This is a genomic window from Nonomuraea composti (genome assembly GCF_012034275.1).
GTDB lineage: Bacteria > Actinomycetota > Actinomycetes > Streptosporangiales > Streptosporangiaceae > Nonomuraea > Nonomuraea composti.
This window is the reverse complement of sequence record NZ_JAATEP010000061.1, coordinates 1-57085: the sequence shown is the minus strand read 5'-3', so window position 1 is coordinate 57085 and position 57085 is coordinate 1. Positions and strand designations below refer to the sequence as shown.

General features: G+C 72.2%; 51 protein-coding genes (1 of these 51 cut by a window edge). 22 read left to right on the top strand and 29 right to left on the bottom strand.

The genetic code is table 11. The features are described from left to right. Together HCN51_RS48730 and HCN51_RS48725 are read left to right on the top strand one after the other, a co-directional pair. Positions 1-557 carry the 3' end of an ATP-binding protein gene (locus HCN51_RS48730; RefSeq protein WP_168019064.1) on the top strand. The gene continues 682 nt to the left of window position 1, outside the view, so 557 of the gene's 1239 nt are visible here — the last part of the coding sequence; the start codon falls outside the window, past its left edge; it ends in the stop codon at positions 555-557. An 89-nt stretch (positions 558-646) separates the two neighbouring features. Next, positions 647-1021 carry a PepSY domain-containing protein gene (locus HCN51_RS48725; RefSeq protein ID WP_168019062.1) on the top strand — a complete coding sequence of 125 codons (375 nt, stop codon included), beginning with the start codon at positions 647-649 and terminating at the stop codon, positions 1019-1021. 46 nt (positions 1022-1067) lie between these two features. Here the strand turns inward: HCN51_RS48725 and HCN51_RS48720 are convergent, their stop codons facing one another. The 14 genes from HCN51_RS48720 to HCN51_RS48655 form a co-directional block, all read right to left on the bottom strand. Continuing rightward, on the bottom strand, positions 1068-2114 hold the full coding sequence (locus HCN51_RS48720) for a hypothetical protein (protein ID WP_168019060.1): 1047 nt from the start codon (positions 2112-2114) through the stop codon (positions 1068-1070). Beyond that, a complete protein-coding gene (locus tag HCN51_RS48715) occupies positions 2111-4573 on the bottom strand; it encodes an Hsp70 family protein (RefSeq protein ID WP_168019058.1) in 2463 nt (820 codons plus the stop codon). Before HCN51_RS48715 ends, HCN51_RS48720 begins: the two co-directional genes overlap by 4 nt. Then, a complete protein-coding gene (locus HCN51_RS48710) occupies positions 4566-5141 on the bottom strand; it encodes a hypothetical protein (protein WP_168019056.1) in 576 nt (191 codons plus the stop codon). Before HCN51_RS48710 ends, HCN51_RS48715 begins: the two co-directional genes overlap by 8 nt. Continuing rightward, the gene (locus tag HCN51_RS48705; protein WP_168019054.1) at positions 5138-6166 is read right to left on the bottom strand and encodes a serine/threonine-protein kinase; all 1029 of its coding nucleotides are present in this window, start codon (positions 6164-6166) and stop codon (positions 5138-5140) included. The genes HCN51_RS48710 and HCN51_RS48705 overlap by 4 nt, the downstream gene beginning before the upstream one ends. Further along, entirely contained in the window at positions 6144-6836 is a 693-nt protein-coding gene (locus HCN51_RS48700) for a protein phosphatase 2C domain-containing protein (protein ID WP_168019052.1), read from the bottom strand. Before HCN51_RS48700 ends, HCN51_RS48705 begins: the two co-directional genes overlap by 23 nt. Continuing rightward, complete coding sequence (locus HCN51_RS48695) at positions 6833-7579, bottom strand: FHA domain-containing protein (RefSeq protein WP_168019049.1); 747 nt, start codon at positions 7577-7579, stop codon at positions 6833-6835. Before HCN51_RS48695 ends, HCN51_RS48700 begins: the two co-directional genes overlap by 4 nt. Before the next feature lie 28 nt (positions 7580-7607). Further along, a complete protein-coding gene (locus HCN51_RS48690) occupies positions 7608-9644 on the bottom strand; it encodes a septum formation family protein (RefSeq protein WP_168019048.1) in 2037 nt (678 codons plus the stop codon). A gap of 111 nt (positions 9645-9755) precedes the next feature. Next, positions 9756-10493 (bottom strand): endonuclease/exonuclease/phosphatase family protein, encoded by a 738-nt coding sequence (locus tag HCN51_RS48685; protein WP_168019047.1) that lies wholly within the window; start codon positions 10491-10493, stop codon positions 9756-9758. A 137-nt stretch (positions 10494-10630) separates the two neighbouring features. Further along, the gene (locus HCN51_RS48680) at positions 10631-11308 is read right to left on the bottom strand and encodes an HNH endonuclease family protein (RefSeq protein ID WP_346434070.1); all 678 of its coding nucleotides are present in this window, start codon (positions 11306-11308) and stop codon (positions 10631-10633) included. Between the two features lie 60 nt (positions 11309-11368). Then, entirely contained in the window at positions 11369-14824 is a 3456-nt protein-coding gene (locus HCN51_RS48675; RefSeq protein WP_168019046.1) for a 2Fe-2S iron-sulfur cluster-binding protein, read from the bottom strand. After that, positions 14821-15063 carry a sarcosine oxidase subunit delta gene (locus HCN51_RS48670; RefSeq protein ID WP_080041997.1) on the bottom strand — a complete coding sequence of 81 codons (243 nt, stop codon included), beginning with the start codon at positions 15061-15063 and terminating at the stop codon, positions 14821-14823. Before HCN51_RS48670 ends, HCN51_RS48675 begins: the two co-directional genes overlap by 4 nt. Beyond that, a complete protein-coding gene (locus HCN51_RS48665) occupies positions 15063-16265 on the bottom strand; it encodes a sarcosine oxidase subunit beta family protein (RefSeq protein ID WP_168019045.1) in 1203 nt (400 codons plus the stop codon). The genes HCN51_RS48670 and HCN51_RS48665 overlap by 1 nt, the downstream gene beginning before the upstream one ends. Next, entirely contained in the window at positions 16262-18691 is a 2430-nt protein-coding gene (locus tag HCN51_RS48660; RefSeq protein WP_168019044.1) for a GcvT family protein, read from the bottom strand. Before HCN51_RS48660 ends, HCN51_RS48665 begins: the two co-directional genes overlap by 4 nt. A gap of 82 nt (positions 18692-18773) precedes the next feature. After that, positions 18774-19391: a GNAT family N-acetyltransferase gene (locus tag HCN51_RS48655; protein WP_168019043.1), complete on the bottom strand. Its 618-nt coding sequence runs from the start codon at positions 19389-19391 to the stop codon at positions 18774-18776. Between the two features lie 31 nt (positions 19392-19422). On the opposite strand from HCN51_RS48655, the gene HCN51_RS48650 reads away from it, so the two are divergent. The 3 genes from HCN51_RS48650 to HCN51_RS48640 all read left to right on the top strand — a co-directional run bounded on the left by HCN51_RS48650 (position 19423) and on the right by HCN51_RS48640 (position 21127). Beyond that, positions 19423-20424: a helix-turn-helix domain-containing protein gene (locus HCN51_RS48650; RefSeq protein WP_346434069.1), complete on the top strand. Its 1002-nt coding sequence runs from the start codon at positions 19423-19425 to the stop codon at positions 20422-20424. Between the two features lie 128 nt (positions 20425-20552). Continuing rightward, on the top strand, positions 20553-20753 hold the full coding sequence (locus tag HCN51_RS48645) for a hypothetical protein (protein ID WP_168019042.1): 201 nt from the start codon (positions 20553-20555) through the stop codon (positions 20751-20753). Beyond that, a complete protein-coding gene (locus tag HCN51_RS48640) occupies positions 20750-21127 on the top strand; it encodes an ATP synthase subunit B family protein (protein WP_168019041.1) in 378 nt (125 codons plus the stop codon). The genes HCN51_RS48645 and HCN51_RS48640 overlap by 4 nt, the downstream gene beginning before the upstream one ends. Before the next feature lie 17 nt (positions 21128-21144). Here HCN51_RS48640 and HCN51_RS48635 read toward each other — a convergent pair whose 3' ends face one another. From HCN51_RS48635 to HCN51_RS48610, 6 genes are all read right to left on the bottom strand, one after another. Next, entirely contained in the window at positions 21145-21903 is a 759-nt protein-coding gene (locus HCN51_RS48635; protein WP_168019040.1) for a glucose 1-dehydrogenase, read from the bottom strand. Between the two features lie 195 nt (positions 21904-22098). Next, positions 22099-24375, bottom strand: a complete 2277-nt coding sequence (locus HCN51_RS48630; protein WP_168019039.1) for a tetratricopeptide repeat protein — start codon at positions 24373-24375, stop codon at positions 22099-22101. Positions 24376-24394: 19 nt separating this feature from the next. Then, the gene (locus tag HCN51_RS48625) at positions 24395-25150 is read right to left on the bottom strand and encodes an SCO6745 family protein (protein WP_240974036.1); all 756 of its coding nucleotides are present in this window, start codon (positions 25148-25150) and stop codon (positions 24395-24397) included. A 48-nt stretch (positions 25151-25198) separates the two neighbouring features. Then, positions 25199-26011 (bottom strand): diaminopimelate epimerase, encoded by an 813-nt coding sequence (gene dapF, locus HCN51_RS48620; protein ID WP_168019038.1) that lies wholly within the window; start codon positions 26009-26011, stop codon positions 25199-25201. A gap of 9 nt (positions 26012-26020) precedes the next feature. Beyond that, positions 26021-26929 carry a tRNA (adenosine(37)-N6)-dimethylallyltransferase MiaA gene (miaA, locus tag HCN51_RS48615; RefSeq protein WP_168019037.1) on the bottom strand — a complete coding sequence of 303 codons (909 nt, stop codon included), beginning with the start codon at positions 26927-26929 and terminating at the stop codon, positions 26021-26023. Between the two features lie 12 nt (positions 26930-26941). Beyond that, positions 26942-27466, bottom strand: a complete 525-nt coding sequence (locus HCN51_RS48610; protein ID WP_168019036.1) for a methylated-DNA--[protein]-cysteine S-methyltransferase — start codon at positions 27464-27466, stop codon at positions 26942-26944. A 1-nt stretch (position 27467) separates the two neighbouring features. On the opposite strand from HCN51_RS48610, the gene HCN51_RS48605 reads away from it, so the two are divergent. Further along, positions 27468-28385, top strand: coding sequence for a ribonuclease Z (locus HCN51_RS48605; protein ID WP_168019035.1), 918 nt, complete (start codon positions 27468-27470; stop codon positions 28383-28385). Here HCN51_RS48605 and HCN51_RS48600 read toward each other — a convergent pair. From HCN51_RS48600 to HCN51_RS48590, 3 genes are all read right to left on the bottom strand, one after another. Beyond that, on the bottom strand, positions 28358-29011 hold the full coding sequence (locus HCN51_RS48600; protein ID WP_168019034.1) for a class III extradiol ring-cleavage dioxygenase family protein: 654 nt from the start codon (positions 29009-29011) through the stop codon (positions 28358-28360). The genes HCN51_RS48605 and HCN51_RS48600 overlap by 28 nt on opposite strands. Positions 29012-29046: 35 nt before the next feature. Further along, entirely contained in the window at positions 29047-29790 is a 744-nt protein-coding gene (locus tag HCN51_RS48595; RefSeq protein WP_168019033.1) for an isocitrate lyase/PEP mutase family protein, read from the bottom strand. Between the two features lie 76 nt (positions 29791-29866). Next, entirely contained in the window at positions 29867-30439 is a 573-nt protein-coding gene (locus HCN51_RS48590; protein ID WP_168019032.1) for a hypothetical protein, read from the bottom strand. A 411-nt stretch (positions 30440-30850) separates the two neighbouring features. On the opposite strand from HCN51_RS48590, the gene HCN51_RS48585 reads away from it, so the two are divergent. Beyond that, entirely contained in the window at positions 30851-31225 is a 375-nt protein-coding gene (locus HCN51_RS48585) for a hypothetical protein (RefSeq protein ID WP_168019031.1), read from the top strand. 57 nt (positions 31226-31282) lie between these two features. On the opposite strand, the gene miaB is transcribed toward HCN51_RS48585, so the two are convergent. Beyond that, positions 31283-32779 carry a tRNA (N6-isopentenyl adenosine(37)-C2)-methylthiotransferase MiaB gene (miaB, locus tag HCN51_RS48580; RefSeq protein ID WP_240974035.1) on the bottom strand — a complete coding sequence of 499 codons (1497 nt, stop codon included), beginning with the start codon at positions 32777-32779 and terminating at the stop codon, positions 31283-31285. 137 nt (positions 32780-32916) lie between these two features. Here miaB and HCN51_RS48575 point away from each other — a divergent pair, with 137 nt between their 5' ends. The 6 genes from HCN51_RS48575 to HCN51_RS48550 all read left to right on the top strand — a co-directional run bounded on the left by HCN51_RS48575 (position 32917) and on the right by HCN51_RS48550 (position 39093). Then, on the top strand, positions 32917-33672 hold the full coding sequence (locus tag HCN51_RS48575; RefSeq protein WP_080042014.1) for an amino acid ABC transporter ATP-binding protein: 756 nt from the start codon (positions 32917-32919) through the stop codon (positions 33670-33672). 20 nt (positions 33673-33692) lie between these two features. Further along, positions 33693-34553: a glutamate ABC transporter substrate-binding protein gene (locus HCN51_RS48570; RefSeq protein ID WP_168019028.1), complete on the top strand. Its 861-nt coding sequence runs from the start codon at positions 33693-33695 to the stop codon at positions 34551-34553. Between the two features lie 58 nt (positions 34554-34611). Continuing rightward, the gene (locus HCN51_RS48565; RefSeq protein WP_168019026.1) at positions 34612-35280 is read left to right on the top strand and encodes an amino acid ABC transporter permease; all 669 of its coding nucleotides are present in this window, start codon (positions 34612-34614) and stop codon (positions 35278-35280) included. Then, on the top strand, positions 35277-36194 hold the full coding sequence (locus tag HCN51_RS48560) for an amino acid ABC transporter permease (RefSeq protein ID WP_168019025.1): 918 nt from the start codon (positions 35277-35279) through the stop codon (positions 36192-36194). The genes HCN51_RS48565 and HCN51_RS48560 overlap by 4 nt, the downstream gene beginning before the upstream one ends. Positions 36195-36291: 97 nt before the next feature. After that, positions 36292-37134: a glutamate ABC transporter substrate-binding protein gene (locus HCN51_RS48555; protein ID WP_168019024.1), complete on the top strand. Its 843-nt coding sequence runs from the start codon at positions 36292-36294 to the stop codon at positions 37132-37134. 180 nt (positions 37135-37314) lie between these two features. After that, positions 37315-39093 (top strand): S9 family peptidase, encoded by a 1779-nt coding sequence (locus tag HCN51_RS48550; protein WP_346434068.1) that lies wholly within the window; start codon positions 37315-37317, stop codon positions 39091-39093. Between the two features lie 13 nt (positions 39094-39106). Here HCN51_RS48550 and rny read toward each other — a convergent pair whose 3' ends face one another. From rny to recA, 3 genes are all read right to left on the bottom strand, one after another. After that, the gene (rny, locus tag HCN51_RS48545; protein ID WP_080042020.1) at positions 39107-40729 is read right to left on the bottom strand and encodes a ribonuclease Y; all 1623 of its coding nucleotides are present in this window, start codon (positions 40727-40729) and stop codon (positions 39107-39109) included. Between the two features lie 736 nt (positions 40730-41465). Continuing rightward, a complete protein-coding gene (gene recX / locus HCN51_RS48540; RefSeq protein WP_168019022.1) occupies positions 41466-43274 on the bottom strand; it encodes a recombination regulator RecX in 1809 nt (602 codons plus the stop codon). Between the two features lie 11 nt (positions 43275-43285). Next, positions 43286-44380, bottom strand: a complete 1095-nt coding sequence (gene recA, locus HCN51_RS48535) for a recombinase RecA (protein ID WP_168019021.1) — start codon at positions 44378-44380, stop codon at positions 43286-43288. A gap of 572 nt (positions 44381-44952) precedes the next feature. Here recA and HCN51_RS48530 point away from each other — a divergent pair. Next, on the top strand, positions 44953-45273 hold the full coding sequence (locus HCN51_RS48530) for a hypothetical protein (protein ID WP_346434067.1): 321 nt from the start codon (positions 44953-44955) through the stop codon (positions 45271-45273). A 163-nt stretch (positions 45274-45436) separates the two neighbouring features. Here HCN51_RS48530 and HCN51_RS48525 read toward each other — a convergent pair whose 3' ends face one another. Beyond that, the gene (locus HCN51_RS48525; RefSeq protein WP_080042024.1) at positions 45437-45631 is read right to left on the bottom strand and encodes a DUF3046 domain-containing protein; all 195 of its coding nucleotides are present in this window, start codon (positions 45629-45631) and stop codon (positions 45437-45439) included. 44 nt (positions 45632-45675) lie between these two features. Between HCN51_RS48525 and HCN51_RS48520 the strand changes: the two genes are divergently transcribed. Next, on the top strand, positions 45676-45870 hold the full coding sequence (locus HCN51_RS48520; RefSeq protein ID WP_168019020.1) for a hypothetical protein: 195 nt from the start codon (positions 45676-45678) through the stop codon (positions 45868-45870). A 223-nt stretch (positions 45871-46093) separates the two neighbouring features. Here HCN51_RS48520 and HCN51_RS48515 read toward each other — a convergent pair whose 3' ends face one another. Next, a complete protein-coding gene (locus tag HCN51_RS48515) occupies positions 46094-46480 on the bottom strand; it encodes a VOC family protein (protein WP_230465504.1) in 387 nt (128 codons plus the stop codon). Between the two features lie 192 nt (positions 46481-46672). On the opposite strand from HCN51_RS48515, the gene HCN51_RS48510 reads away from it, so the two are divergent. From HCN51_RS48510 to HCN51_RS48480, 7 genes are all read left to right on the top strand, one after another. Then, positions 46673-51406 (top strand): ATP-dependent helicase, encoded by a 4734-nt coding sequence (locus HCN51_RS48510; protein WP_346434066.1) that lies wholly within the window; start codon positions 46673-46675, stop codon positions 51404-51406. Positions 51407-51600: 194 nt separating this feature from the next. Then, positions 51601-52206 carry a TetR family transcriptional regulator gene (locus tag HCN51_RS48505; RefSeq protein WP_168019018.1) on the top strand — a complete coding sequence of 202 codons (606 nt, stop codon included), beginning with the start codon at positions 51601-51603 and terminating at the stop codon, positions 52204-52206. Continuing rightward, positions 52203-52955: an ABC transporter ATP-binding protein gene (locus tag HCN51_RS48500; protein ID WP_168019017.1), complete on the top strand. Its 753-nt coding sequence runs from the start codon at positions 52203-52205 to the stop codon at positions 52953-52955. The genes HCN51_RS48505 and HCN51_RS48500 overlap by 4 nt, the downstream gene beginning before the upstream one ends. After that, entirely contained in the window at positions 52946-54700 is a 1755-nt protein-coding gene (locus tag HCN51_RS48495; RefSeq protein WP_168019016.1) for a hypothetical protein, read from the top strand. Before HCN51_RS48500 ends, HCN51_RS48495 begins: the two co-directional genes overlap by 10 nt. Positions 54701-54709: 9 nt before the next feature. Further along, positions 54710-55501, top strand: a complete 792-nt coding sequence (locus HCN51_RS48490) for a hypothetical protein (RefSeq protein WP_168019015.1) — start codon at positions 54710-54712, stop codon at positions 55499-55501. Between the two features lie 25 nt (positions 55502-55526). After that, positions 55527-56204, top strand: coding sequence for a GntR family transcriptional regulator (locus HCN51_RS48485; RefSeq protein WP_168019014.1), 678 nt, complete (start codon positions 55527-55529; stop codon positions 56202-56204). A 91-nt stretch (positions 56205-56295) separates the two neighbouring features. Continuing rightward, positions 56296-57085: ABC transporter substrate-binding protein (locus tag HCN51_RS48480; protein WP_240974034.1), on the top strand; the 790-nt coding region annotated here is incomplete at its 3' end.

The following is a 57085-nucleotide window of genomic DNA, read 5'->3' as shown; positions in this document are numbered from 1 at the left end:
TCACCGGCCTGCGGCTGGACGCCGAGTCGCTGCGCGACCCCGAGGAGGCGGCGCGCGTCCAGGCCCGCGTGGACGCGCTGGAGCGGGCCGTGAGCGCCGTCATCACCGAGGCGCGGCGGCGCTCGGCCGGGCGCGACTCGTGCGACGCGGCGGCCGTGGTGCGCGAACGGGTCCGGTTCTGGTCCGTGCTGGCCGAGGACCAGGGGCGCGAGGTGACGATCACCGTGCCTGACGCGCCGCTGCCGGTCGCGGTGGGCGCCGAGGAGCTGGCCGCGTGCGTGGACGCGCTGCTCGGCAACGTCTTCGCGCACACCCCGGAAGGGGCCGCCATGACGGTACGGCTGGAGCCGCGGCCCTCCGGCGGCCTGCTCGTCGTGGAGGACGCGGGGCCCGGCTTCGAGGTGGCGCTGCTGGAGCGGGGGAACAGCGGGGGCGGCTCGACGGGGCTCGGGCTCGACATCGCGCGACGCACCGCCGAGTCGTCCGGAGGCGGGCTCACCGTCTCCAGGTCGGCGGAGGGCGGGGCCCGGGTGAAAGTGGCACTCGGCGCACCCTGATGGCCTTCCATGTGGGCCCTGACCGGCCTTCTCGTCGCCTTAACCACCCTTTAGCGCCCGATTACCCCTGTCCGCGATTTCGTAGAACCATGCGAATCACGAAGAAGCTCATCGTTGCCGGAATTGTCTCCCTCGCCGCGACCGGCGGCGCCGTCTACGCCACCGCCGCCTACGCCTCCGAGGCGTCGGAGGCGTCCGAGTCCGCCGTCGCCGCCGTCGCCCCCAAGGTCACCGCGGAGCAGGCCATCGGCATCGCCCTCAAGCAGGTGCCCGGCTCCTGGGTCAGCGAGCTGGACTTCGACAGCCGCGGCAAGCAGGCCGACACCTGGGAGCTGGAGCTGACCAAGGGCACCGAGCGGCACGAGGTGGACGTGGACGCGACCTCGGGCAAGGTCACCAAGGCGCAGGTCGACCAGAACGACGACGACCAGAACGACGACGGCGACGACGGTGACGACGACTGACCACCTGGGGTGATGGTGCCGGCCCGCAGCACGCGGGCCGGCCTTGTCATGTCCTGGGGGTGATCAGCAGGGTCACCGTGCGGTTGCGGCGGGGGTCGCGGAACGGGTTGTCCGCCTGGTCGGCACTGACGAGGGTGAAAGCGGTGACCGGCAGCCGGCCGCCCTCCGCCAGGTGGCGGGCCGCCACGAGGGCGCGGCCCAGCGCGACCACCGAGCCTCCGCTGGTCCGTCCCCCAGGTACGGGGACCGCGTGGCCCACCACGGTCGTGTCCACCTTCATGCCCGCGATCCGGCGGCCGAGCGCGCGCAGCAGGGCCGGGCCCGCGTCGCTGATCTCCGTGCTGACCGGGAAGAGTCCCTCCCTGAAGCGCACCCGTACGTCCTGGGAACGGCGCCGCACGAGCACGCCCGGCATGGTCAGCTTCCTGGCGATCGCCGCCAGCTCGCGCCTGCGCGAGGCGGCCTGCCTGGCCGTGCGCTCCGCCTCCGCCGCCTGCCCGGCCTCCACGGCGGCGATGTGCTCACGCAGTTCGTCCGCCCGCGAGACGGCCGCGCCCGGCGAGGCGGTCGCGGAGGGCACGGCGGTCGCGTCCGGCGGAGCGGTCGCGCCCGGCGGGGCGATGGCGGTGGTCAGCCGGCCCTGCGCGATCGTGCCCTCGCTGCCCGTCCCCAGAGCGACGATCCCGGTGGCCAGCGTCACCACAGCCACCGCCGCCGCTACCACACCCAGCCAGCCCGCGTGCATCAGGGGCCGGGCGCGGCGGCGACCGGACCGGATCTCCTCGATCGTGCGCCGCCCCGCCTCGGCCCCGGGATGGCCGGGCACCAGGTCCTGCACGGCCGCCCAGCACCGGTCCGCCTCCGCCAGCTCCCCACGCCGGGCGTGCAGCCGGGCGCGCAGGTCGAGCACGGCCACGATCCCCTCTTGGTCGGCGCGGGCCGCCTCGTCCCCGCCGGCACCGGAGTACCCCGGCACGTCGGCACAGGGTGGCCCCACCTCGCCCAGAAGGCGGATGGCGCCGTCCAGGTCGCCCGAGCGGGCGGCCGTCCGGGCCCGGTCCACGGCGAGCCGCCGCCGCAGGGCGTCGCTCATCGCCGCACCAGGCCGATGATCTTGTCCTGCTCGTTCTTGGGCAACATGCGGATCAACCGCTGGTTGACCCCTTCGAGCGCGTACCGGTCACCGTTCGCGATGGCCTGCGTGCCCTCCCGGATGAGCCCCCCGGCCCGTCCCGACGGCTCCAGCGCGGTGCTCAACGCCTGGAACACCTTGACCGGCCAGTCGGGCCCGCGCCGCTCCACCTCCACCAGCAGCAGGTGGGCCCGCTCGATCTGGGCCCGCACCGCCACCGGGTCCCGCGCCTGGATCGCCTCGCCGGCGCGCTGCCGCAGCCCGGACAGCTCCTGCCGGTCCGCCGCGTCGCCCAGCGCGTCCACGAGCCGCTCCGCCTCCGCCAGCAGCCCTTCCAGCTCCGCCACCAGGGCGGGCAGCGTGGCGGCGTCCTCGACGTCGTCCAGCTCCGCCCCGAGCTCGCGCAGCCGCTCCTCGGCCGCGGCCGCGGCGCCCACGTCGACCTTGGCGGCCTGCACCTGCTCGCGGGCGGTGGTGACGGTGCCCTCCGTCTCGATCCGGCTCAGGCGGCGGGCGGCGTCGGCGGAGGCCCCGGCGGACTCGCGCAGCGACTCCAGCCGCTGCTCGGTCTCGGCCAGCAGCGCCTGCAACTCCTCCGGGGCGGGGGTGCGCACCTCGCTCAAGTTGATCTCGGCCTCGACCTGCGTCTGCACCAGCGGCACGTCCGCCACCACCGTGACGAGGCTGGACTCGTCCACCTCGAAGGTGACCTCGACCTCGGTGCCGGCCGGCAGGTCGATGGTGACGTCCACGGGCCGGATCCGCAGCTCGCCGACCTCCCGGTTGCGGTCGCCCCGGCTGCGCTCGCCCTGGAGGACGGGGATGCGGATCATGGACTCCGCGTCGGAGCGGCGCAGGGCCGCGGCGGTGTGGAACACCTCCCGCACGGTGGCCGGCAGCGTGGCGCCCTTGCGCAACATCGGCGCGAACGCCCTGTCGGCGAGCTGGATCCCGAGCGAGTGTGCCAGCCGCACCCCGCCGAACTCGACCTCGCCGTGCTTGATCGACAACGTGGACGGCGTCAACGGCCGGGGCGCGCCCTGGTCGTCGATCAACTCGACGGTGAACCGCGAGGTCTTCCCCTTGTCGATGTCCACCTCGGTGGCGAAGGAACCGGAGGCGTTCAGCGGGATCCGGCCGGTGGTGAACGGCGGGCGGCCCTCCGGGTTGCTCAGGACCACCGAGTAGCCCGTCCAGGCCCTGGCGGGGCCGCTGACCCGCCCCGCGACGGTCGGCGTGGTCGTCGTGGCGATCGGCTCGTAGGCCAGCTCGACCCCGAACTCCCCCTCGGCCCGCTTCAGCGGCTGCGGGCGGCGCAGGGTGCCGGCGAAGATGGCCGCGCCGCGAGCGACGACGGTGGTGGGGTCGAGGCTCAGGTCCAGCTCGATGCCCAGGCCGTGGCGCGGGTCCGCCAGCCGCTCCCGCAGGCCCGGCGACAGCGTGACGCCGCCGACCAGCAGCAGCCGGTCGACGTCGGCGGGCCCCAGCGAGGACTCCTCGAGGGCGCGCCGGCACAGGTTGATCGCGCGGGCGTAGAACGGCTCGGCGGTCGAGTCGAGCTCGCCCCGGCTCAGCGCGTACTCGAACGCCTCGATGCCGCCGTCCTCCCCCACGAGGTCGACGGTGATGTCGGCCCGCTCGTACCGGGACAGGTGGATCTTCGCCTCCTCGGCGGCGGCCTTGAGCTTGGCGAAGTTGGCCAGCCAGCGCGGATTGTCCCGGCGGAAGTCGCTCAGCCCCAGCTCGCGGCTGACCGCCGGCACGAGGATGCGCTCGACGAGCGCCCAGTCGATCAGCTTGCCGCCCAGGTACGGGTCCCCCGCGTGGTTGAGCACCCGCAGGTCGCCGTCGTGCTTGCTGACCACCGCCGCGTCGAAGGTGCCGCCGCCGAAGTCGAACACCATCCAGTACGCCCGGTCGTCGGCGTCGTTGAACCCGTACGCGAAGGCCGCCGCCGTCGGCTCCTGCACCAGCGGGCACGCGGTGGTGAACCCGGCGAGCATCGCGGCATCGGTGGTGGCCTTGTTCTGGTTCAGCGTGAACGCGGCCGGCACGGTGATCACGGCGGCGTCCGGTGGCGCGCCGGTGTGGTGGGCCGCGTCCGCGCGCAGCGACTTGAGCACCTCGGCCGAGAGCTGCTGGGGCGTCAGCCGCACCCCGGCCTTGGCGAAGCTCTTGCGCGCGTCGGCCAGGCCCATCTCCAGCTTGAACTCCGCCGCGGCGTTCTCCGGGTCGGTCTCGACCCGCTCCTTGGCCCGCCGCCCGACGTGCACGAGGTCCGGTTTCGGCAGCCACACGGCGGACGGCGTGATGTCCCAGCCGTCGTTGTTCTTGATCACGGTCACGTCGTCGTGCTCGGCCACCGCGATGGCGCTGTTGGTCGTGCCGAGGTCGATGCCGAAGTCGATGGTGTCACGCATGCTCGTTCCTCACGTGGTCTCGTGGCGGGCAGCCGACGATCACCTGGCCCATCTGGATGTGCCGGTCCCGCAGGTAGATCGACGGTCGTACGGTCTCCAGGACCGTCTCCTCGGTCAGCGACGGGTCGTCCTGGAACAGCAGGACCTCGATGGAGCGGCCGGAGTGGAACGCCTCCCCGTCGTGGTCCTGCACGACGAGCCCGGCCTCGGCCAGGGCCTGGCGAGTGGTGCGCAGGTAGCGACCGGCCTGCCGGCTGGTCGCGTCCTTGCCCCGTGTGGCCAGCTTGCGCTCGGCCCGCCACAGGTTCGTGGCGGCGGTCGCCAGCGCCTTGTCGTTGTCGGCGGCGGTCGCGGGCATCCGCTCGCTCCCGCCCTGCGCCGCGTTCTCGTCCGGCGTCCCGCTCCCGTCCGGCGCCCCGCTCCCGTCCGGCGTCGCCTTCTGGGGCGGGTCGAGGGCGGCGAGCAGGGCGGCGAGCTGCTCCTGGACGGGCTCGGCCCACTCGGGCGGCGGGACGCGGAAGGCGGGATGGTGCCGGAGCTCGCGGAACCACGGCGGCAGGAGCCTCACATGACCACCCCCCGCCGCCAGAGCCGGAGCCTGGGCAGGTGGTGCTCGCGCAGGGGCGGCCACAGGTCGATGGCTTCCTCCATGAGGTCGGCGGCGTGCGTCAGCTCGCCGGGTACGCGGTGCAGGCGCAGCGCCTCGGCGGCCAGCCGGCGGGCCCGCTCGTCGGGCGGCCTGCCGGACGACTCGCGCCGCCCGCGCAGCGCCTCGGCGAGCACCCCGGCGGTGGCGGGGCGGTCACGCGGGTCGAGCGCGAGGGCGGCCAGCACGATCTCGTCCAGGCGCGGGTCGACGTCGTCGTTGTACCTGCTGGGCGGCAGCAGCGGCCGGCTGAAGCGGGCGAAGGAGTAGGAGGAGTAGCGCACGCCGTCCTCGTAGGGGAAGTGGCTGGTGAGCAGCAGGTACGCGATCGTGCCCACCGACCACACGTCGCTGGCGCACGAGTAGCCCTGGTTGCTCAGCACCTCGGGCGCCATGAACACGAGAGTGCCCCGCGCGCTGGCCATCAGGGTGATCGGGTCGGCCCGCTTGGCCAGTCCGAAGTCGCTGACCCGCACCCGCAAGACGCTGCCGTCATAGCCGACCAGGACGTTGGCCGGCGTGATGTCGCGATGCACGATCGGCGGGTCCTGCTCGTGGGCCACCGCCAGGCCGCCGGCGATCTGCTCCACCACGTCCACGGCGAGCTCCGTCGGCATGCCGTGCGGGTAGGCGTCGGTCAGGCGCTCCAGGCTGCCGCCGGGAACGTACTCCATGGTGAAGAAGCCGCGCAGGCCCTCGGGCGTCTGCACGGTGCCGGCGTCGAACAACCGCACGATGTTGGCGTGGCCGAGCGTGGACAGCAGCCGGGCCTCGCCCAGCATGTCGTCCGTCTCCTCCAGCGAGGCGACCCGCTTGAACAGCTTCATCGCCTGCAGCCCCAGGTAGGCGTGCCGCACCCGGTGCACCTCGGCGAAGGCGCCCTCGCCGAGCAGGCGGTCGATGACCAGGGTGTCGGTGACCCGGTCACCGCTGTTGAGCAGCGCCATCGCCCGGCCCCCTCACGCCGTACTGCACCGCGATGACCGTGACGTCGTCGGTGGCCCCGCTCGCGGCGGCCGAGCCGATCAGCAGCTCGCACGCCCCCTCGATCCCGCCGGCGCCGTTCAGGACGGTGCGCAGCTCGTCCTCGCCGACGCCCCGGGTCAGCCCGTCGGTGCACAGCAGGAGCCGGTCGCCGCCGCTCAGCTCGTGCACCGACACGCCCGGCAGCACCTCGCCCGGCATGCCCACGAACCTGGTCAGCCGCCCCTCGCGCACGTGGTCCTCGGTGAGCAGGGCGAGCCGGCCGGCGCGGGCGAGGTAGATACGGCTGTCGCCCAGGTTGACCGCCAGCGCGCGGCCCCCGCGCACCAGCAGCAGGGCCGTGGTGGCGCCGGTGGTGCCCGGCCCGTTCCTGGCGGTGTCCCTGATCTGCTCGTTGAGCTGAGCCGCCGCCTCGGCGACCGCGCGGGCCACATCGGGGTCGCCGAGGGCGTGCACGCGCTCGCGTACCCGGCGGGGCAGCTGCTCGACGACCGTGCGCGCGGTGACGGCGGCATCGGCCAGCCCGCCGATGCCGTCGGCCACGATGAAGGTGCCGTTGTCGGGATCGGCCGCCAGCCGGTCCTGGTTCTCGCCGTGCAGGCCCGTCCGGGTGCCGGCCGCGTACGTGATCACCCTGCGGTCCCGCTCACGTTGAGCCGGTAGCCGATGCCCGTGACCGTCTCCAGGATGCGCGGGCGCGACGGATCCACCTCGATGCAGCGGCGCACCGCGCGCACCACGCCCGCCAGGTCCGACCTCGTGTACGAGCGGTGCGCCGCCCACTCCTCCCGCGGCCCCCACAACGCGGTGATCAGCGCCTGGTGGTCGCACGCCACGGACGCGCCGCCCGTGCTGCGCCCCGCCATGTAGCGCAGGAGCTGGTGTCCCTGCGGGCGCAGCCCCGTGATCAGGGTCTCCACGCCGTTCTCGACCCGGTAGGCCCGCGCGCTGACCCAGTCGTAGCGCAGCGCGGGCCCGGTTTGGCGGACCGGGGTGGGCGGCCCGAACGGCGCGGGCTGCGTGGTGTGCGGGTCGAGGAAGGTCAGCTCCCAGTAGAGCGGCTCGCCGTCGGTGGTCATGTCGCCGAGGATCAGCAGCGTGTCGCCGTGCTGGAGGCGTTTGCGCCCCTGCAGCCGCTCGGTGACGTCGCCGTGGCGCAGCAGCGTGCCGTTGACGCTGGCGTTGTCGGTCACCGACCACATGCCGTCGGCGAAGTCGAGCGTGCAGTGCAGCCGCCCCACCCAGCGTTGCGGGTCGGGGCCCAGCGCCACGTCCGGGGCGTGCTCCGGAGAGGCCCGCCCGACCGTGATCGGCCCGCCGCCGCCCAGCTCGACGCCGTGCACGACGCCGTCCGGCGAGCTGATGCGCAAGGTCACCGCCCGTACCACTTCCCGCTCCTCCTCATCAGCGCAGCCCGCCGGTGAACGCCTGGTCGTCGTCGCGGTTGACCAGGCACACGGCGTAGATCTTCTGCGTGCTCGAATCCCACCAGTCGCGGCCCGGCCAGGTGATGTTGAGGACGTGGCCGGGGCCGGTCCGCATCTGGAACATCACCCCGGTGCACGCCTCCTCGGCCTCGGCGTACACCTTCTTGTCGCCCGGCCACTTCTGTCCCGGCTCGTACAGCTCGACGTAGCCCGCGATCTCCGCCCAGTGCGGCCGCGCGCAGCGCACGATGTCCACCTGGTGCGGCGAGCGGTCCCACGCCTGCTTGGCCTGCACGCACGTGCCCACCGGCGGGTTGTCGGCGATGTTCGCCGCGAACAGGTCCATCCGCACCGGCGGCTCGTCCTTGCGGGGAGGCGGGTCCTGCACCCGCCGGTCGGCGTACGGCACGTCGCCGGCGCGGCTGAGCACGCAGGGCGCGTAGTTCTCGTACGCACCGCCGCCGGTGTTCCAGTCCTTCTCGCCCGGTACGAGGAAGCGGACCTGGTATCGGTCCTCCGTCAGGCCGTCCTGACGCTGCCGCAGCAACTCGCACTCGAAGGCGGCCGTGGCGCGCACCTGGTCGTCACCGGGGTACGGCGAGGGCACCTCGCCCAGCGGCACGTACCCCAGCACCTCGCCCCAGTGCGGCTCGTCGCAGGGGACGGTCGAGACGGTGCCACCGCCGGACTCCCAGCTCGCCAGGCTGGTCACGCAGGTGCCGACAGGCAGGTTGTCCGCCTTCGCCTCCGAGAAGACGGTGCCCCGCCCGGTCTCGCCCTCGTAGACGGTCTCGCTCGCCGCCGGGACCGACGTGCCGTCGAACGCGCCGGAGCACTGGCCGATCAGAAGGCCGGTGCCGACGAGCACAGCGACCCAGAAGGCCGTCCTGAGCCCGCGCCGGCGCCGCGGGGCCGGCACGTACGGCCGCGCGTCCCGGGGGCGGGGCGCGTACGATCCGCTGCTCCGGGCCAGCTCGTAGGCGACGGTGATCTGGTAGAGCGAGCGCTCGTTCTCCTCGATCAGCTCCCGTGTCTCCTGGTCGGAGGTCAGTTCGCGGGCCGACTTGAGCCACGAGCGCGCCCGCGGCTCGCCCGCGCCGCCCTCGTCCCGCATCACCGCCAGGGCACAGTTGTTGAGCAGGATCGCGGTGTCGTCGTACAGGCTCGCCGTGCGGCGATGCCGGTCACGGGGCACCAGCGCGTCCAGGCGGCGCAGCTCGGGCAGCACCGAGTCGAGCACCGCGCCGGCCGCGCGGTCGGGCTCGTCCTCGTCGTAGCGGCGGGAGGCGTCGTTCAGCGCCGTGTTCGCCGCCTCGTACAGCGGCGCGGCGACCTCTTCGAGCTGCTCGTCCACCAGGAACGCGGGCGCGGGCCAGCGTCGGGCCAGCCCTGCCCGGCGGCCCTGCTGGTCGCCGCCCCGGGCGGTCAGCTCGATCAGCGGCCTGACCAGCGCGGCGCGCAGCTCCTTGCGCAGGGTGTCCACGGCCCTCTCGTCGAGCTGCCGGTCGTCCAGCGCGGTCAGCCGGTGCCTGACGTGCTCCCAGAACACGGCCCGGCGCAACACCGCCTGCCACTGCTCCGCCGCCCGCGTCCACAGCTCGTCGAGCTCGGGGCCGGGGGACGGCCCCTCGGCCTCCAGGTCGAGCGCGGCGCTGTGAGCGCGCACCGCCGCGTCGTGCTCCCGGTGCAGGCCGGCCGGGCAGGGGCAGGAGGCGTCGGGGGTGTGCCAGAGCCAGAACAGCTCGTCCACCAGCCGCCTGCGGGGGTCGTCGAGCAGCCGGTCGAAGGCCGCGCGCACTTCCTCGGGCCCCACGGCCAGATCGTGCCCGAGATCGACGTCGGCGCCCACCTGGAGCGCCGGAGTGACCTGCTGCTTGCGCCGGCGGACCGCCCGCCGGTCCGCGTACGTGGACAGCCCCGTGATCCGGAAGGCGTTGCGCCGGTAGAGCTCGGCACCGGCCACCTCCCGCAGGGCCTGCCCCGTCGCGTCGCCCGCCTCGCCTGGCCCGAACATTTCCTCCCCATCACGACCGAGGTTCCGCCTGGTCCGAGCCTGGCCGAGGCCCGGACCCATCGCCATGGCACCCGGATGGAATCCAGATGGACACGGCCTGCCGCGCGGGGTCTAGCGCACCATCCTCATGATCACCGGCCGGTGGTCGGACAGGGTGCTGGACAGGACGGAGCCGCTGGTCGTCGTGATGCCGCGGGTGTAGACGTAGTCGATGCGGGCGTCGCCGTGGGTGGGCTTGTTGGCGTACCTAGCGCCGGTGTCGGCCCAGCCCGCGCTGACGAACCGCTTGGAGAGCGCGTCCGTCGGCAGCGCGTTGAAGTCGCCGGTGAGGATCAGCCCCGTCCTGGTGCCGAAGTAGTCGAGGACCTTCGCGGCCTGCGCCTCGCGGCGGCTGATGGAGGTCTGCGAGAGGCCCGGCGACAGGTGCGTGGTGAACACGCGCACCTGCGCGCCGCCGCCGAGGTCGAGCTTGACGCCCGCCATGGAGCGGTTGACGGGGCAGGTGGCGAAGTCGGTGAGCTTGATCGTCACCCGTTCGACGATCTTGTAGGAGGACAGGATCGCGTTGCCCGCCTTGCCCGGCTGCGGGTCGTCGCACGGGCCGACGTCGTCGCCCGCGCCGAAGTGGGCGTTGTCGGTGATGTCCCAGCCCAGCGCGTCGGCGAGCATGCGCACCTGGTCGGCGTCGGGACGGCGGTGGATCTCCTGCAAGGTGACGACGTTGGCGCCGCTGTCGCGGATCACCTTCGCCATGGCCTCGATGTCGGCGGCCTCGCCGCGGATGTTCCAGTCGAGCACCACGATGTTCGCGGCCCTGGCCTGGGCCACGGCCGGTGCCGCCGTGCCCATGGTCGGCATCGTGATCGTGAGGAGGACTAACGCTGCGGTCGCTTGACTACCTCGGGTCACTCGCATGACTCGTGATCTTACGACGCGCGGGGCGAGGATTCCCGCAACGGCGCCTGGAAAGCAGCCACCACCGGCGGTCAGCAGGACTTCAGGATGTCCTCCATGGCCTGCTTCTCCCCGGACGTCACCCAAAGCCCGTACTTCGCCTTCACGTCGATCTGGCGCGCGATGTAGGTGCAGCGGTAGGACTTGCGGGGCGGCAGCCAGGTGGCGGCGTCGGAGTCGCTCTTCTGACCGTTCAGCGGGCCGTCCACGGCCATGAGGTTCAGCGGGTCGTTCGCGAACTCCTTGCGCTTGGTGGCCGACCACTGCTGGGCGCCCTTCTGCCAGGCGTCCGAGAGCGGGATGACGTGGTCGATCTGGACGGCGGTGCTGGTGTCCTGGCCGCGCCTGAACTTGATGGTCTTGCCGCTGTACGGGTCGTGCAGGGTGCCGGTCAGCACGATGCAGTCGTGCGTGCCGGACTTGAACGTCTCGTCCTCCAGGTCGCGCTTGAGGATGTCGTTGCGGGTGTCGCAGCCGTTGCGGTCCACGTCCGCCCAGGCGGGGCCGAACTTGTCGCGGTCGAACCCGGTCTTCGGGGCGCGGCCCTTGACGGGCAGCTTGTCCAGCTTCTTCTTGGCGTCGGAGATCGCGGCCGGGTCGGCCTTCGCGGCCTTGCCGTCACCGTCCGGCGCCTGCGCCGCTCCGAGCCCGCCGCAACCGGTCAGCATCGCCACCGTGGCCAGACCGGCCATGAACGCCCGCACTCGCACGCCCGCTCCCCAGACTTTTTCGTGTTTTTCGTAAAGTCTAGGTAATGCCCATTTCTGGGGTTATATCGCGTCGATGGCGTCGAGCAGCCACTCTGCGAGGTATCGGGTGAACGATGACCTGACGTAGACGCGGTAGGTGTCGGGCGCGCGGCGCTCCAGGATGACGCCGGTCTTGCCGAGCAGCGTCTGCGCGTGCCCGGGGAAGACGTCCGGGTGCAGGTCGAGGGGGCAACCGGTGATCAGGACGTCCTCGGCCGCCGGGCCCGACAGCTCCAGGATCGTACGCTGCCCCGACACGTCCACCCACCCCGGACGGGCCTCGGTGTTTCCGGACACCAGCCACCAGTCCGGCCCCAGCCGCAGCCCCACCGCCGGATCCGCGCCCCGCACCTCCCACATCGGCTCGAACGGCACCTCGCGCAGCCGCACCCGCGCCCCGCCCGCCGCCTCGAACCGGGCCGCGAACGCGGCGGCGGGGCTCTCGGCCCGCACCTCGAATGCGTGCTGCGGAGGTGCCCCGGTCAACGGCTCGCCGTCGCGGCGGGCGTTGTCCGGGTCGTAGAAGACCGGCTCCACGACGGTCACCGGGCACGTCCCGTCCCCCGACACGGCCGTCAGCCGGTCCCCCGGCCCGACCCCCTTCGCCAGAGCCAGGCAGAACGTGCGACCGAGCACGGCACTGCGATAACTGGAGGTCACGTGCCCGACCATCGGCACCCCGCCCTCAACGGCGACGAGCCGGGCGCCCGCCTCCACCGGCACCACGCCATCAGCGGCGACGAGCTGGGCGCCCGCCTCCACCGGCACCACGCCATCAGCGGCGACGAGCTGGGCGCCCTCCTCCACCAGTCGCGCCGGATCGTCCGGCAGCAGGCCGACCAGGCGCTTGCGGTCGCTCCTCGCCGTGTCCGGGCGGGCGTGCGAGCGCTTGCCCACGTAGTCCGGCTTGCGCCGCGACACGATCCACTCCATGCCGAGGTCCTGCGGGGTGACCGTCCCGTCCGTCTCCTGGCCGACGATCGCGAACCCCTTCTCCGCCCGCAGCACGTGCATGGTCTCCGTCCCGTACGGCACCGCGCCCAGCCCCAGAACCGCCTCCCACAGCGCCCGCCCGTAGGCCCACGGGACGTTCACCTCGTACGCCAGCTCGCCCGAGAAGCTGATCCTGAACACCCTCCCGGACACGCCCAGCACGTCCGCGGCCATGTACCGCATGAACGCCAGATCCACCGCGGCCGGCGCGACGGCCGCGACCACCCGCCTGGCGCGCGGCCCCGCCACCACCACGGTCGCCCAGTGGTCGGTGACCGACGTGAACGACACCTCCAGGCCCGGCCACTCCGTCTGGTGCCACTCCTCCAGCCAGTCGAGCACCCGGGCGGCGTTGCCCGTGGTCGTGGTCATCAGGTAGTGGTCCTCGGCGAGCCTCGTCGTGGTGCCGTCGTCGAGCACCATCCCGTCAGCGCCGCACATCACGCCGTACCGGCAGGCGCCGACGCTCAGCGTGGAGTACACGTTCGTGTAGATCCGGTCGAGGAAAGCGCCGGCGTCCGCGCCCCTGATGTCGATCTTGCCGAGGGTGGAGGCGTCCATCGCCGCCACGTCCGTACGGGCCGCGCGGCACTCGCGCAGCACCGCCTCCTCCATCGACTCGCCGTCCTCCGGGAAGTACCAGGGGCGCTTCCACTGGCCGACGTCCTCGAACACCGCGCCTCTCGCCACGTGGGAGTCGTGCATCGCGGTCGTCCTGACCGGGTCGGACAGCTCGCCCCGGTCGCGGCCCGCGAGCGTGGCGAACGACACCGGCACGTACGGGGGCCGGAACGTCGTCGTCCCCACCTGGCCGGGCGCGGCACCCAGGAGAGCGGACATGACGCCCACCACCACCGCCCCCGAGGTCTTCCCCTGGTCGGCGCCGGTGCCGGCCGTGGTGTACCGCTTGACGTGCTCGACCGACCGCATACCGGTGCCGGTCGCCCTGGCCAGGTCGGCCACGGTCACGTCGCGGTGCAGGTCCGCGAACGCGGGCTCGCCCGGCGGGCCGTCCACCGCCCACAGCGCCGCCGGTGCCCGCAGGGGCCGCTCGTCACACTCCGGCACCCGGCCCTCAGTGCGCGGGCCACCGCCGGCCCCTTCCCCGCCGTACTTCGGCTGGGGTCCTTTTGGAGGGGAGGAGGGGGTACGCCCGGCGCCGGCCGACGCGTCCGCGCGGGGGGCGACGCCCGCCGAGCCCACCGCCTGAGAGGCGACGCCTGCCGGGCGGTTGCGCGCGCGTTCGGCCGCCTCGGCGCCTGCCGCGTAGCCGTCGGCGATGGCGTCGCGGGTGCCGTACCGGCCCCTGCACGCGCCCGCCGAGCGTTCCCGTTGCGCGGACGTGCCCGGGACGAACGCCTGGAGCCGGTCGTCGAAGCGGACGCGTCCCTGTGACTGGCTGAACAGGTGCACAGCGGGGTTCCAGCCGCCCGCCACCGCCAGCAGGTCGGCCTCGATGTGCCGCGAGCCGACCTGGACGCCGGTCAGCACACCCTCCGCGTCGCCGGTCGTGCCGGTGACCACCTGCCCGGTGAGCACGCCGCCGGTCGCCACCAGCTCGGTGAGCATGCCGTCCTCGCCGGTCGCCACCAGCCCGGCGAGCGCGTCGGGTGGGAGCGCCTCCGGGCGCGGGTCCACGATGGCGGCGATCTCCACCCCGGCCGCCGCCAGGTCGCGGGCGGCCTCGTAGCCGGAGTCCGCGCACGCGAACACGACGGCCCGGCGCCACGGCGCGACCCCGTACCGGTTGGCGTAGGTGCGGGCGGCCGAAGCGAGCATGACGCCGGGGCGGTCGTTGCCCGGGAAGGCGAGCGAGCGCTCGTGCGCCCCCGTCGCCAGCACCACCTCGCGGGCCCTGATGTGCCACAGCCGCTCGCCCCGCGCCCGTCGTTCCACCGCCACCACGTAGTTGTGGTCGTAGTAGCCGATGGCGGTGGTGCGGGTGAGGACGCGGCTCGGCAGGGAGAGCCCGGCCACCCAGTCGAGGGCGGGGGCGCCGTCGAGGAGCAGGCGGGAGTTCAGCAGGTCGCCGCCGAGCCGGGGCTGCTCGTCCACGAGGATCACCCGCGCGCCCGGCCGTCCCGCCGCCACGGCGGCGGCCAGCCCGGCGGGGCCGCCCCCGACCACGAGCACGTCGCAGTGCAGGTATCCCTTGTCGCAGCGGCGGCCGTCGACGGCGTCCCGGTCCGCCCCGCCCTTGCCGCAGCGGCGGTCGTCGACGGCTTCCGGGTCCACCCGGCCCTTGCCGCGCAGGCTCCATGCCTCCAGCCCGTCATGGAGCTCCACGGTGGTGGCCGCCAGCATCGGGTCGGCGCCGACCCGTACCAGCGCGTTGGGCTCCTCGGGGCCGGCGGTGAAGATGCCGCGCGGCCGGCCCAGCTGCACGCTGCGGCCCACGACGCGCACGCCGTTGCGCAGGAGCGCGGCGGCGAGCGTGTCGCCGGGCTCGCCGCGCAGCTCACGGCCATCGAACGTGAATCTCATTCAGGCTTCCTGACCTCGTGGGTGACCGTGTGCCGCTCGACCGTGAGCCAGGTCCGGCAGCCGTGCGCGTGGAACCAGCGCTCGCGGAACCAGCCCTTGGGGTTGTCGCGCAGGAACACGTAACCGGCCCACTCGGCGTCGGTGGTCTCGCCCTCCGGGTAGGAGATCCCGGCCTGGCCGCCGTAGTGGAACTCGTTCTCGTCGCGGGGGCCGCAGTGCGGGCAGTCGAGGAGCAGCATCAGTGCGCCACCGCCGCCGCGCCGTGCTCGTCGATGAGCGCCCCGGTGGTGAAGCGCTCCAGCGCGAACGGCTCCGCCAGCGGATGCGGCCGCCCGTGGGCGATCGTGTCGGCGTACACCCAGCCGGAGCCCGGGGTGGCCTTGAAGCCGCCGGTGCCCCATCCGGCGTTGATGTAGAGGCCGTCCACGGGGGTGCGGCCGATGATGGGCGAGGCGTCGGGCGAGACGTCCACGATGCCGGCCCAGGTCCGCAGCACCCGTACCCGGCTGAAGATCGGGAACAGCTCCAGCGCCGCCGCCATCTGCGCCTCGATCACGTGCACGTTGCCGCGCTGGCCATAGGAGTTGTACGCGTCGATGCCCGCCCCCATGACCAGCTCTCCCTTGTGGGCCTGGCTGACGTACACGTGCACGGCGTTCGACATGACCACGCAGTCGAGCACCGGCTCCAGCAGCTCCGACACCAGCGCCTGGAGCGGGTGCGACTGCAGCGGCAGCCGGATGCCGGCCTGGGCGGCGAGCACGGAGGTGTGCCCGGCCGCCGCGAGCGCGACCTTCCCGGCGGCGATGCGGCCTCGCGACGTCTGTACGGCGATGACCCGATTTTTCAGGATCTCGAAGCCCGTGACCTCGCACCCCTGGATCAGATCCACCCCGTACGCGTCGGCCTTGCGTGCCAGCGCCCAGGCCACGTGGTCGTGCTTGGCGATGCCGCCGCGCCGCTGCAGCGTGGCCCCCATGACGGGGTAGCGGGCCCGGCCGGACGTGTTGATGATCGGGCAGAACTTCTTGACCTCGTCGGGGTCGAGCCATTCGGCGTCCACGCCGTTGAGCCGGTTGGCGTTCACCCGGCGCCGGCCCTCGCGCACGTCGCCGAGGTTGTGCGCCAGGTTGAGCACCCCGCGCTGGCTGAACCGCAGGTCGTAGTCCAGCTCGGCGCTCAGCCCCTCCCACAGCTTCAGCGAGTGCTCGTAGATGGCGGCGCTCTCGTCCCAGAGGTAGTTGGAGCGGATGATCGTGGTGTTGCGGGCCATGTTCCCGCCGGCCAGCCAGCCGCGCTCCAGGACGGCCACGTTCGTGATGCCGTGGTTCCTGGCCAGGTAGTAGGCGGTGGCCAGGCCGTGCCCGCCGCCGCCGACGATGACGACGTCGTAGGCGGGCCTGGGGTCGGGGTTGCGCCAGAGGAAGTCGGGGTGGGTCAACGCCTGATCTTCTCCATCCCGGGGTCGTACAGCGGCTCGGCGGCGACCTCCGCGGGCACGCGGCGGCCGAAGTAGGAAATGTCGACTTGTGTCCCGGGTGCGGCCAGCTCGGCCGGCAGCCAGGCGTACGCGATGGGGTACTCGACGGTGTGGCCGTAGGCGGCGCTGGTGACGTACCCGACCGTGCGGCCGCCGTGGCTCACCGGCTCCTTGCCCATCACGACCTGGCTGCTGAGCAGCGGCACCAGCCTGCGGGTGACCTCCTTGGCCAGCGCGTCCCGGCCGATGAAGTCCTTGTCGTCCCGCACGGCGAAGCCCAGCCCCGCCTCGTACGGGTTGTGCTCGGTCGTCATGTCGACGCCCCAGAGCCGGTAGCCCTTCTCCAGCCGCAGGCTGTTGAACGCGGCCCGGCCCCCGGCGACGGCCAGCCCCGGCGCCCACAGGGTGTCCCAGAGCTTGAGGCCCATGTCGGCCGTGGTGTAGAGCTCCCAGCCCAGCTCGCCCACGTACGAGACGCGCATCGCGAGCACCGGCACCTGCCCGACATATCCGGACTTGCAGCCGAAGTAGCGGAAGTTCTCGTGCGACAGGTCCATGTCGGTCAGCCCCTGCACCAGCTCCCTGGCCCGCGGCCCCCACACGCCGACGCAGCACGTCCCCGGCGTCAGGTCGCGCACCCGCACCCCGCCGGGCGCGTGCCTGGTCAGCCAGTCGAGGTCGAGGTTGCCGTTCGCGCCGACTTGGAAGACGTCCTCCTCCAGCCGCGCCACCGTGAGGTCGGACCGGATGCCGCCCTTGACGTCCAGCAGCAGCGTGTACGTCACCGAGCCCGGCTTCCTGTCCACGTTGTTCGTGGTCATCCGCTGCAGGAACGCCGCCGAGCCCGGCCCGCTGACCTCGATGCGCTTCAGCGGCGTCATGTCGAACAGCGCCACCCGTTCCCTGGCCGCGAACGACTCGGCGGCGGCGATCGGCGACCAGTAGCGGCGGGCCCAGTCGTCGCGCTGCGCCGCGCCCAGGAACGCCTCGGCCGCCAGCTGCCCGGCGGCGGCGCCGCGCCGCAGCAGCAGCTCCTCCAGCAGCGGCGCGTTCGAGTCGAACCAGTGCGGCCGCTCCCACCCGGCCGCCTCCAGGAAGAACGCCCCCAGCTCGCGCTGGCGCGGGTGGAACGGGCTGGTGCGCATCGGCCGTGGCGACTCCATCGGCTGCAGCGGGTGGATGATGTCGTAGACCTCGACGAAGTTCTGCTTGCCGCGCTCCTCGACGTAGGCGGGCGAGAGCTGCGCCCGTTCGAACCGGCTCAGCTCGCACTCGTGCAGGTCCACGGCGGAGCGGCCGTCCACCAGCACCTCGGCCAGCGCCCGCGCCACCCCGGCCGAGTGCGTCACCCACACGGCCTCCGCCAGCCAGAACCCGTCGAGCTGCGGCGCCTCGCCGATCAGCGGGAAGCCGTCGGGAGTGAAGGAGAAGACGCCGTTGATGCCGTCCTCGTACTTCGACTCGGCCAGCGCGGGCAGCAGCTCCACCGCGTCGCGCCAGGCGGGGTCGAAGTCCTGCTCGGTGAACGCCTGCACCGACGGCATCGTGGTGGACCTGGGGCCGATCTCGTCCTGGGCGACCGGCATGGGGCGGTGGGAGTAGGAGCCGATGCCGAGCCGGTCGCCGTGCTGGCGGAAGTACAGGTCGCGGTCCTGGTGGCGCAGGATCGGGCCGGGCTTCAGCGCGCCGAGCGGCCCCGACTTCGCGTACTGGTGGGCCAGGGGCAGCAGCGGCACGGTCAGCCCGGCCATCCGCCCGATCGACGGCCCCCAGAACCCGGCCGCGCACACCACCACGTCCGCCGGGATCGTCCGGTACTCCCCCGACGCCACCACCGACACGCCGGTGACCCGGCCGCCCCGCTGCTCGACGCCGACCACCGTGTGCCCGGCCAGGAACCGGGCGCCGCGCTCCGTGGCCCGCGCCGCCTGCGCCGCGCCGCACGCCACCGCCGCCGCCAGCCCGTCACCCGGCACGTGGAAGCCGCCGAGCACCTTGTCCCTGTCCAGCAGCGGCCACAGCTCGGCGCACTCGCCGGGGTCGAGCAGCCGCGCCTCGACGCCCCACGACTCGGCCCAGCCGAGCTTGCGGTGCAGGTCGGCCCACCGCTCGGGGGTGGTGGCCACCTCCAGCCCGCCCACCTGGCGGAAGCAGTCGCCGCCCAGAGCCGTGTACTTGGCCACGGTGTAGGCGGCGAACGCCGTCATCGTCTTCGACGGGTTCGTCTGGAAGACCAGGCCGGGCGCGTGGGAGCTGGAGCCTCCGGCGGCGAAGAGCGGGCCCTGGTCCACGACCGTGACGTCCGTCCACCCCCGCTCGGTGAGCTCGTCGGCGAGCGCGCAGCCGACGATCCCCGCTCCCACGATCACCGTACGAGGTCGGCTCATGGCGCCTCCGGTTGTTCCTTAATGCGCAACACGCACCGGACTACGCAACGACCATAAAGTCCAGGACCCGCCGGAACAAGAGCTACCGCGCGGGCGAGGTGTCCCGTACGAGATAGGTGACCACCCCGCCGCCGGGCACGGCCAGCTCCTCGAACCCCAGCCGGTCGTAGAACGCCCGCGCCGCCACGTTGCTGGTCAGCATGCTCAGGTGCAGCCCGGTGACGCCCGCCGCGCGCAGCCCGTCCACGAACGCGCCCATCAGCCGCCGCCCCCACCCCTTGCCCTGCCAGTCCGGCAGCAGGTCGATGTGCAGGTGCGCCGGATGCCCGGCCAGCTCCGGCAGGATCATCCGCTCCGGCCGGTAGTGCAGGGCCAGCATGTGATCGTCCGGCGTGACCGGCGGATCGGCGGGCAGCGGCAGGCCCGCCCGCGGGATCCACTCCTCGCGGTAGCGCCGCACGAACCGCTCGGTGTCGGCGGTGCCCACGATGTAGCCGACGGCGTTGCCCTCGCCGTCGTCCACCACGTGGGCGTGCTCGGGCTCGAGAATCACGTACGGGGCGGCGAACAGGTCGCCCATCAACCGGTCGGAGGCGTACATCCCGCGGGCGTCGCCACCGGCGTCGGCGGTGCGCACGCAGATGTCGTAGACGGCCTCCAGATCCCGGGGCTGGTACGAACGCACATAAGGGGAGATCATTCGCGACAACGTACCAGTACGCTGAGCTCGCGTGGGAAAGGGAAACATGGGGCAGCAGCGGCGCTTACTCGAAGGGCTCGGCGTCACCGTCGCCGAGGAGACCGCCTACCGCGCCCTGCTGCGGCACGGGCCCGCCACGCTCAGCGAGCTGGCCGCCGAGACCGGCTCGTCCGCCGCCGCCATCCGCCGCATGCTGCCCAGGCTGGAGGACCTCGGCCTCATCTCCCGCGTCGCCGGCCGGCCCCTCCGCCTCGTCGCCACGCCCCCGACCATCGCCATCGACATCCTCGTCGCCCGCCGCCAGGAGGAGCTCACCCACAGCCGCGCCGCCGCCGCCCTCCTCGCCACCGAGGTCGCCGACCGCGGCGGCCCCCACCCGGAGGAGGTGCTGGAGGTGGTGACCGGCCGCGACGCCGTCGCCCGGCGCTACCTCCAGCTCGAACGCAACGCCACCCGCGAGATGCTGGTGCTGGTCCATCCGCCGTACGCGGTGGACATCAGCGACGACCGCGAGAACCGCCGCCGCGCCGCCCGCCAGGGCGCCCCCGTCACCCGCGGCATCTACAGCCCGCTCGCCTTCGAGCAGCCCGGCATGCTCGCCCACACCCGCCGCGCCATCGCCGACGGCGAGCAGGCCCGCCTCGGCCAGGTGCCGGTCAAGCTCGCCATCGCCGACGCCCGCACCGCCATCCTCCCGCTGGTCTCCGACGAGGACCGCGCCGTCGAAAGCGCTCTGGTGGTCCACCCCTCGGCCCTGCTGGACGCCCTGGTCGGCCTCTTCGAAACGCTCTGGCGCGCCGCCGTCCCCCTCCGCCTCACCCCGGACGGCCTGGAGGAGGACCGCCGCGGCCCGGACGAGGAGGTGCTGGCGCTGCTGGCGGCCGGCATGAAGGACGACGCCATCGCCCGCCAGCTCGGGTTGAGCCCCCGCACGGTCCAGCGCCGCGTCCAGGTGCTGTGCGAACGCCTGGGCGCCCGGACCCGCTTCCACGCCGGCTACCTCGCCGCCCACAACGACCTGCTGTCCCCCTGACCACCCGCTCCTGCAGCGTCTCCGGCCCGACCCGCCTCCTATCTCCCTAGGAAAGGCGTTCCTAGCAGAGTATCCTCAGCTCATCACCGAGAATCGATCTCCCTCCGCACCTGCGACAGCTCGCCGAGGTGGCGACGATCGTGGCCGCCGCGGGTGCCCCCGCGGGCTGGCTGTATCACCTCAGAGGCGGCATGTGCGCGCTGCGCGTGATCAAAGAGGGAATCGTCTCGGTTCCTGTCGTGATTCCGGCGTATCCGGACCGCGACCCCGAGCTGTTCCGTGTGGCCCTCAAGCGCCTGAAGACGGTCATGGAGAGGATGAGCCGGTGAGCAAGAGCATCGCTTATGTCGTCACTTACGAGCACGGACGATGGGTGTCGCGCTGCCCCACCGGAGAGACCGAGGGCGTTGGTGTAGCCGGGTCGTTGTCGCAGCTGGAACGCGATCTGCGCGAGATCCACGCTTGGGCCTGGCCCGGGGACACTCCTGGCGTGGAGTTCGTGTTCGACCTGCCCGAGGAAGTGGCGGGCATGGTGGCCGAGTACCACCACGAGAAGGAGCTGGCCGAGGCTCACGCCAAGCGTGCCGCCGAGCTGGCCGTCACCGTCGCGAAGAAGCTGACCAGCCATTGGTCGGAGCCCGACACGGCACGCGTGATGGGCCTTTCCAAGCAGCGCATCCACCAGTTGAAAGCCAGCGCCTGACCGCACGCCCGGCAGGGCTAGGTGATCAGGATCCCGCCGTCCACCGGCAGCGCCACCCCCGTGATGTACGAGGCCGCGTCGCTCGCCAGGAACACGGCCGCCGCCACCAGCTCCACCGGATCCCCGGCCCGCTTCATGACCACCCGCGACTCGGTCATCCGCTCCAGGTAGCCCGGCTTGTACTGCTCGGTCATCTCCGAGGCGAAGAAGCCGGGCTCCAGGCAGTTGACGCGGATGCCGCGCCGGCCGGTCCACTGCTGGGCCAGGTCGCGGGTCAGGCCGACCACCCCGGCCTTCGAGGCGCTGTAGGCGGCCTGCGGCAGGGCGGCGGTGGTCTCGCCGAGGATGCTGCCGATGTTCACGATCGACGAGCCCGGGCGCATCACGCGGGCGCACGCCTGGGCCATCCAGTACGTGCCGTTCAGGTTGATCTCGATGACCCGGCGGAACTCCTCCGGGCTCTCGCGTAACGCGGGCACGGCCGTACCGACGCCGGCGTTGTTGATCAGCACGTCCACCGAGCCCAGCGCCTCGACGGCGGCGGAGACGACCGCGTCGCAGTCGTCGGGCCGGGACACGTCGGCGGGCACGGCCAGGCACCTGCGGCCGGTCTCCTCGACCAGGCGGCGCGTCTCCTCCAGGCGGTCCTTGCGGCGGGCGCACACCACCACGTCGGCGCCCGCCTCGGCCAGGCCGCGCGCGAACGCCACCCCGAGGCCCGCGGACGCTCCGGTGACGATCGCCACCTTGCCGTCGAGCCGGAACCGCTCCAGCACCCCGCACCTCCCTACTGCTCGTTCACTTCCGCCCCACCGTACGTCGGTGAAGGCCCCCCAAGGGAAGGACACCTTCGAGGGAGGCGCAGTGTGAGGGCACCGTCGCGCGGGAGGCGCGACGGATGCCGCCTGGCGCGGACGCGGGCCGATGCGGCGTGGCGGGCGCGGGTGAGGCCCCGTGCCCGCCGAAGCAGGTCAGAGGCCGTACTCCTTGACGATGCGCTCGTGCCGCTCCACCTCGACGTCGATCTCGCGCGCCAGATCCAGCCACGCCAGCGGATGCACCCACCGCTCGGTGGCGTCGTCGAGCAGGGCGTCGACCTCGGCGGGCGAGACGTCCGGCGGGACGGCGACCCAGCCGAACACGCCCGGCAGCGACTCGCCGGTGGTCGGGTGGGTGACGGTGTAGTTCTCGTCGCTGTAGACCCACATGGGCCAGCCGCGCTCGGCCATGACCTCGGTGAACTCCGCCCAGTCCTCCTCGCTCGGCGCGGCGCCGTCGAAGAAGTAGCTGGTGTAGCCGCCGGGCCGCAGGATGCGGACCGCGGCGAAGGGGGGTACGAAGTTCTGCTGCTCCTGCGGGTCGTCGGGGACGGGCTCGAGGAGCTGGGGGTCGAAGACGACGAGGTCGCCGGCGTTGTACTCCATGCCGCGCGGCTGCGGCAGGGCGAGGCGGGCGGTGGCGGGGCCGGTGCGGATGGACAGGACCTGGCGCTGGCCGCCGTCGGGCGCGGGCAGGATGAGCCGGATGAGGCCCATCTCCTCCTCGATCGGCCCTTCGGTGGACTTGATCGGCATGCCGATCTTGGCGGCGCCCTTGCGGACGGTGTCCCAGTCTTCGGCGGAGGTCGCCATGACGATCATGCGCCAGACGTCTTCGTCGGTGAGCTCGTCGAGGACTTCGAGCAGCACTTCGGCGGCGCGGTGGTTGGCGTCGAGCTGCTGGGCGGCGCCGGACAGCAGGCGGCGGGCCTCGATGCCGGCGCCGGCGTGGATGGCGTGCTCGGCGGCGTCGGCGGTCTCCTGCCAGCGCTCGCGGGCGCTGTGCAGCCGGGCCAGCGTGAGGTGCTGGGCGGCGTGCGGCAGCATGGCGGCCATCTGCTCCAGGCGCTCGTCCTGGCGGGCCTCGATGAGCAGCGTGGTGAGGTAGGCGACGTCGTCGGGGTCGGCGGTGGCGATGTCGCCGCTGTCGACGAGCAGCTTCCAGTAGATGTCGGCGCCGGTGGCGGGATAGCCGAGGAAGCCGAGGGTGGTGGTGTGCCGGCGGGTGGCCTCGATGTCCTGGCCGGACAGGGGGGCCAGCCAGCCGACCCACTTCTCGGGGTCGGCGTTGAAGCCGTCGGCGGCGTCGAACTGGCCGACCCGCTCTTCGACGGGGCCGGGGGCCTCGGGCTCGGCGGTGGTGTCGGCGGTGGCGCGCAGCGCGGTGATGCGCTCGGTCAGGTCGCCGCTGTCGCGCAGCTCGGCGCTGCCGGACTCGGCGAGGTCGGCGAGCAGCCTGGCCTGCCAGACGCCCTGCCTGGCGATGGCCAGCTCGCCGGCGACGAGCGCGAGCTCGACGCGGGCGCGGTAGCCGCCCATCATGCCGAAGTAGTCCATCCACTGGCGCAGGACGCGGCCGAGCTGCCAGGTGTTGGTGATCTGGGCGGAGCCGGCCAGCATGTTGACGGCGCGCGACCACTCCACCCACACGCGCGGGTGCTCGCCCACGACGTCGAGGTCGGGCAGCGCGTCGACGGCCTCGGCGATGCGGCCGAGGGTGGCCAGGATGAGCGCGCGGCGCACGCCGTCGCGGTGCTCCTTGGCGACGGGGTCGTCGGCCTGGAACCCGGCGGCGGCCTGGAGGGCGTCGAGCGCGTCTTCGGCGCGGCCGGCGGCCAGCAGCGCGCGGGCGCTCTCGGCGCCGAGCTCCCAGCTCGCCTCGCGGCCGGCGGTGCGCAGCCGCTCGACGGCGGACTCGGCGTAGGTGACGGCCTCGCCGGGCTTGCCGGCGTCGACGAGGGCCGCGACGTACTGGGTGACGAGGCCGGCGAAGGCGGGCTTCTCCGGGCTGGTGCTCTCGAGGTGGGCCCCGAGCGTCTCCAGGCGGTCGGTGGCGTAGCCGGGGCCGTCGGTGTTGGCCCACACGATGGCCAGCGCCTCGACGGCCGCCGGGACGGCCGGGCACTCACGCACGTCTTCGCGCTGGGCGAACGCGAGAAGCTGCTGCGCGTCGTCGATGGCGACCGCGCCCTGGGCACGGTCGCCGATGCGGCCGATCAGGTGCCAGTAGCGGGCGTAGAACTCGAGCCAGGGCAGCTCAAGGGCCTCGGCCTGCTGCGCGATGGCCGGGGCCATGACGTCGAGCTGCGGGTACCGGCCCTCGTAGGCCTGTGCGGGGAGGTCTCCCAGCGCCATGGCGAGGCCAACGTTGCCCGCCTCGGAAAGCTGCTGCTGGGTTTCGCCGACCCAGGCCCAGATGTCCACGTCCATGGGCAGTCAGTCTGCCAGGTCAACGAGCGTGCCCAAAACGCAGAAGCTCGATCAGCTCGTCCGATTCGCTGTCTGTCAGGACCGAAAAGACCGGCGCCATGAGGTCGTCGGTGGTCTCTTCCACGGCCGCGCGCCGCGCGACCACGTCGGGGCCGGGCTCGGCGTAGGGTTCCGGCCAGTTGAAGAACTTCGCGATGGCGGTGCCGGGCGACTGCCCGAACGGGGTGCCGTCGTGCCGCGCGGCGAGGGTGGCCTCCAGGGGGTGCAGCCCGGCCGCGAGCACGGCGTTGGCGTGCAGGCCGCCGCGCAGCTCGCGTACGACGTGCATGAGCTGCACGGCCCTGGCGGGCGGGTCGTCGGGCAGCGGCACGGCCCGCCAGCCCGCGAACAGGGGCGCGCCGACCGGCGAGGCGGCCTCGACGACGGGCTCCAGGAGCTCGGCGATCCTGGCGCAGCCGGGCTGGTCGCCGAGCTTGCGCCGGCCCCAGGCGTGGCAGGCTTCCGCGTAGAGCTCGACGGCCCGCTCCACGGGGAGCTTGCGGCCGCCGTTCCAGCTCTCCTCGACGTGCGCGGCGGGGAAGAAGACGGCGACGGCGGTGACGACGCTCGCGTCGCACTCGCCGAGCACGCCGCAGCGGCCCCTGAAGTAGACCTCCCGGGCGCCGAGGCCGTATTCGTCGCAGATGGCCTTGGCCTCCCGGGAGACCATGAATCCGCCGCCGATCTGCCCGATCGGTGCCTTCACCTGTACGGCGGTGGTGCGTGGGTCTGCCATGTCCACCTCTCAGTCCGCGAAGTAGACTCAGCATCCCCCATTAGAACTTCATTCTGCAAGCATCAACTCGCCGCTGGCCACGATCACCGCCGGGCCGGACAGGTAGCTGGTGTCCTCGTCGAGGATGACGGTCAGCGTGCCGCCCAGCACCTCGATCGTCCACGTGCCGGTGGTGTCGCCCGACAGGTGCGCGGCGGCCACGGCCGTCGCCACCGCGCCGGTGCCGCACGAGCGCGTCTCGCCGGAGCCGCGCTCATAGACGCGCATGACGGCCCGGCTGACGCCCACCGCGTTGAACAGCTCGACGTTGACCCCGGCGGGGAAGACCCCGGTGTCGAAGCCCGGCCCGTGGGTGAGCTCGAGCTGGGCCACGGGGTCGCCGATCGAGCAGGCCAGGTGCGGGTTGCCCATGTCGACGTGGATGCCCGGGTACTCGTGCCCGCCCAGCGTCGCCACGCTCTCGCCGTGGACGACCGGCCTGCCCATGTCGACCGTCACGTCACCGCTCGGCTCGATGCGCACCCTGCGCACCCCGCCCCTGGTCGCGATCGCGAACTCGGAGGCGTGCTCCAACCCGGCGTCGAGCAGGTAGCGGGCGAACACCCGCACCCCGTTGCCGCACATCTCGGCCATGCTGCCGTCGGAATTGCGGTAGTCCATGAACCACTCGGCCTCGCCGGCCTGGTCGCTCACCTCGTGACTGTGCTTCGTGCGCGCCACGCGGAGCACGCCGTCGGCGCCGATGCCTGCTCTCCTGTCACAGATCTTGGCGACGAGCGCGGCCGACACGTCGACCTCGCCCTCCGGATCGGGCAGGATGACAAAATCGTTCTCGGTGCCGTGCCCCTTGAGAAAGCGCATTGCAAAAGTTTATTCGCACGGGTGTCCGGTGATTCGCGCCAGGGACCGCTCAAGCAGGTCGGGGGCGTCGTACGGCAGCCAGCACACCCGCGGATCCCGCCGGAACCACGACTCCTGCCGCCGGGCGAAACGCCTGGTCAGCCTGACCGTCTCGGCCATCGCCTGCTCCTCGCTCCACTCCCCTTCGAGGAAGCGGATGACCTGCGCGTAGCCGAGCGCCCTGCTCGCCGTGCGCCCCTCGGCCAGCCCCTGCTCCAGCAGCGCGCGCACCTCGTCCACCAGGCCCGCCGCCCACATGCGCTCGACCCGCAGCTCGATCCTGGCGTCCAGCTCGGGCCTGGGCACCTCCAGCCCGATCTGGACGCTCGGGTAGACCGCGTCATAGGACGGCATCGTGGCCGAGAACGGGCGGCCCGACAGCTCGATCACCTCCAGCGCCCGCACGATGCGGCGGCCGTTGCTGGGCAGGATCGCCGCCGCGGCGGCCGGGTCGCGCTCGCGCAGCCGCTCGTACAGCGGGGCGGGGCCGCGCTCGGCCAGCTCGGCCTCCAGCCGGGCCCTGATCGCCGGCTCCGTGCCGGGGAACTCCAGCTCGTCGATGGCCGCCCGCACGTACAGGCCGCTGCCGCCGACCAGGATGGGCACGTCGACGGCGTCGATGACCGCCCTGGCCAGCTTCTGGTACTCGGCGACGCTGGCCGTGACCGTCACGTCCCAGACGTCGAGCAGGTGGTGCGGCACCCCGCGCCGCTCCTGCTCCGTCAGCTTGGCCGTGCCGATGTCCATGCCGCGGTAGAGCTGCATGGAGTCGGCGTTGACGCACTCGCCGCCCAGCCGGAGGGCGAGGTCGACGGCGAGATCGGACTTTCCTGCGGCCGTGGGGCCCACGACGGCGATGACTGGCTGCTGCTGACGCACACGACCAGTGTGCTAGAGATCGAGCAGCGTCGGCTGCAGATAGCCCTCATGGGTGAGCAGCCACCGCTTGGTCTCCACGCCCGTGCCGCCGCTGAACCCGCCCAGCCCGCTGCCCGCGATCACCCGGTGGCACGGGACGAAGATCGGGATGGGGTTGGAGCCCATGATCGAGCCGATGCCGCGCGCGGGCACGCTGGACCCGCTGAGCCTGGCCAGCTCGCCGTAGGTGACGGCCTTGCCGTACGGCACCCGGTGCAGGGCCTGGAGCACCCGCAGCCGCGAGCCGGACATGAGCCGCCAGTCGATCGGCGTCTCGAACGTCTTCAGCTCGCCGGCGAAATAAGCGTTCAGCTCGGCGACCGCGAAGGCCGTACGATCCGCATCATGAACCTCAGCCAGGCCGAGACGTGGGGCCAGCCCGGCGCGGGACCCCCATCCCGTCGCCACGAGGCCGGTCTCCGTGACGGCCAGCACGAACGTGCCCACAGGCGTGGGCACCTCGGCGAAGGCAACCGTGGCGGGCAGCGTGGTGGTCATCGTGTCCTCACGTGAGCTCGTGGTGCTGGGCACGTCCAGCGCCGTTCCTACCCGACACCGTAACCACAACGGCTACCTCCTGCGCTGGGACGGTCAGGGCTTCCTGTTCGACCCGGGCGAGGGCACGCAGCGGCAGATGGTGCACGCCGGGCTGAGCGCCAACGACGTCCACTGGCTGTGCGTCACCCACTTCCACGGCGACCACTGCCTGGGCGTGCCGGGCGTCGTGCAGCGCATCGCCCGCGACAAGGTGCGCCACCCGGTGCGCGCGGTCTTCCCCGGCTCCGGCGAGACGTACTGGCGGCGGCTGCGCCACGCCGCCGCGTTCGCCGACACGGACGTCATCGCCGAGCATCCCGTCTCCGGCGACCTGGCGGGTGTCGGGCCGCTGATCGCGCGCCGCCTGTCCCACCCGGTCGAGTCGTACGGCTACCGCGTCCAGGAGCCCGCCGGCCGCCGGATGCTGCCCGAGAAGCTGGCCGCGCACGGCATCCGCGGCCCTGAGGTCGGCGAGCTGCAACGCACCGGCTCCGTGCGCGGGGTCACGCTGGAGGAGTGCAGCGTGCCGCGGCCGGGCCAGAGCGTGGCGTTCGTCATGGACACGCGACTGTGCGACTCCGTCTTCGAGCTGGCCTCCGGGGTGGACCTGCTGGTGATCGAGGCCACGTTCCTGTCCGCCGAGAGCGCGCTGGCCAAGGACTACGGGCACCTGACGGCGTTCGAGGCGGGGCTGGTGGCGGCCGACGCGGGCGTGCGCCGCCTGGTGCTGACGCACTTCTCCGAGCGGTACGGCTTCGCCGACGAGCCGTCCTTCGTCGAGGAGGTGCGCCACAGCTTCGCCGGCGAGGTCGTGCTGGCTCGCGACCTGATGCGGGTGCCGGTGCCGAAGCGTCAGGCCAGCCACGCCCCGGCGAGGTAGCCGACCCCGTACGGCGCCGCCGCCGCCAGCAGCCGCCCCTGGTAGGCGCGCCCGCCCGCCGCGCCGGCCAGCACCTGCAGCGCCGCCCGCCCGCTCACCCACAGCCGGTCCGCCTCCGCGGCGTCGAGCCCGGCCAGCGCCGCGGCGTCGCCGCCGCCGACCGCCTTCACGATCATCTCGTTGTACGGCCCCGCGGCCTCGTCGTGCTTGCCCGGCGCCCTGGGGCTCAGGCAGGCCGAGCCGTCGGCCATGACCAGCAGCGCCACCCGCTCGCCGCGCCCGCCCAGGCTCTCCCCGAGCGCCAGGCAGCCGGCGGTCGTCGCGTCGAAGGCCACCGTGTGCAGGCTCGCGGGCTCCTCGCCGGACAGGAGCAGGCGGGCGACGGTCAGCGACAGCGGCAGCACGGGCTCCCCCTGCCCCACCGTACGGTCGAGGCCCCACGGGCGCAGGGTGCCGGCCGCGCTCCCCTCGTACGAGCGGGTCGCCTCGGCGCCGCCCACCACGATCAGCGTGTCGGGACGGGCCTCGCGCACCGCGGCGATCGCGGAGCGGCAGGCGGTGCGCAGCTCGGGCATCCCGAGCACGACCAGCGGGGTCGATGGGCAGACGGCGGCGGCGACGAGCACGAGCGCAAGCGTACGGGGCCGCCGGCCCGGGCAGCTCAGTAGGGGCTGCGCCCGTCGCGCACCCTGGCCAGCATGCCCCTGGTGAGCTCCTGGACGGCCTGGTGCAGCCCGCTGCCGAAGCTGATCCTGGCCACCCCGAGCCCGGCCAGCGCGGCCAGGCTCGGCGTCCGCGGCGAGAAGTACACGTTGACCGGCGCCCCCAGCTCGCCCACCAGCGCCCTGATCTCGTCCGCGTCGGCGAGCCCGATGGGGTACACGCAGTCGGCGCCCGCCTCCAGGTAGCGCCGCCCGCGCGCGACGGCCTCCGCCCGGGAGGCGGGGCCGCGCAGGTAGAGGTCGATCCTGGCGTTGATCACGAGCGCGTCGCCGGCGGCGGCGCGCACCTCCGCCAGGAACGCGGCCTGCTCCCCGGGGTCCACCATGTCGCCGCGGCCCGGCAGGGAGTCCTCCAGGTTGCAGCCCGCGGCACCGGCCTCGGCCAGGCGTTCGACGAGCTCGGCGGGCTTGAGCCCGTAGCCGCGCTCGATGTCGGCGGTGACGGGCACGCCCTCGGCGGCCCTGGCCACGCGGGCGACGGCGGCCATCATCTCGGCCACCGGGGTCCGCTCGCCGTCGTCGTAACCGAGCGCGCGGGCGACGGCGGCGCTGCTGGTGGCCACGGCGGGGAAGCCCGCCTCGCGGACGGCGCGGGCGGAGGCGGCGTCCCAGACGTTGGGCAGGACCAGCGGGGTGCCGGGGACGTGCAGCGCGCGCAGGGCGTTCGCGTCGTCAGTCTTCATGCCCTCGACCCTAGGAGCCGGAAGTGGCCTTCCTGAAGAGCCACTCCCGCCCGTGACCGGCGAGCCACTTGGTGGGCTAGCAGCCGCTCTTGGAGCACTGCCCGGCGACCTCGCCGGCGGGGCCGTTGGCGGGAGTGTCGGCGTCGGAGCTGCCGGAGCTGCCGGAGGACTGGGGCGCCTTGGTGGGCGCGGTGGTGGGCGCGGTGGTGGCGGGCTTCTTGCCGGTGCCGTTGTTCACAGGAGAGCCGGTGCCCGTCGATCCCGTGTCGGCGGTGCCGCCAGTGCCGGGGTCGGCGACGTCGCCCATGCTGCCGTCCTCGGGGGGATCGGTGTTGAGGTCGGCGTCCTCGGGGGCGTCGGTGGTGACGTCGCCCATCGTGGCGTCGTCTCCGCCGAGGTCGTCGGCGCCTCCGGTGCTCTGCGTGGCCGCCGGGCGGGCGCCGCCGCTCGGCTGCGCGGCCTCGCCGGAGCCTCCGGCCAGCAGGTAGCCGGCGCCGCCCGCGGCGAGCACGGCGACGAGCGCGGACGCGGCGATGATGAGCGGTTTCTGGTTCGGGGATTTTCTCTTGCGGCTGTTTCTCGGTGCCTGGCGGGTGTCTCCTGGCCCGGACAGGATCTCCTGACGATCCGGCGCGTTCGGATCATGCATGGGGTACGGCTCCCTGCGGTCGTATCGGGGAAAGCTTCGCCGACTTCGGGGGTGATGGACCACACTAGCCGCAACGACTGAATGCTCGCACACCAATCACAGAGGAATCACGACTTGTCCCCCCTTAGATCCATTTCCCCAGGTAGCCGCCTGCCGCTCGGTCCCCTGGCCGGAGCCGTGGGGGTGCTCGCCACGGCCGGTCTCGGAATTTTCCTGGCATTCAGTAACGCGCCGGATGCCACCCCGCAAAGAGGCGGCGAATTCGATCAGGAAACCCCGCTTTCCGCAAGATCGAATAAGCCGCTTTCACCACTCTCGGCACCGGGCGTGACACAAACAGCGACCATCGACCGGCACAAGGGAGCCGCTTCTGATGGACCGCTCCATTTCCCGTCCGCCCAGCCCGCAGGCATGACGCTGAGCCCTTTGTCGCCGCCCTGGATCGAGGCCGTGCCGCCGTGGAGCGCGACGATCTCCCCGCTGCCGATCCTGCCGCCGCTGGAGGACGTCGTCCCGTCGGTGACCTCCGGCCCGCGCGCCGACCGCCCCGCGCGCCCTCCCCGAGCCCCCGGGCACGGGATCCGCCGCGGACGCCCCGTGACCCCTCCTCGCGGCCGGCCGCACAGCTCCCCCACGCCGCAGGCCCCGCCGACCACCCGGGAGCCGGCACCCGCCCAGGTCACCGCCCCGCCACCGCGCGGGCGCGGCCTGCCGAACCCCTGCGCCACGATGCACGACTTCCGCCGCGCCGCCTGCGACCAGATGCTGAGCCGCCTCACCCGCTGAGAAAACGCGACCGCCCTCACCCCGTACCGGGGCGAGGGCGGGCCCTACAACAGGTGGTCAGTGCGCCGAGCAGCCTCCGGTGGCCGCGGGCAGCGGCGCCGGGCGGCCGATCGTGGGCATGCCCAGCAGGACTCCCGGCGCCGGCGAGGACGCGGTGCCCTGGCGGGCCTCCCAGGCGTCGCCCGCGCGGGTACGGCGCACCCCGAGGACGGCCCCGTCGGCCACCAGGTGGTGCGGCGCCGCGTACGTGACCTCGACCGTCACCATGTCACCGGGACGCGGCGTCTCCGCACCCACCGCGAAGTGCACGAGGCGGTTGTCGGGCGCGCGGCCCGACAGCCGGTGCGTGGCGTCGTCCTTGCGGCCCTCGCCCTCGGCCACCAGCACTTCGAGCGTCCGCCCGACCTGCTTCTTGTTCTCCTCCCATGAGATCTCCTCCTGGAGGGCCACGAGCCGCTCGTAGCGCTCCTGCACGACCTCCTTGGGCACCTGGTCGGGCATGGTGGCCGCCGGGGTGCCGGGGCGGATGGAGTACTGGAAGGTGAAGGCGTTGGCGAAGCGGCTCTGGCGCACGACGTCGAGGGTGGCCTGGAAGTCCTCCTCCGTCTCGCCGGGGAAGCCGACGATGATGTCGGTGGAGATGGCCGCGTCGGGCATCGCCGCGCGGACGCGCTCGATGATGCCGAGGTAACGCTCGGCCCTGTAGGAGCGGCGCATGGCCTTCAGCACCCGGTCGGAGCCCGACTGCAGCGGCATGTGCAGCTGGTGCATGACATTGGGCGTCTCGGCCATGGCGGCGATCACGTCGTCGGTGAAGGCCGCCGGGTGCGGCGAGGTGAAGCGGACCCGCTCGAGGCCGTCGATGTCGCCGCAGGCCCGCAGCAGCTTGCCGAACGCGAGCCGGTCGCCGAACTCGACGCCGTAGGTGTTGACGTTCTGGCCGAGGAGCGTGACCTCCAGCGCCCCCTGCTCCACGAGCGTGCGGATCTCGGCGAGGATGTCGCCGGGCCGCCGGTCCTTCTCCTTGCCGCGCAGGGAGGGGACGATGCAGAACGTGCAGGTGTTGTTGCAGCCGACGGAGATCGACACCCAGGCGGCGTAGGCGGACTCGCGCTTGGTCGGCAGCGTCGAGGGGAAGACCTCCAGCGACTCCTTCAGCTCGACCTGCGCCTCGCCCTCGACGCGGGCCCGCTCCAGCAGCACCGGCAGCGAGCCGATGTTGTGGGTGCCGAACACGACGTCGACCCACGGGGCCTTGCGGACGATCTCGCCCTGGTCCTTCTGCGCCAGGCAGCCGCCGACGGCGATCTGCATGCGCGGGTTGCGCGTCTTGGCCGGGCGGAGGTGGCCGAGGTTGCCGTAGAGGCGGTTGTCGGCGTTCTCCCGCACGGCGCACGTGTTGAACACGACCACGTCGGCCGTCTCGCCGTCGGCGGCGGGCACGTAGCCGGCGTCCTCCAGCAGGCCCGACAGGCGCTCGGAGTCGTGGACGTTCATCTGGCACCCGTATGTGCGCACTTCGTATGTGCGGGCGCCCTCCTGGGTCACAGTCATGGCACGTTCAAGGGTAGTCGTTGTGCGGCTCGCAAAGGCCCGTGTGGATCTAAAAGGCCAGCTTGACGGCATGATGTGATCGGATCGGTACCGCTCGGTTAGTGCACAGCGTTCTAATGCCCTCTACGTTTTACTCCATGACGGAGAACGGCGACGCCACTCCACTGGTCCAGTTGGAGAACGTCAACAAGCACTTCGGGGCGCTGCACGTCCTGAAGAACATCAACTTGACCGTCTCTCGTGGCGAGGTACTGGTCGTCATCGGCCCTTCCGGCGGCGGTAAGAGCACGCTCTGCCGCACGATCAACCGGCTGGAGACGATCAGCGACGGCAAGATCATATTTGACGGCCAGGTGCTGCCCGAGGAGGGCAAGGCGCTGGCCAGGCTGCGTTCCGAAGTCGGCATGGTCTTCCAGTCGTTCAACCTGTTCGCCCACAAGACCATCCGCGAGAACGTCACGCTCGGCCCGGTCAAGGTCCGCGGCGTCGCCAAGGACGCCGCCGACAAGCGGGCGATGGAGCTGCTGGAGCGGGTGGGCATCGCGGCGCAGGCGGACAAGTACCCGGCGCAGCTCTCCGGCGGTCAGCAGCAGCGGGTCGCGATCGCCAGGGCGCTGGCCATGGACCCGAAGATGATCCTGTTCGACGAGCCGACCTCCGCACTGGACCCCGAGATGGTGCAGGAGGTGCTCGACGTGATGGTCGGGCTGGCGCGTGACGGCATGACGATGATGGTCGTCACGCACGAGATGGGGTTCGCCCGCCGCGCCGCCAACCGGGTGGTGTTCATGGCGGACGGGCAGATCGTCGAGGAGAACACCCCCGACGAGTTCTTCACCAACGCGCAGACGGACCGTGCGCGCGACTTCCTTTCGAAGATCCTCACGCACTGAGAGTTATGAGGCAGGTACACATGCACATGCGTCGAACGGGAGCGGTGCTCTCCATCGCGGCGATGGCCGCGGGCCTGGCCGCTTGTGGCGGTGGGGAGCAGACGTACGCCACCGTGGCGGACAAGATCACCGGTGGTGGCACGGTCGTGGTCGGCACCAAGTGGGACCAGCCGAGTCTTGGCCTGAAGATGGGCAACGAGCCCGAGGGCTTCGATGTCGACGTGGCCAAGGCCGTGCTGAAGGAAGTGAACGGCGGCAAGGATGTGAAGATCGAGTGGAAGGAGTCGGCCTCCTCCAACCGTGAGCCGTTCCTCCAGAACGGCACGGTCGACATCATCTTCGCCACCTACTCGATCACCGAGGAGCGCAAGGGCAAGGTCACCTTCGGCGGCCCGTACGTCATCGCGCACCAGGACGTCATGGTCCGCAAGGACGACACCTCGATCAACTCGCCGCAAGACCTCAAGGGCAAGAAGATCTGCAAGGCGTCCGGCTCCAACTCCTACAAGCGCATCACCGACCCGCCGCCGGACGGTCAGCTCGACATCGACGCCACCACCGTCGACGCGGCCAACTACTCCGAGTGCGTGCAGAAGCTGACGGGCAGCAACCTCGACGCGGTCACCACCGACGACCTGATCCTGGCGGGCTTCGCCAAGCAGGCCGGCGGCAACTTCAAGGTGCTGGGCCAGGGCTTCACGAACGAGAAGTACGGCATCGGCCTGAAGAAGGGCGACACCAAGACCTGCGAGGCCGTCAACAAGGCGGTCGCGACGCTGTGGAGCAACGGCACGATGAAGACGCTGCTGGACAAGTGGTTCGGCGGCATCCAGGGCCTGAAGCTGTCCGAGACGGCGCCGCCGGCCGAGGGTTGCGCCTGATCACGTCGGTGACGGCGGCCGGTGACCCGGCCGCCGCTCGCCCTTGCGGTGGAGCACGATGGACGAACTAATCAAGTACGCCCCCGACCTCGGCCTCGGATTCCTCGAGAACGTCAAGCTGTCGATCGTCGCCGCGATCGCCTCCTTGATCCTCGGCACGATCCTCGTGGCGATGCGGGTCTCACCCACGCCGGTGCTGCGGGCGGCCGGCACCCTCTACGTCAACGTGGTGCGCAACACGCCGCTCACGCTGGTGCTGGCGTTCTCGGCGCTGGGTCTGAGCGACCAGCTGGGCCTGGTCTTCTCCGACGTCCCGCTGACGAACTCGTTCTGGGTCGTGGCGATGGGCCTGTCGGTCTACACGGCGGCCTTCGTGTGTGAGGCGCTGCGGGCCGGCGTGAACACGGTGCCGATGGGCCAGGCCGAGGCGGCCAGGGCGATCGGGCTGACGTTCACGCAGTCGCTGACGATGATCATCCTGCCGCAGGCGTTCCGTGCGGTCATCGCGCCGCTGGGCAGCGTGATGATCGCCATGATCAAGAACACCACGGTGGCGACCGCGGGCGGCTTCCTGGCCGACGCGGCGGCGGTCATGAAGATCACGTTCGACACGACCGGCGCGTCGATCCCGATCTTCCTCGGCATCGTCGTCGCGTTCATGGTGCTGACCATGCCGATCGGGTTCCTCACCGGCTACCTGGCGCGGCGGATGGCGGTGGTCCGATGAGCACCTCCGTCCTGTTCGACGCGCCGGGCCCGCGCGGGCGCGTCCGCAACCACACGCTGACGGTGATCAGCGTCATCGCGGTCGGCGCCGTGCTGTACGGCATTTACCGGGGCTTCGACGCCAAGGGCCAGTTCGAGGGCAAGATCTGGCAGCCGTTCCTGCAGTGGGAGACGTGGAACTTCTACATCATCCCCGGCCTGATCGGCACCCTGCGGGCGGCGGCCGTGGCGGCGGTGCTCGCGCTGGCGTTCGGCGCGATCTTCGGCCTGGCCAGGCTCTCCGACCACGCGTGGATCCGGATCCCGGCCGGCGTGGTGGTCGAGGTGTTCAGGGCCATCCCGCTGCTGCTGCTGATCTTCTTCATCTTCTACCTGGCGCCCATGATCGCCGGTGGCGGCGACTACGCCTTCATCGCGGTCGTGCTCGGCCTGACCCTCTACAACGGCTCGGTGCTGGCCGAGGTCGTCAGGGCGGGCGTGCACGCGGTGCCCAGGGGGCAGGCGGAGGCCGCGTACGCGGTGGGCATGCGCAAGAACCAGGTGATGCGGCTGGTGCTGCTGCCCCAGGCCGTCACCGCGATGATGCCCGCGATCGTCAGCCAGCTCGTGGTGCTGCTCAAGGACACCGCGCTCGGCTACATCATCGCCTACGTCGACCTGCTCAACACCGGCTTCAAGATCCTGCCGGCCCGGTTCTTCGGCTCGCTGATCCCGGCGGCCATCGTGATCGGCATCATCTACCTGGCGCTCAACCTGGCGCTGAGCCGCCTGGCCACGTGGCTGGAGGGGCGCAGCAGGCGCAGCCGCAAGACGGCGGCCCGCCCGGTCGCGGCGCCCGGCTCGGCCGAGGTGAGCGTCGGCGCCGGTCAGGGCACCGAGGGCGGCGGCCTGGCGCCCGACAAGCCCCTGGAGTAATGCTTTTCGGGCGGCGGGCGTCATGCTCGCCGCCCGAGATGTCAAACAAAGCCCCAATCCGCATTTCGGCCCGTGCCGGCGCGGGTATGCGGGCAGCATGCGCAGGGCGGCGCTCGCGGGGGCGGCTGTGACGGTGGGGCTGGCCGCGTGTGGCGGCGGCGGCTCGTACGCCACGGTCGTGGACAAGATCAGGAACACCGGCACGGTCGTCGTCGGCACCAAGTGGGACCAGCCGAGCCTCGGCCTCAAGATCGGCCAGGGCGAGCCGCAGGGCTTCGACGCCGACGTCGCCCGCTACATCGTCCGCCACCTCACCGGCGGCGACGTCCGCATCACCTGGCGCGAGTCGCCGTCGTCCACCCGCGAGGCGCTGCTCCAGAACGGCACCGTGGACATGATCGTCGCCTCCTACTCCATCACCGAGTCACGCAAGCCCAAGGTGACGTTCGGCGGCCCGTACGCGATCGTCCCCCAGGACACCATGGTCAGGGCCGACGACACCAGCATCCGTCAGGTGAACGACCTGCGCGGCAAGCGCATCTGCCTGGCCGAGGGCTCCAACTCGTACCGGCGGATCGTGGACCCGCCGCCCGACGGCAAGCTGAACCTGCCGGCCCACCTGGTGCGGGCCGCGAACTACTCCGACTGCGTCCGCAAGCTCGAAAACCGCCAGCTCGACGCGGTCAGCACCGAGAACCTCCTCCTGGCCGGGTTCGCCGAGCAGGAGCCCGGCCGCTTCCGGCTGCTCAACCAGCCGATCACGGACGAGAAGTGGGCCGTCGGGCTGAGGAAGGGCGACACCGCCACCTGCGAGGCCGTCAACGCCGCCATCGCCCGCATGTGGCAGGACGGCACCACCACCCGGTTGCTGCGCAAATGGTTCGGCAGGACCGATCTCGTGCTGCCTTCCACCCTGCCGCGCCCCGAAGGCTGCCCCTGATCGCCTCCCCGCACCCTGAAGGTCGTCCCTGATCGCCTCCCCGCACCCTGAAGGTCGTCCCTGATCGCCTCCCCGCACCCTGAAGGTCGTCCCTGATCCGGGGACCGGTCCGCACTCGGAGCGATCTTCCGGCAGGATGCGGGTATGCCTTTCTGGCCCTCCCCCATATCGACCAGAGACGTGGCCGGTTCCAGCGTCCGTCCCGGCTGGCCCGTGGCCATGGGCGGCCGCGTGTGGTGGACCGAGGACCGTCCCGACGAGGGCGGGCGCACCGTGATCGTCCGCCGCGCCGCCGACGGCACCCGCCGCGACCTGCTGCCCGCACCCTGGTGCGCGCGCACCCGCGTGCACGAGTACGGCGGCCGGCCCTACGCCGTGACCCCTGACGGCGACGTCGTCTTCGCCAACCTGAAGGATCAGCGCCTCTACCTCCTGGCCGACGGCGGCGAGCCGCGGCCCCTCACCGACGACGGCTGCCGCTACGCCGACCTGCTCGTGCACGACGGCCAGGTGTGGTGCGTGCGCGAGCACCACGACGAGAACGGCAAGGTCACCAGGGCCGTCGTCGCCATCCCGCTCGACGGCGGCGAGCCGCGCGTGTGGGCCTCCGGCAGCGACTTCTACGCCAGCCCCACCATATCCCCCGACGGGTGGCATCTCGCCTACGTCTGCTGGAACCACCCCCGCATGCCCTGGGACGGCACCGAGCTGCGCGTCGTCCCCCTCACCGGCGGCCCCGCCTGGACCGTGCGCGGCGGCCACTCCGAGTCCGTCCTGGCCCCCTCCTGGAAGGACGACTCCCGGCTCTACCTCGTCTCCGACGCCTCCGGCTGGTGGAACCTCTACGAGATCGGCCTGCACGGCGACGGCGCGCGGGCGCTGCACCCCGCCGAGGAGGAGTTCACGCTGCCGCCGTGGCAGCTCGGCGGCCGGCCGTACGCGGCGCTCCCCGACGGGCGGCTCGCGGTCCTGCACGGGCGCGGCGACCTGCGGCTCGGCCTGCTCGACCCCGGCTCCGGCACGCTCACCGACCTCGACCTGCCCTACACCGGCTGGAACGCGGCGCTGGCCGCCGACGGCCCGCGCGTCGTCGGCATCGGGTACGCCGCCACGACGCCCCGCTCCGTCGTGGCCGTCGACACCGCGACCGGCCGGCACCAGGAGCTGCGGCCCGACCCGGCGGCCCTGCCCGACCTCGCCTACCTGACCGTCCCCGAAGCCGTACGCATCGAGGGCGACGTGCACGGCTTCCTCTACCCGCCCCACCCCTCGGCCGTCGAGGGCGCGCCCCCGTACGTGATCTTCGTGCACGGCGGCCCGACCGCCCACGCCGACACCGCGCTCGACCTGGAGAAAGCCTTCCTCACCTCACGCGGCATCGGCGTGCTCGACCTCAACTACGGCGGCTCCACCGGCTACGGCCGGGCCTACCGCGACCGCCTCAAGGGCCAGTGGGGCGTCGTGGACGTCGACGACGCCGTCGCCGCCGCCGAATGGCTCGCCGCGCGCGGCCTGGCCGACCCGCGCCGCATCGCCATCCGCGGCAGCAGCTCCGGCGGCTGGACGGTGATGGCGGCCTGCTGCCGCTCCGACGTGTTCGCCGGCGGCGTGTCCTACTACGGCATCAGCGCGCTCGCCCCGCTCGCCGCCCACACCCACGACTTCGAGTCCCGCTACGTCGAATGGCTGGTGGGGCCGGAGGATCCGCAGGTTTACGCCTCGCGGGAGCCGCTCGCGCTCGTCGACCAGATCAGCTGCCCCATGCTGCTCCTCCAGGGCCTCGACGACCCCGTGGTGCCGCCCGAGCAGTCCTCCGCCTTCGCCGACGCGCTCGCCGAGCGCGGGGTGCCGTGCACGTACCTGGCCTTCGAGGGAGAGTCCCACGGCTTCCGCCGCACGGAGACCCGCGCGGCGGCCCTGGCGGCGGAGCTGGCCTTCTACCAGCAGATCTTCTCGTAGACGCGGCTCGGAGTCAGCGGGCGAACTCGGTCGCCCGCGACTCCCGCACCACCGTGATCCGGATCTGCCCCGGATACGTGAGCTCCTCCTCCACCTGCTTGGCCACGTCGCGGGCGATCACCTGCGCCTGGATGTCGTCGATGGCGTCCGGCTTGACCATGACCCGGATCTCCCGCCCGGCCTGCATGGCGAACACCTTCTCCACGCCGTCGTACGACTGCGCGATCTCCTCCAGCCGCTCCAGCCGCTTGACGTACGCCTCCAGCGACTCGCGCCGCGCGCCCGGGCGGCTGCCGCTGATCGCGTCGGCGGCCTGCGTGAGCACCGCCTCCACCGTACGGACCTCGACCTCGTTGTGGTGCGCCTCGATGGCGTGCACCACGTCCTCCTCCTCGCCGTACCGGCGGGCGATCTCGGCCCCGATCAGCGCGTGGCTGCCCTCGACCTCGTGCGTCAGCGCCTTGCCGATGTCGTGCAGCAGGGCGCAGCGCTTCATCAGCGTCTGGTTCATCTTGAGCTCGGCGGCCATGATGCCGGCGATGTGGGCGGACTCGATGAGGTGCTTGAGCACGTTCTGGCCGTAGGAGGTGCGGTAGCGGAGCTGGCCGAGCAGCAGCGTCAGCTCGGGGTGCATGTCGGTGATGCCCAGCTCGACGAGGGCGTCCTCACCGGCGCGCGCGCAAAGGTCCTGGACCTCCTGGCGGCTGCGGTCGTGCGCCTCCTCGATGCGCTGCGGGTGGATGCGCCCGTCCAGCACCAGCTTCTCCAACGTCAGCCGCGCCGTCTCCCGCCGGACCGGGTCGAAGCACGACAGCAGCACCGCCTCGGGGGTGTCGTCGATGATCAGGTTCACGCCGGTGGTGGACTCGAACGCGCGGATGTTGCGCCCCTCGCGGCCGATGATGCGGCCCTTCATCTCGTCGCCCGGCAGGTGCAGCACGCTCACGACCGACTCGGCCGTCTGCTCGGCCGCCAGCCGCTGCACGGCCAGCGTCACGATCTTCGTGGCCCGCTTCTCGCCCTCCTTGCGGGCCTCCCCCTCGATCTCCCTGATGATCAGCGCGGCCTCGCGCTTGGCCTGGTTCTCGATCTCCTTGACCAGCTCGGCCTTGGCCTGCTCGCCGGTCAGCCCGGCCACCCGCTCCAGGATGAGCCGCCGTTCCTCCTCGACCTGCAGCAGCTCCTCGCGGCGGTCGGCCAGCTCGACCTCGGTCTCGGCCAGCTTCCTGTCACGCTCGGCCTGCCGCCTGGCCTCCTCGTCCAGCCGCTGCTCCCGCTCGGCCAGCCGGGCCTCCCGGCGCTCCAGGTCGGCGCGCAGCTCCTTGAGCTCGGACTTGAGTATCCGGCTCTCCTCCTCGACCTCGCGCCGCATCTGCGCGGCGCTCTCGGCTGCCGCCTCCGACCTGCGCAGGATCTCGTCGGCGTCCGTCTCCGCCTTGCTGCGGATCTCCCGCGCCTCCTCGCGCGCCTGCTCCAGCTCCTCGTGCGCCGCCTCCACCACCTCAGGGCTGGGCTTCCCCTTGCCGGACAGGCCACCCGAGCCCGAGGTACGCCGTATGACGACGAGGAGCGCCACGATCATCCCGAACGCGAGCACGAGCACCGCCACCATCAGCACCACGACCAGCGGCCCCATGTGTGCCCCGCCCTCCTCGCGTCGTCAAGAACTCATAACGCGGCCACAAAACACGGGAGGGGTCACAGGCGCGCCGCGGAAAGCCCGGTCGGCGTCATCGCCGGGATCGATGTCAAGCCAAGACTGATGGGGCGTCGACCGCCAGAGCCGACACCTCTCCTGCCTCGTTCAATTCGTCCGTCGTTCACCGGTATGGCAATCCGCGCTGCGCGGAGTAACTCCTCACTGCCGTCGAGGTTATGCGTCGAACAGGTCACGAGCAAGCAAACGCGTCCTCAAGCGTGTCTTACGGGCCTGCATCTCCCTGTTCAGACAGGCGTCACCCATTGGCACGGCAATCGACCTTTACAGGCAGGCATGGGGCGGCATGTCGCCCACGCGGCGCCGTCGACGGTGCACGGCCATGCCGCACCCGGCATCTCCACGCCCGGCATCTCCACGCTCCGGCACCTCCGCACTCCCCCGGCACTCCGCCCGCTCTTCGCTCTTGGGACGAGACCCCCGGGCGGTCGATGTGTGACACTCGTCGAAGTCGCTCCCTTACCAGCTCATCCCCCACGCAGAGAGGGCCGAGATGACTGGCCTCACCGGGCTGGGTGACAGTGGAGCCCCTGACAGCGAACTCCATGACGGCGGGCTCGGTTACAGCGGAGCCGACGACAGCGGGCTCGGTGATGGCGGGGAAGGTGACCTGCGGCCTGGTGACCGGCGGGCGTGTGGCCTTGCAGGAGTCGGTCTAGGAGAAATCCTCCTCCACCTCGATGCCCTCCTGCTCAAGTGCCTCCCTGATGACACGGAAGGCCAGCCCGGAGGGGTACCCCTTGCGTGCGAGCATGCCGGCCAGCCGGCGAGTACGGGTTTGCGGATCGAGTGAACGGGTGGATGCGAGCTTACGTTCCACCAGCCGCCGGGCAGTCTCTTCTTCCTGGTCGGGGTCCAGCCGCTCCACGGCCTCGTTGACCGTGTCACCGTCCACCCCCCGGCGACGCAGCTCGGCCGCCAGGGCACGCTTGGCCAGTCCGCGGCCGTGGTGCCGGGAGTCTACCCAGGCCGCCGCGAACGCCTCGTCGTTGATCAGCCCCAGCTCGGAGAACCGGCTGAGCACCGCCTCAGCGGCCTCCTCCGGCACGTCGCGCTTGCGCAGGGCCTCGGCGAGCTGGGCGCGGGTCTTGGGTGCCATGGTGAGCAGGCGCAGGCAGATGGCGCGGGCCACCGACTCCGGGTCCGCCTGGGGGCTTGTCGCGGCCGAGCTCTCGGCATCGGGCCCGTCAGGCAACCAGCCTCGTTGGCGAGCGCTCTTTCGCCCTCCCCGCCGAGAACGCCCCCGCTCCTTGCTCTCGAACCGCCCAGCGCCCTCCTCGGCCCGCCCGGCACGCTCCTCGCGTTGTCCGGCGCTCCCCTCGGCCTGCCCGGCACGCTCTTCGGCTCGTCCGGCGTTCTCCTTGGCACGTCCGACACGCTCTTCGGCTTGTCCGACGCCTCTGCCGAACCAGTCGGGCGCCTCATCGTGCCGCCCAGCACCGCCGCCGAAACCCCTGACACCGCCGCCAAAGCCCCTGACAGTGCCATCAGGCTGCCCGACGCCGCCGCCGACCCCGCCCGCCGCTTCGCCATGCCGCCCGGGCTCATCACCGACCGATCCCACGCCATGGCCGCCCTGCGCGGTCGGCTCGTCACCGAACCACCCGGCGCCGCTGCCACGCTGCCCGGCCTCATCACCAGCCCGCCCAGCGCCGTGGCCGCGCTGCCCGACACCATCGCCGAACCACTCAGCGCCGATGTCGCGTCGCCCGGCCGGCTCGTCGCCGGGCCACTCGAACTCCTCGGTGCTACGCCTGCGGCCGGATCGCTTCTTGGAACCGCCCGATCGACGCCCCTCACCGGATCGGCGTCTCTCGCTGTCACTCTCGCCGGCCGCGAACCAGCTGCTTCCGGCCAGCACCTCAGAGTGCCACTCATCCCCCGGCCGCCTGCTGGAGGAGGTGCCGGCAGCGGTGGCGGTGGTGCGGTCAGCGACTGAATCGTCCTGGCCGCCCTGCCCCTCCTGGGTGCCCTGCCACTCCTGGGCGTTCTCCCTCTCCTGGCTGCGGCCGTGGAGGATGTCATTGCCCCAGCCACCCGGAGCTGAGGAGTGACCGCTCTTCGCCTCGCCGTCCCGACCACCTGACGCGTAGTACGGCGGCGCATCGCTCGGGACGGCCGCATCATCGTCTGACGCGTCGGCGTCGCTTGACGCCTCCGCGTCCCCCCACCCGTTTGTCCCACTTGACGTGTCGCGCCCCGAACGCCCTTCCGGGGGGCCGGAGTTCGCGCCACCACTGCCGGATTCCTCCGGAGCGGGGGCCGCGGCCTCCGGTTTCTCCGGGGGCGAGGCGGCGGCTTCGGCGGCGCGCAGGCGGTCGCGTTGCTCGCGCCACTCGGCCACCGACGGCCAGGCGTCCGTGGCTGAGCGGGCCAGATCGCGGCGGCGGGACGGCGGGGAGTCAGGCCAGGAGGCGCCCCGGTCTGGCGGCTGGGGCGCTTGCGGCCGGTCGGTGCTGCTCATGCGGTCAGCGATCAGACGTCACCCGGCTTGGGGGTGGACTTCGAACCGCGGCCCGACGGAGCGGCGGCGGCCGGTGCGGGGGCGGCGACGGCCTCGGCGGGAGCGTCGAGGCGCGGGCCCACGCCCAGCTTGTCCTTGATCTTCTTCTCGATCTCGTTGGCCATGTCGGGGTGGTTCTTCAGGAAGTTACGGGCGTTCTCCTTGCCCTGGCCGAGCTGGTCGCCCTCGTACGTGTACCAGGCGCCGGACTTGCGGACGAAGCCGTGCTCCACACCCATGTCGATGAGGCCGCCCTCGCGGGAGATGCCCACGCCGTACAGGATGTCGAAGTCGGCGACCCGGAAGGGCGGAGCCATCTTGTTCTTGACGACCTTGACCCTGGTGCGGTTGCCGACCGCCTCCGTGCCGTCCTTGAGGGTCTCGATGCGGCGGATGTCCATACGGACCGACGCGTAGAACTTCAGCGCCTTACCACCCGTCGTGGTCTCGGGGCTGCCGAACATGACGCCGATCTTCTCGCGGAGCTGGTTGATGAAGATGGCGGTGGTGCCGGTGCTGTTGAGGGCGCCGGCGATCTTGCGCAGGGCCTGGGACATGAGACGCGCCTGGAGACCGACGTGGCTGTCGCCCATCTCGCCCTCGATCTCCGCCTTGGGCACCAGGGCCGCGACCGAGTCGATGACGATGATGTCGACGGCGCCCGACCTGATCAGCATGTCGGCGATCTCGAGCGCCTGCTCACCCGTGTCGGGCTGGGAGACCAGCAGGGCGTCGGTGTCGACCCCGAGCTTCTTGGCGTATTCGGGGTCGAGGGCGTGCTCGGCGTCGACGAACGCGGCGATGCCTCCGGCCCGCTGCGCGTTGGCCACGGCGTGCAGGGCGATCGTGGTCTTACCCGACGACTCCGGGCCGTAGATCTCCACGATGCGGCCGCGCGGCAGGCCGCCGATGCCGAGGGCGACGTCAAGGGAGATCGACCCCGTGGGGATCACCTCGATGGGAGCTCGGGCGTCGTCGCCCAGCCTCATGACGGAGCCCTTGCCGAACTGCCGCTCGATCTGAGCGAGCGCGGTCTCGAGGGCCTTCTCGCGGTCGTTGATAGCCATGGGAACTCCCCCTGGAGGGTCGTGGTCCGATCAGTCGAGTGAAAGCTACGGCCTGCCACCGACAATTTCCGCCGTGTCGGGGAAGACGTGGCCATCCGGCTTGTCCATGGTAGCCGAACGGCTGTTCGATCACAGCAGGAACACGCAGGTCGCCCCTTAGAGCATGCACACCCGGCCGCATGCTCGCCCCTGCCCCACCTGCCTGCCACGCTCCCCACACCCTGCCACCTGTGCCACCTCCGCGGAGCTGCCGCCCTGCACCCGGCAAGCCTTGGGACGGGCGTGCGTCTGGGGCGGGGCGTGCCCTGGGGGACATGCCCGAGTGGGGGTGTCCGGGGCGGGCGTGCCTTGCGTGCCCTGGGGCGGGAGTGCCCGGCGGGCGGGCGGTCCAGGGCGGCGGGGAGGCCTCGGCAGGCGCGGAGAGGAGATGGACCCCGCTCGGACAGGCGGGGCATGCGCGATCAGGCGGGTCAGTGGGCAGGGCGGGCGGCAGGCAGGGCGGGCGGTGGGGTCGTCGGTACGAGCGTTTTCAGGGTGGGCGGGCGGTTGCCTTTTGGGTGTTGTCAGGCGGGGTGAGCTGGGGAGACTCACTCCAGGGCGACAACTGGAGGCGGCACGTGGCGAGCGGCTACACCGGGGAACGACGCGTCCATCTCGAGGCACTTGCCGAGCTGCTTCCCGCCCATGGCCTGGTCAGTCGCATGGTCGGGGGTGAGGATCCGGTGTTGTGGGTGTGGCAGCCTCGCACCGGGCGGCACACGATCATCTTCGCCACTCCGTCGAGCCAGGGGTGGCAGTTTCTGTGGTCGCCGGGCGGGCAGGCGCCGGTCGCGGATCTGGAGCGGACGGTCACGGCGTTGCGGGACGCCCTCGACTCGGAGCAGCCGGCCTAATCGGGCCGCGGGCCGACCTGGCCGCAAGCCTGCCTGGCCTGGCCACGAGCCGACCTGGCCGCGAGCCCGCCTGGCCGGACCGCGAGCCGACCTGGCCGCGTACCCGCCTGGCCGGACCGTGAGCCGACCTGGCTGCCAGCCGACCTGACCGGACTGTGAACGGCTAGCGCAGCTTCGGGGAGACGTCCTCCACCTGGCAGACCGCCCGCCACACCGTCTTGGCGCTCTCGCCGTCGGCCAGCGCCTGGTCGACGGTGCGGCCCCCGAGAGGGGCCAGGACGTAGTCGCGGGCCCACGACTCCGCGTACGTCTCACCGAAGTGAGCGTTCATCCGTCTCCAGAACTCCGTCAGGCGCATGAAATCAAGTATGGAAGCGCCCGGGGTGTGGGTAGGACATCCGCATGCCAAAGACCCCCAAGTCTTCACCCCCGAAGACAGCCAAGACGAAGGCCAACCGGGCCAAGCGCCGCCGGTTACTGCTCGCGCTGCGGCAGGCCGTACGGAAGGAGAAGGTGGAGCGCGCCGAACGGCACGCGGGCATCAGACAGGAGCCGCGTGCGGGCAAGCCGCGCACGCGCAGGGCGTCACGACGCTGAGCCGGACGTCCCAACAACTGACGTCCCAACAAGTCACGACGCTGAGCCGGACGTCCAGCAAGTCACGACGCTGAGCCGGACATCCGACAAAAGCTGAAGCCGGACGTTCGACAAAAGCTGAGATGGACGTTCGACAAGAGCTGAGACGGGCGTTGATCAGACGCTGGTCACGGCACGGGTAACAGTGCAGCCGACTGTACGGCTAACAGGGCCGGTGGCACGGTCACAGCACCCGCGCGCCGTACATCTCACCGAGCTGGTCGGCGAGCAGCTCCAGCCGGGCGCCGTCGGGGTCCTTGAAGTAAATGGAGGCGCCGCTCTCTATCTGGTGCGGCACGCCGGCCATCTCCAGCTTCCCGCGCAGCCGCTCCCACGTGGCCGGGTCGACCGAGATCGCGATGTGGTGCAGCCCGCCGAGCACTTCCTGGTACGGCCCGAGGTCGAGGCCGGGGAAGTCGAAGAAGGCGAGCAGGTTGCCGTTGCCGATGTCGAAGAAGAAGTGGCTCGAGCCTTTGTAGTCGCGATTCTCGATGATCTCGGTCAGCGGGAACTCCAGGAGTTCCTGGTAGAACTTGATGGTGCGTTCCACGTCGGACGAGATCAACGCCACGTGGTGCAGGCCACGCGCGCTGCTGGATGGTCGGTGCGGTAAAGCGTAGCGCTGTCGTATCTCCGCTCGGCGGGCTTCGATGGCCGCGTAATCGATCGTCACGGTCGCTGTATGTCCGCGAAGACCCCCGCTCAATCACGCGCGTCCGGGCCAAATGCGTTTTCTGTCGGTGGCGGGAGGCACTATGTGCAGGTGAGCTCGCTAGACCAGTTCAGCCAGGTGACCAGGCATTGGTTCGCCGGGGCCTTCCACGCGCCCACGGCCGCTCAGGAGGGGGCGTGGGAGTCGATCTCGCGGGGCGATCATACTCTGGTCGTCGCCCCGACGGGGTCGGGGAAGACGCTGGCGGCGTTCCTGTGGTCGCTCGACCGCCTCGCGGCCGAGCAGATCGAACGGACCGAGCAGACTGAGCGGACCGAGCAGACTGAGCGGACCGGGCAAATCGAGCGGACCGGGCGGCCCCAGCAGACCGAGCGGACCCAGCAGGCCGAGCTCGACCGTCTCGCGGCCCGGCAGGCCGGGGCGCAGGAGCGCAAGGGCACGAAGGTCCTGTACGTGTCGCCGCTCAAGGCGCTGGCCGTCGACGTCGAGCGCAACCTGCGCGCTCCCCTGGCGGGGTTGAAGCAGACGGCGCGGCGGCTCGGGCTGCCGGTGCCGGAGATCTCGGTGGCGATCCGCTCGGGCGACACCCCTGCCGAGGATCGCCGGCGGTTCGCGACCCGGCCGTCCGACATCCTGATCACCACGCCCGAGTCGCTGTTCCTGCTGCTCACCAGCCAGGCGCGGGAGGCGCTGCGGGGCGTGGAGACGGTGATCGTGGACGAGGTGCACGCGGTGGCGGGCACCAAGCGCGGCGCTCATCTGGCGCTCAGCCTGGAGCGGCTCGACGCGCTGCTCGACCGGCCGGCGCAGCGGGTGGGGCTGTCGGCGACGGTGCGGCCGGTGAGCGAGGTGGCGGCGTTCCTGGGCGGGGCGCGGCCGGCCACGGTGGTGCAGCCGCCGTCCGACAAGCGGATCGAGGTGGAGGTCGTCGTCCCCGTCGAGGACATGACGGAGATGGAGGGCCCCGCGAAGCAGGGCTCGGAGGAGGAGTTCGCGCCCGAGCCGGGCAACCGGTCGATCTGGCCTCATGTGGAAGACCGGTTGTTCGACCTGATCGAGGCGCACAGCTCCACGATCGTGTTCGCGAACTCGCGGCGGCTGGCCGAGCGGCTCTGCACGCGCCTGAACGAGCTGGCCTACGAGCGCGAGCAGGGCACCGAGTCGGTCGACCTGTCCCTGTGGGAGACGGGGCCGGCCAAGCCCATGCCCGCCCAGGTGATGGCGCAGGCGGGGGCGAGCAAGGGCGCCGTGACGGAGATCGTGCGCGCCCACCACGGCTCGGTCTCGAAGGAGGAGCGGGCGCAGATCGAGGAGGCGCTCAAGTCGGGCCGCCTGCCCGCCGTGGTCGCCACCTCCAGCCTGGAGCTGGGCATCGACATGGGCGCGGTCGATCTGGTGGCGTGCGTGGAGGCGCCGCCGAGCGTGGCCAGCGGGTTGCAGCGCATCGGACGGGCGGGGCACCAGGTGGGCGCGGTGTCCAAGGGCGTCATCTTCCCGAAGTACCGGGGCGATCTGGTGCAGACGGCCGTCGTGGCGGAGCGGATGAAGAGCGGCCTGATCGAGGAGTTGCGCTACCCGCGTAACCCGCTCGACGTGCTGGCCCAGCAGATCGTGGCGATGACGGCGCTCGACGAGTGGACGGTCGACGAGCTGGAGAGCGTGGTCAAGCGGGCCGCCCCCTACGCCACGCTGCCGCGCAGCGCGCTGGAGGCCACGCTCGACATGCTGGCCGGGCGCTACCCGAGCGAGGAGTTCGCCGAGCTGCGGCCCCGCATCGTGTGGGATCGGGTGACCGGCACCCTCCAGGGGCGTCCTGGCGCGCAGCGGCTGGCGGTGACCAATGGCGGCACGATCCCCGACCGTGGCCTGTTCGGCGTGTTCCTGGTGGGCGAGCGGGCCTCCAGGGTGGGCGAGCTCGACGAGGAGATGGTCTACGAGTCGCGCGTCGGCGACGTGTTCGTGCTGGGCGCGACCTCCTGGCGCATCGAGGACATCACCGCCGACCGGGTGCTCGTCTCCCCTGCGCCGGGGCAGCCGGGCAAGCTGCCGTTCTGGCACGGCGACGCGCCGGGGCGGCCGGCCGAGCTGGGCCGGGCGATCGGGCAGTTCCTGCGCGAGCAGGCCAAGGAGGGCTCGACGGAGCGGATGCGGGAGGCGGGCCTCGACGAGTACGCCTCGGGCAACCTGCTGGCGTACCTGCGGGAGCAGCGCGAGGCCACCGGCTACGTTCCCGACGACCGCACGCTGCTGGTCGAGCGCTTCCACGACGAGCTCGGCGACTGGCGGGTGGTGATCCACTCCCCGTACGGCGCGCGCGTGCACGCCCCGTGGGCGCTGGCGATCAACCGGCGGCTGCGCGAGCGCTACGGCATCGACGTGCAGGCCGTGCACTCCGACGACGGCATCGTGCTGCGCATCCCCGACACGCTGGCCGAGCCGCCCACCGACGTGGCCGCGTTCGACGCCGAGGAGATCGAGCAGATCGTCACCGAGGAGCTGGGCGGGTCGGCCATGTTCGCCTCGCGGTTCAGGGAGTGCGCGGGCCGGGCGCTGCTGCTGCCGCGCCGCACGCCGGGCCGGCGCAGCCCCCTGTGGCAGCAGCGGCAGCGGGCCGCGCACCTGCTGGGCGTCGCCTCGCAGTACGCCTCGTTCCCGATCGTGCTGGAGACGATGCGCGAGTGCCTCCAGGACGTCTTCGACGTTCCCGGTCTGGTGCAGCTCATGCGCGACATCGCCGCGCGCCGGGTGCGGGTGGTGGAGGTGGAGACGTCGCAGGCCTCGCCGTTCGCGGCCTCGCTGCTGTTCCACTACATCGGCGCCTTCATGTACGAAGGTGACGCCCCGCTGGCCGAGCGCCGCGCGCAGGCCCTGGCGCTCGACACCACGCTGCTGGCCGAGCTGCTGGGCCAGGCCGACCTGCGCGAGCTGCTCGACCCCGACGTGATCTCCGACAGCGAGCGCGAGCTGGCCAGGCTCGACCGGCCGCTGCGCGACGTGGAGGACCTCGCCGACCTGCTGCGCTCGCACGGGCCGCTGCTGGCGCCCGACGTGAGCGTGCGCGGCGGCGACCCGGCCTGGCTGGAGGAGCTGGAACGGGCGAGGCGCGCCATCCGGGTGCGCGTCGCGGGCGAGGAGCAGTGGGCGGCCATCGAGGATGCCGCTCGCATGCGTGACGCGCTGGGCGTGCCGCTGCCCGTGGGGATCCCGCACGCGTTCCTGGAGCCGGTGGCCGATCCGCTGGCCGACCTGGTGGCGCGGCACGCCCGGACGCGGGGGCCGTTCCACGCGGGCACGGCGGCGGCGCGGTTCGGGCTCGGGGTGGCCGTGGTGACCGACGCGCTGCGGCGGCTGGCGGCCACCGGGCGGGTCGTGAGCGGGGAGTTCCGTCCCGGCGGGCGGGGCGAGGAGTGGTGCGACGCGGGCGTGCTGCGGATGCTGCGTCGCAGGTCGCTGGCCCGGCTGCGCAAGGAGGTGGAGCCGGTCGCCCCCGAGACGCTCGCGTTGTTCCTGCCTGCCTGGCACGGCATCACCGGCGCCGGCGGCTCCGACAAGGGGGCCGGTGCGGGCGGCTTCGCTACGGACGCGCGCGCCCCCGGCGGGTTCGGCACGGACGCGCGCGGCGGCCCGGTCGGTTCGGCGCGGGCGATGGACGCGCTGGTGCGCTCGATCGAGCAGCTCCAAGGGGCCGCCGTGCCCGCGTCCGCGCTGGAGACGCTGGTGTTGCCCGCGCGGGTCCCCGGCTACCATCCGGCGCTGCTCGACGAGCTGACCTCGGCGGGCGACGTCATGTGGGTCGGGCAGGGGTCGCTGCCGGGCGGCGACGGCTGGGTGTCGCTCTACTTCGCCGACACCGCGCCGCTGCTGCTGCCCGAGCCGGCCGAGATCACCATGACCCCGGTGCACGAGCGGGTGCTGGAGCTGCTGGGCGGCGGCGGAGCGCTGTTCTTCCGGGGGATCTCCGACCAGTTCGGCTCGTCACTGGACGACGCCACGCTGGTGGCCGCGCTGTGGGACCTCGTGTGGGCGGGCCGGGTGTCGGGCGACACGCTCGCGCCGCTGCGTGCCACGCTGGGCACGGGGCGGCCGGCGCACCGACCGGCGACCACGCGGCGGCGCAGGGCGGTGCTGCCGAGCAGGAGCGGCCCGCCGACCGTGGCCGGGCGGTGGTGGCTGCTGCCCGCGCCCGCCGCCGACGCCACCCAGCGGGCGCACGCGCAGGCGGAGGTCCTGCTGGAGCGGCATGGGGTGGTGACGCGCGGGGCGGTCACCTCCGAACGGCTGCCCGGCGGCTTCACCCCCGTCTACCAGGTGCTGCGGGCCTACGAGGAGAGCGGCCGGTGCCGCAGGGGGTACTTCGTCGAGGGGCTCGGCGGGGCGCAGTTCGCGCTGCCGGGGGCGGTGGACCGGATGCGGGCCATGGCCCCGGGGATCGCGTCGTCCGGGGGCGGTGGTGAGGGGCGGCGGGCCGTGGTGCTGGCCGCCGCCGACCCGGCCAGCCCGTACGGCGCCGCCCTGCCCTGGCCGCAGCACCCCGGCGACGTCGGGCACAAGCCGGGCAGGAAGGCCGGCGCGCTGGTCGTCCTCGTGGACGGGCATCTGGTGCTGTACGTCGAGCGCGGCGGCAAGACGCTGCTGTCGTTCACCGACGGCGACCGGCTGCAGCCGGCGGTCGACGCGCTGGCCCTGGCGGTACGCGACGGGGCGCTGGGCAAGCTGACGGTGGAGCGGGCCGACGGCGCCTCCATCGTCGACTCTCCCCTGGCGGCGGCCCTGGAGGCGGCCGGCTTCCATCCGACCCCGCGAGGTCTGCGCCTGCGCGCCTGACCAGCACGAGGCGGCCCGGGTGGGCCTGACCAGCACGAGGCCGCCCGGGCGACGGGTGCCGCCATGCGGGATCGACGCACGGAGACGTGCGGAGACGCCCGGAGACGTACGGGAGACGCCCGGAGACGTACGGAAATGCGTCGTACCAGACCAGGTCTTCCGCCGGGTTTGAATGGCCGTTTAAAATTCTGAGCGTGCCGCCAGAAAGTCGAACGTTCATTGAACAGGCGCGCCGGGCCCAGATCATCGAGTGCGCCATCGACGTGCTGGCCGAGCACGGCTACGCCCGTACGACCATGGCCAGGATCGCCGAGCAGGCCAGGATCAGCACCGGCGTCATCTCGTACCACTTCGGCGGTAAGAGGCAGCTCATCGAGGCGGTGGTGGCGGAGGTGGCCAAGCTGGCGACGGACATGATGGTCCCTCGCATCCTGGCCCAGCCCAACGCCACGGAGGCCCTGCGCGCGTACCTGGAGAGCAATCTCGAGTTCATGCGCGTGCACCGCAAGCCCCTGCTGGCGCTGGTGGAGATCGTCACGCATGCGACGGGTGACGACGGCGACCCGCACCCGTACGCGCGCCAGGCCGAGGTCGCCATCAGCGACCTGCGCAAGGTCCTGGACTGGGGGCAGCGCTCGGGCGAGTTCCGCGACTTCGACCAGCGCAGCATGGCCATCGCGATCCGGGGGGCCATCGACGCGGTGCCCGGCATGCTGCTCAACGACCCCGGCTTCGACCTCGACCTGCTCACCCGTGAGCTGGTCACCACCTTCACTCTCGCGACCAGGAGACAGCCATGACATCGCCTGCCTTAGAGATCAGGGGTCTGACGAAGACCTTCGGCGAGAACACCGCTGTTGACCACGTCGAGCTGAGCGTGCCGCAGGGCTCGTTCTACGGCCTGGTCGGGCAGAACGGCGCGGGCAAGACGACCACGCTGTCCATGGCGGTGGGCCTGCTGCGGCCCGACGCGGGCAGCGCGCGGATCTTCGGGGCGGACGTGTGGGCGGACCCGGCGAAGGCCAAGCAGCTCGTCGGGGTGCTGCCTGACGGGATGGCCATGCCGGAGCGGCTGACGGGGCGGGAGGTGCTGACCTATCTCGGCCTGCTGCGCGGGCTGAGCAAGGAGGTGGTGGCCGAGCGGGCCGAGGAGCTGCTGAGCGTGCTGGAGCTGGACGTGGCGGAGAAGACGCTCGTCATCGAGTACTCGACCGGCATGCGCAAGAAGATCGGGCTGGCGACGGCGCTGCTGCACGCGCCGAAGCTGCTGGTGCTGGACGAGCCGTTCGAGGCGGTGGACCCGGTGTCGGCGGCGACGATCAAGCAGATCCTGCGCGGGTTCGTGGCGGGCGGCGGCTCGGTGGTGCTGTCCAGCCACGTGATGGCGCTGGTGGAGCAGCTCTGCGACCACGTGGGGGTGATCGACAAGGGGCGGGTGGCGGCGGCGGGCCCGCTGGACGAGGTGCGCGGCCAGGCGACCCTTGAGGACAGGTTCGTCGAGCTGGTGGGCGCCGGCTCCACGGCCGCCAAGGGGCTGTCATGGCTGTAGCGCTGACCATGGCCAGGATGAAGATGTCGATCCTGCGCCACTCGATGAAGGGCCAGCAGGGCGGCACGATGGCCGGCGCGGGCGGGCTCGGGGTGCTGCTGGCGGGCGGCACGATCGTGCTGGCGTTCCTGGGCGGCGACTGGCTGGCGGCCGCGTACACGGTGTGGATGCTGGGCTGGATCATCGGCCCGGTGTTCTCCGGCGGCGGTGACGAGACGTTGCGGCCGGAGTTCTTCTCGCTGCTGGGGCTGCGGCCGCAGCGCATGGCGGCCGGGCTGCTGGTGGCGGCGTTCGTGGGGGTGGCGCCGGCGGTCAGCCTGCTCGCGCTCGGCGGGCTGCTGGTCGTCGGGGTACGCGAGGGCGTCGCGGGGGCGCTCGTGGCGGTGCCGGCGATGGTGTTGCAGCTGGCCGTGTTCGTGCTGCTGTCGAAGGTGACGGTGGCGCTGCTGGGGCTGGCGCTGGGCTCCAGGGCGGGGGCGATCGGCGCCGGGGTGATCAACGGCGTGATCCTCGCCTTCCTGGGGCAGATCTGGGTGTTCATGGTGGCGCTCGGCCAGGGTGGGCAGATCCCGGCGTTCGTCCGGTACCTGCCGTCCGGGTGGGGGCTGCTGGCCGTCCAGGGCCAGTACCTGGCGCTCGCCGCGATGGCGGTGCTGATCGTGCTGCTGCTGGGGGCGTGGGCGGCGCTGCTGGCGCGGCGGGCGGGCAGGAGCCGGCCCTCGACGCGGGGCCGCCGCCCGATGCGGGCCGCGACGCCGCACGGCGCGGTGGTGGCCAAGGAGCTGCGGACGTGGACGCGCGACCTGGTGCGCAACCACCAGCTCGCGTTCGCGTTCACCTATGGGGTGGCCTTCGCGGCGGTGCCGCTGCTGGTGGGCATCTCGCAGCTGGTGCCGCTGGCGGGGCCGATCTTCATCATGATGGCGGCGGCGATGACCTCCAACGCGTACGGTGCCGACGGCACCGCGCACTGGCTGACGCTGATGACGCCGGGCGCCTCCGACGTGCGGGGCCGCCAGCTCGCGTGGCTGACGGCGGTGGGACCGATCGGGCTGGTGCTGGCGGTCGTCTCGACGGCGGCCGTGGGCGGGCCGTGGCCGCTGGTCATGGCGGCCACGTTCGCGCTGCTCGGCGGGGCGGCCGGCCTGGTGACGCTGATGTCGGTGATGGCGCTGATCCCGGGCATCGACCCGCGGAACCGGGGCGGCAACCCGCTGCGGACGAGCGAGGACGACGGCTCGGCCACCGGCATGGCGTACCTGATGCTGGTCCTGGTGGCGGTCACGGCGGCGCCGGCCGTGCTGGTGGCGCTGCGTTACGGCTGGTGGGGCGTGCCGGTGGGGCTGCTGACCGGCGCGTTGTGCTGGTGGGGGTTCGGCCTGCTGGCGGAGCGGCGGCTGACGGCCAAGGGGCCGGAGCTGCTGCACCTCATGCGTACGGGGCGGCGGCCCGACAGCGGCAAGCCGGCGTCGGGCACGTTCGACCTGCCCGGGAACATGTCGCGCACGCAGCGGACGATCGTGATGATCTGCGGGGCGTTCGGCGCGATCCCGCTGGTGCCGCAGGGCATCATCGCCATGGTCTTCCTGTCGGACGGGCAGCTGCGGCACTCGTGGTTCCTGGCCACGTACATGCCGCCGGCGTTGCGCTGGCCGGTGGCGATCGGGTTCGTCGTGCTGGGCATCGCCATGTACGGCACCGCTCTGTGGCTGTGGTCGCGGGCGAAGAAGGCCGCCGCGAGGTAGAACCGTGGTATGCGGCCATGGGCACGATTACGTGCGGACCTCGGCGCCGGCAAGAACCTGGAGATCTACCTGACGGCGGCGATCGCGCTGGTGGTCGGCGTGCTCGGCGTCTTCGACATCGTGGACACGAAGGTCGTGGGCGCGGCCACGCTGGCCACGCTGGCGCTGGTGGCGGTGAACGCGCTGGGCCCCCGCCACCAGGTGGCCGAGCTGGAGAAGCGGGTCGCCGAGCTGGGCCGGCTGATGCAGGGCATGCCGGGCGAGGACTTCCTGACCTTCGACTCCGACACCAGGCGGTTCGACGAGCGAGTCGCGCACGCGCGCGATCTGCGCTTCGCCGGGGTGACGCTCAACCGCACAGTGCGCTCCTACCTCAACGATCTTCGCAAGGCGCTGGAGCGGGGCGCGTCGGTCAAGGTGCTGGTGATCGATCCCACGGGCTCCGTGCCTGAGGAGGCCGCGCGACGATCCACGATCCCCGACCAGCCCGAGGTGTTCGAGCATCGCGCCAGGGGCACGCTGTACCTCCTGCGCGACCTGCCCAGCAGGGAGCGCCTGGAGGTCAGGCTGCTGCCTTTCGTGCCCACGTTCATGGTCTTCCTGCTGGATCCCGGCGACGACGACGGCCTTGTGCACGTCTCGATGAGCAGCCACCGCTCCCCCGGGCCCGCGCCGGGCTTCACGCTCTCCACTCGGCGTGAGCACGCCTGGTGCCAGTACTTCATGGCGGAGTTCGACCGCCTCTGGGAGGTGGCCAGGGACGTTACGGACGCCGACTGGTACCCTGCGCGTCATCCCTAACTTCTTGTATACGATAAATCCCCCTATGACTGATATGACGCTGGGCGGGGCCCACCAGACCTTGCGTGACGAGGTCACCAAGGAGCTGCGCCGCCGCATACTCACCGGCGAGCTCGCCCAGGGTGAACGCCTGGTCGAGGACCGGCTGGCCGCCGCGCTCGGCGTCTCACGCAACCCCGTTCGCGAGTCGATCCGGGTGCTGGCCGCCGAAGGGTTCATCCAGGTCGTGCCCCGCCTGGGCGCGACGGTGGCCCGGCTGTCGGCCGAGGAGGGCGAGGAGCTCTTCGACGTCCGGATGGCCATCGAGGGCCTGGCGGCGCGGCTGGCCGCGCGCAAGCGCTCCCCCGCCGCCGCCGACCGGCTGCGCCGGCTGCTGGACCAGGCGAGGGAGGCGGTCGAGGCGGGCCGGCTGGAGGAGGTGGCCGACCTGAACACGGCCTTCCACCTGGCCGTCGGCGAGGCGACGGGGAACTCGTACCTGGCGCTGATGATGAAGCCGATGCTGCAGCGCGCCCAGTGGGTCTTCAGCCAGACGGCGGCCGCGCGCGGCCCGCATTCGTGGACCGAGCACCTGAGCCTGTGCGAGGCGATCGCGGCGGGCGACGAGGACGAGGCGCAGGCCAGAGCGGTCGCGCATGTGGCGGCGGCGCGGCGGTCGTTCCTGCAGGCCGTGGGCCGCAGGACAAAACACCCAAACGATTAGGAAACGCTCAGATAACAACATAGGGTGATGAAACACCGCTGAAATGTGGCATCTTGTATACAGTCTCCTAACACGTTTCAACGGAGGCCCCATGCGACCGTCCCCCAAGGTCGTCGCGGCGCTCGTCACCCTCCCCCTCGCCCTCGCGGCCTGCGGCGGAGGCGGGACGAGCAACACGCCCGCGGCACCGAGTTCCATAGCCGGCGCCTCGGCCGACCACCGGTCGGTCAAGGCGGGCGGCACGCTCAACATCGCGCTCAACGCCGACCCCGACGTCCTCGACCCGAGCATCTCGACCACGCTCGTGGGCCGCGAGGTCTTCGCGAACATGTGCGAGAAGCTCTACGACATCGACGCCTCCTCCACCCTGGTCCCCCAGCTCGCCGCGGCCCTGCCCGAGCTGTCCGACGGTGGCAAGGAAGTGACGATCAAGCTGCGCGAGGGCGTCAAGTTCAACGACGGCACCGCGTTCGACGCCGAGGCGGTCAAGAAGTCGCTGGACCGGCACCGCACCTGGGAGAAGTCCGCGCGGCAGGCCGACCTGGCCGCCGTGTCCAAGGTCGAGGTGGTCGACCCGGCGACGGTGAAGCTCACGCTGACGCAGCCGTTCACGCCGCTGACCGCGCAGCTCGCCGACCGCGCCGGCATGATCATGTCGCCGAAGGCGCTGGACGCCGAGGGCGACAACTTCGGCGCGAGCCCGGTCTGCGTCGGACCGTTCAAGTTCGCGAGCCGCACCTCCGGCAGCCAGATCACGCTGGAGAAGTCGGCCGACTACTACGACGCCGCCAAGGTCAAGCTCGACAAGCTCGTATACAAAATCATCGTCGACCCCAACGTGCGCGCCGCGAACCTCAAGTCCGGCGACGTGCAGGTGGCCG

Bases quoted from the DNA above. Each gene is read 5' to 3' on its own strand.
- HCN51_RS48725 (WP_168019062.1), top strand. From the start codon at position 647: ATGCGAATCACGAAGAAGCTCATCGTTGCCGGAATTGTCTCCCTCGCC.
- HCN51_RS48720 (WP_168019060.1), bottom strand. From the start codon at position 2,114: ATGAGCGACGCCCTGCGGCGGCGGCTCGCCGTGGACCGGGCCCGGACG.
- HCN51_RS48715 (WP_168019058.1), bottom strand. From the start codon at position 4,573: ATGCGTGACACCATCGACTTCGGCATCGACCTCGGCACGACCAACAGC.
- HCN51_RS48705 (WP_168019054.1), bottom strand. From the start codon at position 6,166: ATGGCGCTGCTCAACAGCGGTGACCGGGTCACCGACACCCTGGTCATC.
- HCN51_RS48690 (WP_168019048.1), bottom strand. From the start codon at position 9,644: ATGTTCGGGCCAGGCGAGGCGGGCGACGCGACGGGGCAGGCCCTGCGG.
- HCN51_RS48685 (WP_168019047.1), bottom strand. From the start codon at position 10,493: ATGGGCACGGCGGCACCGGCCGTGGCCCAGGCCAGGGCCGCGAACATC.
- HCN51_RS48675 (WP_168019046.1), bottom strand. From the start codon at position 14,824: ATGAGATTCACGTTCGATGGCCGTGAGCTGCGCGGCGAGCCCGGCGAC.
- HCN51_RS48670 (WP_080041997.1), bottom strand. From the start codon at position 15,063: ATGCTGCTCCTCGACTGCCCGCACTGCGGCCCCCGCGACGAGAACGAG.
- HCN51_RS48660 (WP_168019044.1), bottom strand. From the start codon at position 18,691: ATGAGCCGACCTCGTACGGTGATCGTGGGAGCGGGGATCGTCGGCTGC.
- HCN51_RS48655 (WP_168019043.1), bottom strand. From the start codon at position 19,391: ATGATCTCCCCTTATGTGCGTTCGTACCAGCCCCGGGATCTGGAGGCC.
- HCN51_RS48630 (WP_168019039.1), bottom strand. From the start codon at position 24,375: ATGGACGTGGACATCTGGGCCTGGGTCGGCGAAACCCAGCAGCAGCTT.
- HCN51_RS48625 (WP_240974036.1), bottom strand. From the start codon at position 25,150: ATGGCAGACCCACGCACCACCGCCGTACAGGTGAAGGCACCGATCGGG.
- dapF (WP_168019038.1), bottom strand. From the start codon at position 26,011: ATGCGCTTTCTCAAGGGGCACGGCACCGAGAACGATTTTGTCATCCTG.
- HCN51_RS48610 (WP_168019036.1), bottom strand. From the start codon at position 27,466: ATGACCACCACGCTGCCCGCCACGGTTGCCTTCGCCGAGGTGCCCACG.
- HCN51_RS48595 (WP_168019033.1), bottom strand. From the start codon at position 29,790: ATGAAGACTGACGACGCGAACGCCCTGCGCGCGCTGCACGTCCCCGGC.
- HCN51_RS48590 (WP_168019032.1), bottom strand. From the start codon at position 30,439: ATGCATGATCCGAACGCGCCGGATCGTCAGGAGATCCTGTCCGGGCCA.
- HCN51_RS48585 (WP_168019031.1), top strand. From the start codon at position 30,851: ATGACGCTGAGCCCTTTGTCGCCGCCCTGGATCGAGGCCGTGCCGCCG.
- miaB (WP_240974035.1), bottom strand. From the start codon at position 32,779: ATGACTGTGACCCAGGAGGGCGCCCGCACATACGAAGTGCGCACATAC.
- HCN51_RS48575 (WP_080042014.1), top strand. From the start codon at position 32,917: ATGACGGAGAACGGCGACGCCACTCCACTGGTCCAGTTGGAGAACGTC.
- HCN51_RS48570 (WP_168019028.1), top strand. From the start codon at position 33,693: ATGCACATGCGTCGAACGGGAGCGGTGCTCTCCATCGCGGCGATGGCC.
- HCN51_RS48565 (WP_168019026.1), top strand. From the start codon at position 34,612: ATGGACGAACTAATCAAGTACGCCCCCGACCTCGGCCTCGGATTCCTC.
- HCN51_RS48560 (WP_168019025.1), top strand. From the start codon at position 35,277: ATGAGCACCTCCGTCCTGTTCGACGCGCCGGGCCCGCGCGGGCGCGTC.
- HCN51_RS48555 (WP_168019024.1), top strand. From the start codon at position 36,292: ATGCGCAGGGCGGCGCTCGCGGGGGCGGCTGTGACGGTGGGGCTGGCC.
- rny (WP_080042020.1), bottom strand. From the start codon at position 40,729: ATGGGGCCGCTGGTCGTGGTGCTGATGGTGGCGGTGCTCGTGCTCGCG.
- recX (WP_168019022.1), bottom strand. From the start codon at position 43,274: ATGAGCAGCACCGACCGGCCGCAAGCGCCCCAGCCGCCAGACCGGGGC.
- recA (WP_168019021.1), bottom strand. From the start codon at position 44,380: ATGGCTATCAACGACCGCGAGAAGGCCCTCGAGACCGCGCTCGCTCAG.
- HCN51_RS48525 (WP_080042024.1), bottom strand. From the start codon at position 45,631: ATGCGCCTGACGGAGTTCTGGAGACGGATGAACGCTCACTTCGGTGAG.
- HCN51_RS48520 (WP_168019020.1), top strand. From the start codon at position 45,676: ATGCCAAAGACCCCCAAGTCTTCACCCCCGAAGACAGCCAAGACGAAG.
- HCN51_RS48500 (WP_168019017.1), top strand. From the start codon at position 52,203: ATGACATCGCCTGCCTTAGAGATCAGGGGTCTGACGAAGACCTTCGGC.
- HCN51_RS48495 (WP_168019016.1), top strand. From the start codon at position 52,946: ATGGCTGTAGCGCTGACCATGGCCAGGATGAAGATGTCGATCCTGCGC.
- HCN51_RS48490 (WP_168019015.1), top strand. From the start codon at position 54,710: ATGCGGCCATGGGCACGATTACGTGCGGACCTCGGCGCCGGCAAGAAC.
- HCN51_RS48485 (WP_168019014.1), top strand. From the start codon at position 55,527: ATGACTGATATGACGCTGGGCGGGGCCCACCAGACCTTGCGTGACGAG.